Raw genomic sequence first — 57,091 nt, forward strand, 5'->3', positions numbered from 1 at the left:
TGCGTGGCGCCGGCCCGGGCACTGGTTGGTGCCGGGACGACGCCACTGAGGGGATCATCAGAGCCCACGCGAGAACTCCGAGATCAGGTTCGGAACGCTCAGGTCGAAACCTGCGACATCCAACATGCCGGGATCACCCGGGTCGGCGATGCTGAACTCGTTCGCGGCCATGCCCACCACGATGAGCTTCGCATCGATACCCATCGTGTCCCGGTACTGGGCCAGGGCCTGGTGCGGGTGGATCTTCCCGTGCCAGGTCTCGTTGTCGGTGTAGATGATGAAGGTGTCCACCTCCAGCTTCCGCTTGAGCGCGTGGAGCATCGGCTGTGCACAGTCCGTGGCTCCGAAGGGCAGGCCGTCGATGCGACGCAGCACGTCGTCGAGACGCTGCCTGGGCGAAATGTCCAGCGGCATGAAACGGTCCTGGAAGGCCATCACCGAGGTCTGCGGTTCGGTGGCCAGCTGCACGAGGCAGAGAGCCGCCGAGGCCTCCCTCGGGGTGAGCGGGGTGCCCGCGAGACCTCCCCAGGCCATCGACCCGGAGACGTCGAGCCCCACGAGAGTCCGTTTCCCCGCCGGCGTGACCGCGCCGAAAGCTGCGTGGAAGGCCGCATCGAGGGCATCGGTCACCTTGGCGGTGGGCTCCCACGTCGAACCGCCCCGGAAGGAACGACCAGCCGCGTAGGTGCGGGCCGCCGCCAGCACGGCGACGGGGTGCACCCGTGCCCGACGAAGCCGCTCCGGATCGGTGAGCTGCGCGCACACCTCGTCGGTGCGTCCCCCGAGCCCCGGCAGCAAACCGAGGCGGGTGAGCCGCGGCAGCTGCCTCAGCAACGCGGTCTGCGGGATACCGACATCCAGAAGCGCCTCCCACACCTCAGCCTTGGTCACGGCCTCGTCGGGGAGCATCTCCCAGGTGAGACGGTGCTGACGGATCAGCTCCACCCACCTCGCGACGTCACGGGTCGCCTGGGCGGCCGTGAAACCGTGGATGAGCTGCGGGGTGTGCTCGTCGACACCGGAGCGCACGATCCACTCGAAGGTGGAACGCAGCTCCGGCACCACCGTGGCGGGGTGGGACAGCCGCAGCAGGTCGCGGTGGCTCCAGCCCTCACGTTGCCGGTATTTGACCGCCTGGTGGGCCAGGGCCTCGGCGCCCCTGTCGAGGTACCAGGACCCGACAGCTCGCCGGAGCCCGCGACCCCAGCCACGGAACTGCCCGACGTACCTCGCGAAGGTGAACAGGTGCGTTCCCGTGCGGGCGACGCGCGGCAGGGCCGCCAGGGCCAGGGGCGCCGACTCCGCCACGGAGGCCGCGTAGGCCAGGGCGAACAGGGCCGGTCCCTGCTTGGGCGCGACGCCTCCCTCGGAGACCTCGACGATGGTCTCGACGAGGCCCGCCGGGTCGCTGGAGGCCATCCGAGTGAGGATCTTCGCATTGTCGAGCGCGAGCTCACGCGGAGCGGCGTAGTAGGTGCCACCGTCGACCCCCAGGGTCAGGAAGCGACGCAGGCGCGCCCGATCGTCGAGCTGGAAGGTGTACCCGCCCGCCGAGTTGGGGACCTGACGTGCGTCGGCCGGTTCACTCTGCGGGGTGACTCGGGTGCTGATGGTGCGAAGGGGGTCCATGACCTCGCCTCCTTTCTGGTTGTCGTGGTGACCATGGATTCCTGGGACCGGGCGGGCGTGGGGTGACCACCGGCTGGGCTTGCGCCCGGCGCTCTGGGCCGCTGAGCTACCCCCGAAGGGGGCGGGATTCGAACCCGCGACTCCTCATTAATAGTGATAACCGATGCTCTTCGGCCCGCCCGGTCTGGGACGTCGATACGCGAGGGCCGCCCGGGCGTGTGGTGACATCCGGGTGCATCATCGTTCGGAGACGACCGAACGCCGATCCGCGGAAGGCGGGCCGAGGGGATTTGAACCCCGAGCAGACCGAGCAGGTCCGCATTACCAATTTGATAACCGAACATCGTCGGCCCGGGCGGTCCTCGCGCTGTGAAGTTTTGTTCCCACGGGCTCTTCAGCCCGTCAACTGTGTAACACAGTACACACCCTGTGCCAGGGGCGCAACTCGGGATCCAGCATTCCCTGGAATCACTCCCCTCCCGCAACCCCCTCGGCCTGACGGATGCGTTCCTCCAGGCACCGCAGCGCGGCCCTGACCGCCGCGTCAGCGTCGACCCCGCTCGCCTGGGCACGGGCAACAAGGACCTGGATCCGTTCCCCCACCTCATCGGCGGTCACGGGTTCGTCGGGAAACTCGATCGGCACCTCGTGCGACCTGGCCCGCGCGATCACCTTCTGAGTGCGCGCCAGGGAGCTCATGGCCTGGGCGATCCCGTCCAGCGACGAGGTGCGTCCCTTCTCCTGACGTTTGCGGCGCTCCCAGACCCCACGCAGATCCTCGGGCACCTCGCCATCACCGAAGACGTGGGGGTGGCGACGGATCAGTTTGTCCGCGATACCCCGGGCGACGTCGTCGATGGTAAACCGCCCCTCGTCCTGAGCTATCCGGGCGTGGAAATACACCTGGAGCAGCAGGTCGCCGAGTTCCTCACACAGGTCGGCGTCGGTACCCTCCTCCACCGCGTCGACCACCTCACAGGTCTCCTCGATGAGATGTGTCAGCAGCGACACATGGGTCTGTTCTCGGTCCCAGGGGCATTCGACGCGCAGCCGCGCCATCACCTCGTTGAGGCGGATCAGCTGCTCGCCGGCCCCGGACATCAGCTCTCCGCCTTGACCGAGATGGATCCCCCCATGGGGTCGAAGCCCTGCTCCGGATCCCATGCCCCGTAGCGGGGGTTGATCTCCACGGACGGGAGGGCTGCTCTCACGCTGCCCAGGTCTAAGGTCTTTTTGCCGAGTTCCATCCTGAAACCGTTCTTGAAGGGCTTCTCGCACGGGGTTCCCACCAGCGGAGCGAGCTGGGAGTCGCGCTTCATCGATTGGAGCGCAGCATCATCGAGGGATTTTCCGAGACGCTGGGCGGCGCCTTCGAAAATCTCCCCGAAGACCATGAGGGAAACGACCTTCGACCGATTGGGTTTGAGTCCTGCCGCCTTGCAGGAGTCCACGATCTCGGTGAGCTCGGTCTCCGAAATAACCTTGTCGCCCACGATCGCTGCGGTTGACGGGCTGTGCGCGCAGCCGGTGAGGGCGGCGACCGCAACGAGCGGAACGGCGATGCGGGCGGCGAGTTTCATGGACGATCCTCCTGGAGACGGCTTTGCTCCGAAGCATACCCACGACCAGCGGGCTGAACCCGGTGCGCCACCGACACGGAACCGCCCCGACGGATGTACCCGTCGGGGCGGTCGGAGTCTCGGGAGGGCAGCCTCAGGAGAACGTAATGTCGACCGTTTCCGTCTCAGGAGCGGCCACTTCCTTCTGCTTTTCGGCAACCGACAGATCTTTCTTGATCTGGTCGTGGTACCCGATGGTGCCCTTCGGCTGGTAGGCGACCTGGAAGTCCGAAGCATCCTGCGGAATCTTGAGCACCACGCGGTCGGTGTATCCGGTGTCAACGACCTCAAGGGCGGAACCGCCAGTCGTCACGGTCCAGCTGGCGGTCCAGTTCAGGTGAGCAGTTCCTAGGACCGCATTCGCTGATTCGAATTTCTGGTTTTCCAACGAAAGCACGAGCCAGGCTTGACCGGCAGGGGCCCAACCGAGCGTGGCCTCGAAGGGAGTCCGGTAGGCGGCGGTCACGCGCCCGTCGTAGTCAATCTTGATGGGATCGGGGAAAGTGGCTTCCGCCCTTTCTGCTGCGGACACCGCTTCGAATGTCTTGGGACCCCAGTTCGTGGAGACCTCCACCTTCGTTTTGCCCCCTTGGTACAGAACCTGGGAGTGGTCGGTCTGGGTTGCTCCGCCTTCCAGCGACACTTTTTCGGTCTGCCCGTCGGTGGTCGCCACCAACTGCGCACCGTCGAGGGAAGCTGTGGAAACCACCAGCAGGTACTGACCTGCTTTGACTTCACCGCACTTGACGTGCGAGCAGCTGAGACCCGAGGCCTTGTCATCTGAGCTCGATCCTGTTCCCCGTTCTGCGAGCGCATCTGCGCCCCGCAAGTTGAGCTGGGTCTGACCGATCTCCACGCTCAAGGCCGCTGTGGCGTCTCGGGGTTTTTGCACGTCCGAATCGAAAACAGCGGACTTGTACTCCGGAGCAATGTCTTCCGGATTGGCGAGATCCACCTTCCAGGCGCCGAGGTTCTGTCCCTCGGCAGGCCTGCGCATACCAAGCCCTCCAGCAGGAACCTTGTAATCATTGAGGACCCGCAGTGCCTCACCCGGGATGCCCTCCAACTCCGCTTTCGCGGTGACCGTGAAGGTCCCGGCAGGCTCCTTCAACACGGCAGGTGTTCCCAGATCTGTGAGCTTGAGCGAGGCAACGGAATCGAAGGGAATCAGAACCGCGAACTCTTTCTGATCGGTCCGAGGTCCGAGGGGCGCCGCCAACTTCTCCGGATCACCGGGTGAAGCATTATCGGGGCGGAACAGTTTGCCCTTGGGATCTGCCTGTTCCTTCTTGGTCGCCTCCGAGAGCACGACACCCTTGGACGTATTGGAGGCCTGGAACGACATGCCCGTCCAGGATCCCGTCTCTCCGTACCGTTTCACGGGGCCGCAGTAGATCATCCCCGTGACCTCACCGGTGCCGCTGCCTTCCTCGAAGAAACACTTGGCCTCCTCCGCAACGGTGACAACGTCGGAGCCCAGCTGTGCGACGTCCGCCTTGAACGTGGCCTCCGCGCTCTCCAGGAACTCCTTGGCATTGGCGATGTCCGCGCCATTGGCCTTGGGTGTTGTCGCACTGCAGCCGATCAGACCGATCGCCAAGGCGATCGCAACCACACCGAGCCGCCCTGCCCGCTTGACTTTCTTCACTATTCCTCCGTCCACAGGCGCCCTGGGACAACCGGAAGATTTATTTGTCAAACGAAGACTAACGGCCCGCTCTGTGGCACCTGCACGGGGGTCAGTAGATGATCAGCCGATCACCGTGTCCAGCAGTGACATCGCCCAGGCGACCGCATCGCCGTCGGGTTTGGGCACCAGCAACTGCGATGTCGCCTGCTTGTACACCGCCCCCGGGTAGAGGCGTTGCAACCGCACCTTGCGCGACTCGGGAAGGTTCACCGGTTCGATCCGGATGTTCCTGCCCTGCGCGACAATGTCGACCACGCCGAGTTCCCGGGCGCGGTTGCGCAACACCGCGACCGCAAGGAGTTGTTCGACCGGCAGCGGCGGTTCACCATAACGATCGGCCAGTTCGGAACGCACCGCATCGACGTCATCGGCCGACCGGATCTCCGCGATCTGCTTGTACATCTCCAGCCTCAACCGCTCGGAGGGAACGTACTCGTCGGGCAAGTGGGCATCGACGGGCAGTTCGATCCGCAGCGCCGGTTCCGGGGCGGTATCCTCGCCGCGATACTGTGCCACAGCCTCCCCCACCAGCCGCAGGTACATGTCAAAACCGACGTCAGCGATGTGCCCGGACTGTTCCCCGCCAAGAAGGTTACCGGCACCGCGCAGCTCCAGATCGCGCATGGCAATGGACATGCCCGCGCCCAGGTCGGTGTGGGAGGCCATCGTCGTGAGGCGTTCGTGGGCGGTCTGGGTGAGGGTTTTGTCCGCCGGGTACAGGAAGTAGGCGTAGCCGCGTTCCGAGGAGCGCCCCACCCGGCCCCTGAGCTGGTGCAGCTGCGAGAGCCCGAGCACGTCGGCGCGGTCGATGATGAGGGTGTTGGCGGTCTGGATGTTGAGGCCCGCCTCGACGATGGTGGTGCACACTAGCACGTCGGCGCGGCGCTCCCAGAAATCGAGCATCACCTGCTCCAGTTTCGATTCCCCCATCTGGCCGTGGGCGGTGGCCACGCGGGCCTCCGGCACCAGGTCGCGCAGCTCGGCGGCCACCTTGTCGATGCTCTCGACGCGGTTGTGGACGAAGAACACCTGCCCTTCCCGGGCCAGTTCACGCCGGATCGCGGCCCGCACCTGTCCCTTGTCGTAGGGGCCGACGAGGGTGAGCACGGGGTGGCGTTCCTCGGGCGGGGTGGCGATCACGCTCATTTCCCGGATGCCGGTGATCGCGATCTCCAGGGTGCGCGGGATAGGGGTGGCCGACATCGACAACACGTCGACGTTGACCCGCAGCTCCTTGAGGCGTTCCTTGTGCTCGACGCCGAAACGCTGCTCCTCGTCGATGATCACCAGGCCGAGGTCCTTGAACGCGACTTCCTTGGCCAGCAGCCGATGGGTGCCGATCACGAGGTCGACGCGACCGCTGGCGAGACCCTCGAGAACCTTCTTCGATTCGGCGTCGGTCTGGAACCGACTCAGCTGTGCCATGTGGACGGGGAAACCCGCGAATCGGGAGGCGAAGGTCTGGTGGTGCTGACTGACGAGCAGGGTGGTGGGCACCAGCACCGCCACCTGTTTGCCATCCTGGATGGCCTTGAAAGCGGCCCTGACCGCGATCTCGGTCTTGCCGAACCCGACGTCACCGCAGATCAGGCGATCCATGGGGACCACCTTCTCCATGTCGGCCTTGACCTCCTGGATCGCCGCGAGCTGGTCGGGGGTCTCGACGAAACTAAAGGCGTCCTCCAGTTCCCGCTGCCAGGGTGTGTCGGGGCCGAAGGCGTGGCCCTTAGTGGCCTGTCTGGCGGCGTAGAGCTTGATGAGCTCGGAGGAGATTTCCTTGACGGCCTTGCGCGCCCTGGATTTGCGTTTCGCCCAGTCGGCACCACCCATCTTGTCCAGCGCGGGGGCCTCCGAGCCGACGTAACGGGTCAACTGATCGAGCTGATCCATCGGCACGAACAGCCGGTCGCCGGGCTGGCCGCGTTTGCTGGCGGCGTACTCGATGACGAGGTAGTCACGGACCGCACCCTGGACGGTGCGCTGCACCAGCTCCACGAACCGCCCAACCCCGTGCACCTCGTGGACGATCGGGTCGCCGGCCTTGAGCTCGAGGGGCTGAATGGTGTTGCGGCGGCGACTCGGCAGTTTCCGCTGGCCGCGTTCCGTGCTCTGCTGGCCCGACAGTTCGGCGGCGGTCAACAGCTCGAGTTTCACGGTTCCTGCTCGCCAGCCGCGCCGGAAGGGCCCAACGATCACATGCGCGGTCCCGGCCTCGGGTTCGGTGTCGAGTTCGGAAACCCGCGCGGTGATGTCGTGTTCGGCCAGCAGCTCGGTCATGCGATTGGCCAGGCCTTTGCCCTCGACACCGATCAGGAACCGCCAGCCGTCGCGGAGCCGGCCCTGGACGTGGGCGACGGCGGCATCCACGTCGCCGCGGAAATCATCGGTGGGTGTGATCCCGAGCCGACGGGAGTGCACGGAGTCTGCGGCGAGATTGGCATCAGGCGCCTCCTCCGCGCTGAAGGGACTGAGGCTCCACCACTTGTGCCCCAGCGCCATGGTGTGTTCCCGGACCTCACCAAGAGCCCGGTAGGAGGATGCCCCCAGGTCGATGGGTGAGGTGCCGCCGCTGGCCGCGGCCGCCCAGCTGGCGTTCAGGAACTCCTCGCTGGTGGCGACCAGTTCGACGGCCCGGGCGCGCACCAGCTCGGGGGCGGCCACCAGCACCAGGGAACGCGGCGGCAGCACGTCGGTCAGCAGTTCGAGACCGTCCACCAGGACGGGGATGAGGGCCTCCATGCCCTCGACGGCGTGACCCTCGGCCAGGCGGGAGAGCATGTCGGACAGCTGCGGGTGCTCGAGCTGGAGGGCTGCGGCGCGGCGCCGGACGGCATCGGTGAGCAGCAACTCTCGGCAGGGTTCGGCCGTGACCCGTTGCAGTTGCTCGCCGGTGGAGCGCTGGTCAGCCACCGAGAAGGGGCGAATCTCGGTCACCTCGTCGCCGAAGAAGTCGATACGCACGGGTTGTTCGGCGGTGGGCGGAAAGACGTCGACGATGCCGCCACGCACCGCGAACTCGCCGCGTCGCTCCACCAGGTCGACACGGTTGTAGGCGGCGTCCACCAGCGATGTCAGCAGGTCGGTGAGGTCGCGTTCCCGGCCGGCCTCGACGGTGACGGGGCGCATCGATGCCAGGTCCTTGACCTGCGGTTGGAGCAGGGCCCGCACGGGCGCGACCACCACCCGCGGCGGCGCATCAGAAACAAGCCGCCGCAGCACCGCCAGGCGCCTGCCGACGGTGTCGGCTCGGGGCGAGAGGCGTTCGTGGGGCAGGGTTTCCCAAGCCGGGTAGTAGGCGACGGCATCCTCCCCCAGCAGCCCGGAGATCTCGGCTGCGGTGGCCTCGGCCTCCCGGAAGGTGGAGGTAACCAGCAATATCGTGCGTCTGGACTCGGAGGCGAGCATCGCCGTCGCGGTGGCGAAAAAGGAGGTGGCGCAGGTGATATCGCGCGCCTCGGCGCCCACCACTTGGGAGTCGCGCAGGGTGGCCCGGACGGCCGGGTCTGCCTCGAGAGCGGGAAGGAGTCCGGGAAATCTCACCGGGTCATCTTGTCACGAATGCCCCCGAAATCCCGATCCCCTTCGATGCCCCGAGTCGCTGCGCACAACCATGGCGCCCAGAGATTCGCGTCCCGGCCTCTCAGGTGTTGAAGCGGTTCTGTGCCGCGACGAGACCCTCCGCCACCAGGGTCTCGACCGCATCAGCCGCGACCGCGGCGTCGAGCCGCATGGCGTCCAGGTCTGCGAGGCGCATCCTGGAGAGCACGTAGTCGGCGGCGGGTTGGCGTCCCGGGGGGCGACCGATGCCCACCCGCACGCGATGGAAGTCGCCGGTGCCGAGGTGGGCACGGATGGATTTGAGCCCGTTGTGACCGTTGTCGCCGCCGCCGAGTTTGAGGCGCAGGCGAGTCGGTTCAAGGTCGAGTTCGTCGTGGATGACGATCACGTCGGCCGGGGGGATCTTGTGGAATCTGGCGACGGCGGCGACAGCGATCCCCGAGTCGTTCATGTACGTGGTGGGTTTGACCAGCACCAGCCTGTGTTCACCAGGGAGCTGTCCTGTGGCGACCTCGGCCCGTTGCCCGCAGGCAATGGTGAACCGCACCCCGAGGCGGGAGGCCAGGTCGTCGACTGCCCAAAACCCGACGTTGTGGCGGGTCGGGGCATAGGCCGGGCCCGGGTTCCCGAGCCCGGCCACGAGATGAACCGAAGGACTCACTTGCCCTTGACCGGCATCAGGTCGACGTGTTCCAGGAAACCGGTGATCGTGTCGCGCTGCACCTGCTTCGGCGCGACAACCATGGAATCAGCACCGTCGATGCTGATCTCGAAGGTCACCCCGGGTTCGCGGAGCAGCAGAAAGGTTTCCTGACCGGGCAGGGAAATGTGGATGGGGTCGGTTCCGGGCCCGTAGATGACGGCAGGAACTCGTTCTGCGCGACGCAGCCTGCGGGCCGAGCCCTTGCCGAATTCGGTGCGGGTTTCAGCTTCCAGCTTGTGGGGGGCCATGTCTACCTCCTGAGGTGTGGGTCGGGTTGCACGCCTGCAGGGGTTGCTAGTCGATAACGGACGTCAGGTCCCTCGCCAGGCAGCGCGCATAGCCTACCTCAGGTTCGGCAGCACGTCAGAACACGAGCCCTAGACAAAGTCGCCCTGATTTCGACACGACCAGCTTCGAGGGCACGGCTACCCAGGACCGGTTATTCGCCGGGACGAAACGACCTCGCGCGTGGCGCATTCGCGGTGCAGAAAAATTCCGCTTTCAATGACTCCACAGCTTCCTTCAGGACCTCCCACAGCTTCTTCACAGATTCGCCTCGAGGATGTATCACCATGGCCTCAACCCGAGCATTGCCAGCCGTCGCGCAGCGAGCCCCCACCGAGCCACGCGGGCGGCACCTGCGTCCCTGGCGCACTCTGCTGGCCTCGGCGGCCTGGGCGGGCACGATCTTCTCGGTCTTCCTCCACCTGATCGATGACCCCGGACAGCAGATCACCGGGCTCCCCGGTGTGCTGGGCGTCCTCGGGATCGTGTCCGGGCTGATCGCGATGAACTCGTTGCTGTTCATGCTGCTGCTGACCGCCCGGGTTCCCGTGATTGACCGAGTACTCGGACAGGTCAGAGCCGTCCGATGGCGCCGACTGCTGGCGCAGGTCACCGCGCTCGGGGCATTGGCCCATGCCGCTTTGATCCTCACCGGGACCGGGTGGAACAATCGCGACGACTTTGCCGGCCCCATCGGCTTGCTGTGGACGGGAAGCCTGCAGCTGACATTCGGCTCCGCGACTTTGCTGGTATTGGCGGCGATCGCATCGGTGCTTGTGATGCACCGCGGGCTGCGCCGCGAGGCGCGATTCCTCTTCACCTTCCTCTCCTACGCAGCCATGCTCCTGGCAATCCCCCACATGTTCCGTTTCAACCCGGTTTTCCTACCCGGCACGGCGCAACACATCTACTGGGGCATCCTGCTGGCCTCCGTCGGTGCCTGCCTGCTCTGGTATCGATTCCTGAGCCCCCTGCGCCGTTCACACCGGCATCGTGTGCGGCTCGCACGCACCGTGCACCTGGCCCCCGACATCCTCCACATGGAATTCACCGGCAGGGACCTCCGCAAACTGGGCACCAGAGGCGGCCAGTGCTTCACCTGGCGCCTGCTCACTCCTCAGCTGTGGTCCCAGAGTCGTCTGTTCTTCCTGTCCGCAGCACCGACGAGGAACCGGCTGCGCATCACCGTCAGGGTCACCGATGAGTACACGGCGGAGCTGGCGGTCGCCCGGCCCGGCACGAGGGTCATCTTCGCCGGCCCCTATGGCGCCTTCACCGACGCATCCCGGACCCGGAACGGTCTGGTGCTGATCGGATCTGGAACCGATCTCGCACCAATCCGGTCACTGCTGGAGGCCACCACTGCGCACCCGGCGGACACCGTCGTGATCCTTCGCGCCTCTGAGGCCGACGACCTGGTACTCCTCGACGAGTTCCAGGAGCTGTGTGATGATCGCGGCATTGTCCTGCACCTGATGACCGGGCCACGCCACGAGGACCGCTGGGTGAGCATCGGATACGCCGATCACGATCTCTCAACTCTGGCACCGAATCTTGGCGACTCCGACGTGTTCGTGTGCGGCCCGGACGAATTCGTCGATTCCGTCCTGGCTGAAGCCCGTAGCCTGGGGGTTGCCTCCGAACAATGCCACGAAGAGAGACCCATGCCGTGAGCCCGCTTCTGCGTCATCCCGACGAGCCCTGTTGCCTTCCACAGGCCAAGCACCCCGGGGCATCCGCGCTGATCAGATGCTCTCCAGCGGGGTCTCCCGCGCCCCGAGGTCATTGATGAACTCCACCTGCGGGCCCTGCTTCGTAACCATGAAGGAGGTCATGGACGCCGGCGCGAGGTTGAGGCGCCGCGCGGGGAGCAGGTCGATCCCGAGCACCAGCGAGATGCAGCTCATGATCGGCCCCCAATGGCTGACCACCACCGTGGTGCCGCTGAGCCCCATGAGTTTCTCGAATGCGGGACGCACTCGGCTGTGAAGGTCGACGTGGGATTCGCCGCCGGGCACCCGAAAGGTCTCGTCGCTCCAGAATCGGAGGAGTTCGTCGGGGTTCTCGCCGCGCAGTTCGTCGCCGGTGAGGCCGTCCCAGTCCCCGAAAGCGAGCTCGTCCCAGTCCTTTCTGGGGGTGACCCCGGTCCCGAACAGCTCGGCCACGGGAGCGGCGGTTTCCCGGGCACGCCGCAGGGACGACGACACCACCCGCACTTCCGGAGCGTTACCGAGGAAGGATCCGACGCGGGCGGCAAGGTCACGGGCCTGGGTGCGTCCTTCGGCATTGAGTGCCGGATCGGCTCCCCCTCGCCCGTCCCACCGACCAGAAGCGGTGAAATCGGTGACGCCGTGCCTGCAGAGAACAACGCGACTTCCAGTCAGCAGCATGAGCAAAAGGCTAGTGGCCGCGGGGGCGTGCTGCCAGCATCCGCTCCGACAGATGGAATGGTCGGCCAGTCATGAAACGCGCAAGGGCACAATGCCCCCATGGACCTGCCCGGTTTCGCACGCGCCTCCCGTGACTGGTTCCGTCGTCCCGTTCTCGACCTCGCGCCGCTGCTGCTCGGCTGCGCCTTGGTTCGGCGCACCAGTGACGGCACCGTCGCGGTCCGCATCACGGAGGTGGAGGCCTATGCCGGGTCCGCCGACCCGGGGTCGCACGCCTTCCGGGGCCGCACCGCCCGCAACGCCACCATGTTCGGGGAGCCCGGGCACCTGTACTGCTATGTCAGCTATGGGATACACCACAACCTAAACGTGGTGTGCGACGAGGAGGGTGTCCCGACGGGGTGCCTGCTGCGTGCCGGCGAGGTCATCGAGGGAGCGGGCCTGGCCAGGAGCCGTCGCACTGCAAGGCCTCGCACGACTCCCCTGCCCGAACATCACCTAGCCCGTGGTCCCGGGAATCTAGGGCAGGCGCTCGGGTCGTCGCGCGAGACCGACGGAGCCGATCTGCTGGGCCAGGAGTGGTCGTGGTGGTTGCCCAACACTCCACCTGGCGAGTGGCTGACGGGCCCCCGGGTGGGAGTGTCGGGCCCGGGAGGCGACGGCGAGCGTCACCCGTGGCGTTTCTGGCTGCCCGACGAACCCAGCGTCTCCGCCTACCGGCCCGGAACCTCCAGACGTCGCTCCTGACAAGGTCAGTGGTCCTGTCGTTCGTAGAAACGAATGGACACCGGAAGGGATGCCGCATAGAACACCAGACTGCAGACCACGAGAAGGCATGGCCACCACGCGTGTCCCCAACCCGACATCGGGGGCATCAGCGCCTCGACAATGGCACCACCCAACAGCACGACCGAAAGCCCAACGACCATCACGGTCGCTCCTATGCCACCTCCGAAACGAAGCAGCACGGGAACCATGATCGCGGAAATGGAAAATATGATCCCCGCAGAAATGAAGACCGTTACCCACCAGTTATCAATAATTTTCACCCCCATAAATTTCACAGCAAACAGTACCGCTACCGCCACAAACTCAACAACAATGACACAAACTACTGAAATCAGGTAGTGCGAGATCATCACGACCCTACGTCGCAGCGGCAAGACGTCATAAAGAAGGCGGTCCTCCTCCAACGAGTCCAAGTAAAATCCACCATGCAGAACCCCTATCGTCGCAAAAAGCACGACAATAGAAAGACCAAAAACCCAGATCGTCACTCCTTTTGAGCCATTGAAAAAAATCCAGATCGGCATCATTATGGACATCACGAGAAAGATTCTGAAAACATGCCGAATATCCACCCTCATAAGGTTTCTCAGTTCTCGCACCCCATCACCACTTTCGCACAATCATGCCACGACGATTCAACCGAAACTTTTCTTGCGTTTTCATCTGATCAGTGATCCTGCCGCTCGTAGTTGCGAATGGACACAAACAGCGATGCAACCCAGGCTGCCAGCCCGACGAGCAGCAGCAACCATGGCATCGCGCCCAAGAACCAGGTACCGAAGGACTGCGACCACGCAGCCTGGGGCGCCGACAATATCCCTTCACGAAATCCCAGCAGTCCGGAAAGCACAAAGATCATGAGCATCGGAAAAAACACTTTTGCCCAAGATTTTTCAAATCCTATGTATACAGGAATCAATACGGAGAAAACTATCAGCATGATTCCCGTATCACGTGCAGCAACAGCAGGCCAGCCTGCGTCGACGGCAACCTCTAGAGCCGATCCAACCACCAGCATGACGGAGGCAAGGACTTCGAAGAAAACCAGGAGAATCGATGTTACCAGATAGTGCGAGATCATCACCGTTCGACGACGCAAAGGTAGGGAATCGAGAAGCAGGGACGTCTTCACCTCTCCGTCCCGGTCGATATCGAGATAGAAGACGACCATAGCCAGCACCAGCACGTAAAAACCGTAGGAAAAGATCTCTTCCTGCTTCCCTGCCCACATTCTGAAGATTATCAGCGCAAGCATTGCAGGCACCAGCAATGATCTGAAAACTCTAGTCAGGTCAACCATCACCATGGCCTTGAGTTCACGCATCTTTGCACTCCTTCGCGAGATGCACCAGCAGCTCCTCGATCGACGGGGCTTCAGCCACGACACCGGGGCCACACAACCCCAGGTCGGCGGCGGGAAGCAGCCCCTCCCAACCGACGGAGTGCCGCCTGAGGCCACGAACCCGAGAATTCAGGTCATCGGTCAGGTCGGCGACACCACCACGAACCATCACCCATGTCTCGAGCAAGTCGTCGCGAGAACCGGATGCGATCACTCTGCCGGCGTCAAGGATGGTGACCATGTCGGCGATGCGGTCCAGGTCTGTGGTGATATGGGTGGAGAAGAGGACGGAGTGTCGCTCACTGATCATGAACTCGGACAGCTTGTCCAGCAGCTCGCCACGGGCCAGGGGGTCGAGCCCGCTGGTTGGTTCATCGAGCACCAGCAGCTCGGCGCCGTGCGCCAGCGCAACGGCCAGCTGCATCTTCATACCCATGCCGCGGGAAAGCTCCTTCGCCTTAAGCTTCTGCGAAACCCCGGCCCACTCACACAGCTCTTCGAAGACCCGCTGGTTCCAGTCGGGGTAGAACGGACCGAGTAGTCGGGAAATGTCACGGACCTGCCAACTGGAGGGCCAGTATGGCCGGTCGAGAACCACACCGACGCGGCTCTTGTCGATCAGGTGCGCCGCCCCGCCTCTGGGGAGCACGGCACCGAGGGCGATCTTGATGGTGGTGGTCTTGCCTGCCCCATTGGCCCCAACCAGACCCATCACGTAGCCGCGCGGAACCTCCAGGTCAATGGGGCCGAGCTGGAACTCCTTATAGTTCTTGGTGATTCCCTGAAGCTTGAGGGGGCTGTCGTCGTTCATATGTCCTCCCCGGTTTTGAGAGCGAGTTCAAGGATGGTGCGGATCTCGTCGTCGTCGATGTCAGCCAGCCGCGCGGCAGCGACGCCGTCCGCGAAATGGGTTTCTACCTCGCGGAGCACCTGTTCGCGAACGAGTTCGGCATCGCGCGGCAGGACGAAGTACCCCTTTCCGGGCACGTTGGCGACGAGCCCATCGGCCACCAGCTCCGCGTAGGCGCGAGTGGTGGTGATGACGGAGACCCTGAGGTCGCGGGCGAGAGCCCGGATGGAAGGCAGCGCCTCCCCCTCAGAGAGCTCGCCTCGCAGGATTGCCGCTTTGATCTGATCCTCTATCTGGACGTAGATCGGGACCCCCGCGGTGTTCGACAGCACGACGTCCACCACACCCTCCTTCTGTATATATGCAGCATATACAGCAATTACGGTATATGCAAGTGTGGCGTGAGAGATCAGCTGCCGTTTCAGTAGGCACGGACACCGGCGGAGCAGGTTCCCGGTGAAGAACCGTGAGCGAACCGAGACGAAAGACAACTCCGTGACGACGCCATGCTCCGCGTGAGCTCACAGTGGAGGCGCCCTGCATGCCTACCGTCATGGCGGCCTCCGAACAGCACAGGACCAGCCAGGAAGAGCCGCGGTGGGTTTCGCGACCCTCACGAAACCCACCAGCCGTTCCCGTAACAGCCGAGTGGCTGATACCGACCCCGTGGGATCGGCATCAGCCACTCGATCTTCCTGCCCCGTGGACGCTACTCGGCTGCAAGGGCCTCCGTCGGGGTGGCGTTCGCCGCGCGCCTGCCGGGAAGCACCGAGGCGAGAGCCGCTGCAACCACGCACACCAGGATCAAACCTCCTGTGTAGAGCATGTCGACGGAGAACACCGCCTCAGGCCGGGAGGTTTCGTCCATCATCCCGAGCGATGTGACCACGCCCAGCCAGCCGAAGAACGAACCCGCCGCGACACCCATCACGATGCCCACCACGGCCAGCAGCATCGCCTCGGCCAGCAGCATCAGCCGCAGCGATCTGCGCTGCATGCCAAGGGCCCTCAGCAACGCCGATTCACGTTGCCTCTCGATCACCGACAGGCCCAGGGTATTACCGACACCCACCAGAGCGATCACCACGGCGACGCCGAGCAGCGCGGTCAACACCGTGAGGAGAACGTTCACGATCTGCTCCAGTATCCCCGCCATGGCAGCGCCGCCACCGATTTCAGCCTCAGAGCTCAGGGGAGAAACCACCTTCATCACCTGATTCAGGACGGTGGGGGAGGTCCGATCAGTCACCTTGACCCAGGCTTCCCGGATCTCGCTCTGCCCGGGCAGTTTCTCGAACGTCGGCGCGGACACCACCGCTGCATCGAAGGGAACCGACTTCGAGGAGCGCACCTCCACCTGTCCTACACCCGGCAGGTCCACCCGTTCAGGCAGACTGGTCGCGGTTTCCGGGCTGACCAGGATCACCCCGTCCGGAGCGTTCATCCGTTCTGGGAGACCGAGCTCGGCGCGGGCGGCGTTCACGTTGCGGACGGAGAACTTCCTGCGGCCAAGTTCGACCTGTTTGCTGGAGATCTCCACCACCTTTGCGACTCCCTCATTCTTGCGGAGTTCCTCCACCACACCGGATTTGAGAGGACCGTCGTAATCCCGCACACTGACATCCACCGGATAGCGCTGGTTGATCTCGGAAAGGGCCGAAGTGCGCATGGTGGAAACGGCCACCTGGAGCGTGACCACGAGTCCCACCGCAAGCATCAGGGCCACCGCCGTGGCCGAGGCGCGACGGGGGTTCCTGACGGAGTTGCTAGTGGCCAGCTTGACCGTGGAACCCATGAATCCCAGGAGCCACCCGAACAGGCGCAGCAGCACCGGCACGTAGAATGGCGCCGCCAGCAGGATCGCCAGGGAGAGGAAGCCGCCGCCGCCGATGGCCCAGAGCAATCCCCTGGCTGGATCCCCGAAGGCCTGGAAGACCATACCTCCTCCCAGGAGCAGGAAGAGACAACAGAACACCCCGCGGGTGATACCCAACCGTTTGACGCGGGAGGCGCTAGGCACCACCTGCAGGGCTTCGAGGGGACTGACCCGGGTGGCCGCGATCGATGGACCGGCCATCGACAACACGGTTATCAGCACGCCGACGAGAACGGCGATCCCCAATTCACCGAACGGGAACACCAAACCCCAATAGATGGCACCCGACCATATGCCCGCCACCGCGGCCACACCTGCTCCGATACCCACACCGAGCAGTGACCCGACGAGCCCCAGCAGAACGGCCTCTGCGAAAAGCCTTCCTGTGACCTGCCCCGTCGACGCACCGACGGCCCGCAACAGACCGATCTGGCGGCGGCGCTGGGTGACGAGGATCGTAAAGGTGTTGGCGATGATGATCATGCCCACGACCGCGGAGATCGCGGCGAAACCCAGCAGTAGGTTGCGGAAAACATCAAACCCACCTGTGAGCTGCTTCATCTGATCAACACGGTAGTCGTCCGTGGTGCTGACCTTGAATTTGTCGGCACCGAGCGGGTTGAGGGCCTGCTGGATCGATGCGACAGTTGCCTTGGGGTCCTGGGACTTGACGATCCACGTGCTGGGCTTTCGGGTCGCCCCAAAAGTGGTGATGTAGGAATTCTCGGTGTAGAGCGAGGGGGCATCATCGCTGAGACCGACCACCCGGTAGCTGGCGCTCTGCTCATTCTCCGTGAAGCCGGCTGTGATCTCGTCACCCACCTTCACGTGGAGCTTTTCCGCTCCCTTTTTCGCCAGGACGATCTCCCGCTCCACGGACGGCCATTGACCTTCGGCGAGTGAGGCCCAGCGGAATTCGGACGACGGCAATACCATGGTATTGCTGTAAATCGAGAAGTCCTCGTGCTTCAGGGGAAGGGTACCCGAGAGGGAGGCCTCCGCCTTCGTCACCCCAGCCGCTCCCTGGATGACCTTGAGAACCTCGTCCGGATCAGCAGGTTCCTCCACAGCGTCGACCACCACATCAGACTTCGAGACCGCGATCACCCCGGAACGAGTCATCGAGTTCTCCTCGGTCCGCACTCCAATCATGATCGCCGAGATAAATCCGACGCTGATCGCGATGGCGAGTAGCGTCGCGACGAACCGGCCCGGATGTAGCCGGATTTCGTTCATGGCGTCTCGCAGCATCACGCCCCCAGACGCCCGAGGCTGGCGAGCATGATCTCGGCGGAGGGCCGGGCCACGTCATCGACGATGCTCCCGTCGGAGAGCACCAGGGCCCGGTCCGCGTATCCTGCTGCCTTCGGGTCGTGGGTAACCATGATGATGGTCTGTCCCTGAACGCGGGAACAGTGCTGCAGGTATTGCAGGAGCGCCGTACCCGTGCGGGAGTCGAGGGCACCCGTCGGTTCGTCGGCGAATATCACTTGCGGCTGGGTGACCAGCGCACGAGCGATCGCGACCCGCTGCTGCTGGCCACCGGAGAGCTGGCTCGGGCGGTGGGTGAGGCGTTCGCTGAGTCCCAAGGAGTCCGCGATCTCCCCAAGCATTTCGCGGTTCGGTTTGCGCCCCGCCAACTCAAGCGGGAGAAGGATGTTCTGTTCCGCCGTAAGGGTGGGAAGCAAGTTGAAGGACTGAAACACGAAGCCGATCTTGTCCCGCCGGATTTTGGTGACCTGTCGTTCAGACAACCTGGAGAGATCCTCCTGCCCCACCCAGGCCGATCCGCTGGTGGCACGGTCCAGTCCGGCCATGCAGTGCATCAACGTCGATTTTCCGGATCCGGACGGCCCCATGATAGCCGTGAATGAACCGGCTTCAATGGCAAGAGTCACGTTGTTGACGGCGACGACAGGTCGGGGCCCGCCATCCCCGAACACCTTCGTCAGGTTCTGGGCGCCGCATGCGGAAGCCGGAGTGGGTGGAGCGATGCTCACGTCGGTACCTTCCTCGAATCTTGAACTGGCGATCTCAAACTACCGTCGCCCAGCGGACGAAACATCATCTTGGAGAACATTGTTTGCCGTCGCTTTCCCAGACCGTAGTGCCGCACCCCCGGAGCCCCTTTCGGGGTATTGCCCTGAGCCGGCGATGAGGCGTCCTGACATCATCGAGGGCATCTTCGATGCGTCCCGACAATCAATCACCCGACCTCGGATGACGAGCACCACCACACGCTCCCTCGAAGAATCACGGGACGCAGGGTTGCGTTGTTCTCCCCGAACACTCGACCCGCTGAGACAGGACGTTTTCAGATCAAAATGCGCGAGCCAGCGAACGATCAGTCAACCTCAACCGACCTGTGAGGAAACCCGTCCAAGCCCATCTATATGACAGCGACCACCAATCATCTTTGAATCGTCAAGGTTTTGCGTTTTGACCCCAGATACAGTTAACTATCGGAGAAGGCACTAGTTAACCGGGGTTAAGATCTGATCATGACCAGCGTCACACATCTCGTAGGCACCCGCTGGGAACACGTCGCGAGGCGAACCGTCGAGAAGATCGTCGGTTGCCCCATGCCGGGGTGGAACCTGTGCGCAGCATCCTGCGTCATCATAGAGATCGATTCCGGACAACCAGTGCCCAACGGAAGCCAACCCATGATGTGGCTGGTGCTGAGCGGAACCATCACCTCCATGGTCACCATCAAGGAGAAATCCCATGTCGCCAGTTACCTACAGAAAGGGGACATCTTCCTCAGCACGGATCCTCACGAGCTCAGCGAACTACTCGAGCTCCCCACGAACCATCAGGTCTTGGATTCCCCCCTCGCGCTCTCGCACAAACGCGGAGTGGCGAAGGAAAACTCCATCGTCCTCGGAACCCCGATTCGCCTCCTCTCTGCACTGGGGAAACGCCACCCCGAATGGTATCGCTTCGTAGTCGTCGCACTGCTGCGTCTCGTGGCCTATCACACGCATCGCGAGTACCAGTTTTTGACCATGAGCACCGAGGAGCGCTACCTCGCCTTCCTGCAGGAGTATCCCCGCTTGGCAGCGCGCATGTCGCAGCGTGAAATGGCCCAGTATCTCGGTCTGACCCCCGTTGGCCTGAACCGTGTTATCTCCCGGCTTCGTCAGCGCGGAGATATTCCCCGACCATCATCGCAGGAGCACACTGCCTGACGTGATTTCGTCTCCTCGTCGGTGTTGCGCCGACGAGGAGACGGATGGATTCTTGTTCGGGGCCGTCAGAACCCCAATGACTTCAGTGTGTGCCGGATCGCTTCGGCTGATTCGTGCATGCAGCCAAGCTCCCCATCGGTCAGTGGTTGTCTGAGGGAGCGTCCAGCGCCTTGACGATCGACGAGAGTAGGAACGGAGAGACAGACGTCCTTGATGCCGTACCAGTCCTCCACAAGGCTCGAAATCGGTAGCACCCGGTGTTCGTCGCGCAGCACCGATTCGATGATCCGGGTGGCCGCAAGGCCGATGGCGTAGTTGGTAGCTCCCTTACCCTCGATCACCTCATATGCAGCATTCACCACGCGATCCGCTATCGCATCACGGGTGGATTCGTCCAGCTTTCCGGTTTGCCGTTCCCAATCGAGCAGGGGAACACCGCCAATTGTGGCAGCGCTCCACAATGGAATCTCAGAATCCCCGTGTTCACCCGCGATGTATGCGTGCACATTCACCACTGCGACCTCACAGGCTTCCGCAACCAGATATCGCAGCCGGGAAGAATCCAGCACCGTGCCGGAGCCGAACAACTGGTTACGGGGAAGCCCACTGATCTTCAAAGCAGCATAGGTGGTGACGTCCACCGGATTGGTCACCATGAGGAAAATTGCTTCCGGGGAACGTTCCACCAGCGGCGGAATCACCTTCTTCATCAGGTTCACGGTGGAGGCTGCCAGATCCATTCGGGTTTCCCCTGGTTTCTGTTTCGCTCCAGCGGTGATCACGACCACGTCGGAGCCCCGGGTGATCTCGGGATCCTCGGATCCCTCAACCTTCGCCTGCGGCATGAACTGGCTGCCGTGAGCCAGATCGAGGGCCTCAGCACGAACCTTCGCCGCGTTGATGTCGTGCAGCACGACATGCCGGGCGACCCCCCGGATCAAACTGGCGTAGGCCAGCGAGGAACCCACCGCCCCGGCACCAATGATCGACAGCTTGTTGACTCCACGAACGCTCATTTGTATGCCTGCCCTCCAAACAGAGATGTCACCGATCCGTCGCGGAAAACGGCATTGATGGCCCGCGCTATCAGTGGGGCTATCGACAAAACCGTCAGATTGTCGATTGGTTCGGCAGTCCGGATCGGCAACGTGTTCGTCACGATTATCTCTGCCATACCTGACGCGTTCAGCCGCTCCACAGCAGGCCCTGAGAACACAGCATGGGTGGCGGCGCAGATAACCTTGCTGGCTCCTCGTTCCTGCAGCGCGAGCGCTGCCTGGGTAATGGTTCCCGCGGTGTCGATCATGTCATCGACAAGAATGCAGGTCTTACCCTGCACATCACCGACCACTTCGTGCACGGCAACCGTGTTGGCCTTCTCATGGTCGCGGCGCTTGTGGATGATCGCGAGCGGGCAACCAAGCTCATCGGTCCACATGTCAGCCAGTCTGACCCGTCCCGCGTCGGGAGAAACGACGCACATCTCGGAGGTGTCATAGTGCTCTCGGACGTAATCGCTCAGCACCGGCAGCCCCCAGAGATGATCGACCGGGCCGTCGAAAAACCCTTGAATCTGGGATGCGTGGAGATCCACTGACATGATCCTGTCAGCACCGGCCGCCTTGTAGAGATCGGCCACCAGCCGGGCCGAGATGGGTTCCCTGCCGAGGTGTTTCTTGTCCTGGCGCGCATACGGGTAGAAGGGCGCGACCACGGTGATACGTTTCGCGGAAGCCCGTTTCAGGGCATCCACCATGATCAGCTGCTCCATGATCCACTCGTTCACGGGTGCGGTGTGGGACTGGATCACGAAGGCGTCGCTGCCGCGTACCGATTCCTCGAAACGGACGTAGATCTCTGAATTGGCATAGGCGAGGGCGCGGGTGGGAACCAGGTTCGTCTCGAGCGTGGCCGCGATCTCCTCAGCCAGCTCCGGGAAGGCCCGACCCGAGAAGAGCATCAGATGTTTGTTGTTCGCGGTCTCATTCCTCATGCGGAGTCGTTTCATTCCTTTTTCTTTGCCCTCGACTCGATGACTGCGGGATGGACATTGCCGTCACTTTCGGCCGCGGCCCGTGCAGCCTTTGACCCGGGGCGGCGTGTGGCCACCCAGTCATCGACATTGCGCTGCCGACCCCTGGCCACGGCGAGCCCTCCTGCGGGAACGTCATCGGTGACCGCCGACCCGGCGGCCACGAAGGCCCCGTCAGAGATGTCAACAGGCGCCACCAGCACGGAATTCGACCCGATGAAAGCCGAGTTCCCGACGTGGGTGGCGGATTTGTTGACACCGTCATAATTTGCAAAGATCGTGCCCGCCCCGATGTTGACCCCATCGCCAATGACCGCATCACCGACATAGCTGAGGTGCGGAATCTTCGATCCTTCCCCAACAACCGCGTTCTTGGTCTCGACGAAGGCGCCGATCTTCCCGCCGGCACCGAGCTGAGTCCCGGGACGCAGGTAGGAGAAAGGCCCCACAGTGGCCCCGTCGCCGATGATCGCGAAGGACCCGTGAGAACGGACCACGGTGGCGTTCTCCCCCACCTCGACGTCCTGGAGGGTGGTGTCCGGGCCGATGACCGCCCCGGATGCGATGGTGGTCGCGCCCTGAAGGATCACCCCGGGCATGAGGGTGACATCCTGGCTGAGGTCGACGTCAACGTCGACCCACGTGTTGCGCGGATCGACGATGGTCACGCCCTCCCGCATCCAGCGTTCCAGGATGCGGCGGTTGAGTTCCTGACCCATCCTGGCCAGCTGGACGCGGTCGTTGACGCCCTCGGTCTGCCACACGTCGTCGGTGATCAGCGCACCGACGGGACGATCGAGATCGTGGGCGTAGCGGAGGATGTCGGTGAGGTACTGCTCGCCCTGGGCGTTGTCGGTGTTCAACTGCGCCAGGCCGTCACGCAGAACCGCGGCGTCAAAGACGTAGATGCCGGAGTTGATTTCGCGAATCAGAAGCTGCTCGTCGGAGGCATCCCGATGCTCGACGATTCCGGTGACCTTTCCGCCTGTGCGAACGATTCGCCCATAACCCGACGGGTCCTCCACCTCTGCGGTCAGCACCGTGACGGCGTTGCTTTCCGCGCGATGAATGGAGACGAGCCGGCGCAAGGTCTTGCCCGTGAGCAGGGGCACGTCTCCATAGGTGACGACCACCTCCCCCTCGAGGTTCGGCAACCGCTCCAGTCCACACGAGACCGCATGTCCGGTTCCCAGCTGCTGTTCCTGGACCGCCGTACTCACGTTCTGGCTCAGCGACTCCAGGTGCTCCAAGACCTCAACGCGCTGGTGCCCCACCACGACCACAAGGTGGTGCGGGTTGAGAGCCTCGGCCGCCGAGACGGCGTAGCTGAGCATCGATTTGCCACACACCTCGTGGAGCAGTTTGGAGTGACGCGACTTCATTCGTGTGCCGCCGCCGGCGGCCAGGACGATGACCGCTGCGACGGGAGCCAGATCGCTGTCAGGGATGGTCAAGACGGTTTCCTTCCCACGGTTCGCCGGGGCCTCCCCGGATTCACGATACGAAACTACCAGTCGCAGGGCCTGCCGGCCCACTGTTCATCGGCACGGCCCCGAAACGGGCAGGTCCGCTGATCCCCTGCGTCGATACCATGACGTTTATGGTGAGATTCAACACGGATCCCCTGGTTGCGCCGCTCACCCCGCAAGAATTCCACGCGCTGAAACAGCGCCGCACACGAGGCGAGTTCGGCACCTCGACACCCAACTTTTACGTGGTGATAGCCATCGGGGTGGTCGTGTTCGTTTGTGTACAACTACTCGCGATTGCCGTGCCGCTCATCAGGGCAATGACACCATCTGGAGATCCACCACAGTTCCTGTGGCCATTAATTCTGCTGGCCCTGGGCATCGCCGCAATCTGCGCCGCAGCCCTGTTCATGACGATCAGATCGCATCGGCGACGGCAGCTTCGCTGGAGCTTGTTGGCACGTTTCGCCGACGCCAACGGGATGCGGTTCGGGATCCATTCAGCGAATCCCCAGTATCCCGGGGTGCTTTTCAACGAAGGGAAGTCCCGGGCCTCGACTCTTCATTTGTTCTCCCCGGTTGGTGTGCTGGCCGACGTTGGCGGCTACGAGTACACCACCGGCGGAGGACAAAACAGAGTCACCCATCACTGGCATTTCGCTGCGTTCCGGCTGCCGCATCCCGTCCCGCACCTACTACTCGACGCCAGGGCGAACAACGGTGCGTGGGGAACAAACCTGCCAGAAACCTTCGCGTCTTCACAACGCATCAGCCTGGGTGAGCCCTTCGACAGCCACTACCAGCTCTACGCCCCCGAGGGCTACGGACGCGACGCCTTCCAACTGCTGCCACCCCACGTCATGGATGCCCTGCTGAGAACTCCCATTGTCTACGACATTGAGATGATCGACACCTGGCTGTTCTGCTACACACAATCCCAGCAGGACTTGACCAACCCAGCCACCTGGCGCCTGCTGGAGACCATCGCAAACGGCGTGCTGGGTTCGCTCGCCCCAGTCGTCAACCGCTACAGCGATTCACGTGCGCTGATTGGAGCTGCCGGAAACGCCAGCTACGGGCCAGGAACCCCTGTTCAGGTCGCGCCGCAGGGCACACGGCTACGACGCGGGTGGGCATCTCAACCTTCATCGGGTTCGCCATCTTCCTGGCCTACGTGATCGTGTCCAGGCTCCTCGGGCTCCCCGGGTAGGAGTCGAACCTACTTCGCTAATCCTGATTCAAAGTCAGGCGGGCCCTGCCGGAAGACCAACCGGGGAATGGCCCGGAACCCGGGCCGGTTCGCAAGTCTAACGGAAAGAACCGGTCTTTGGGTTTTCCACAATCTCGGGGCGGCGTTGCGTTGCCGGAGGATCCGGCACCGATGCGCCCATGATTGTCGGTGAGGGAGCGATCAGAGGAGGACACATGGAGCGTTGTTTTGGGACAGGGGATCCCCTGTATGAGCACTACCATGACACCGAGTGGGGGCGTCCTCTGCCCGATGACCCGAAGGAAGCGTTACTGCTCGAACGCCTCATATTGGAAGGCTTCCAGTCGGGGCTGAAATGGATCACTGTCCTGCGCAAACGTGAAGCGTTTCGGACTGCCTTCGTCGGTTTCGACCCGGAAACTGTGGCGAGTTTTGGCGAAGAGGATGTCACTCGGCTGATGGCTGATTCCGGGATCATCCGCAACGAGCGGAAAATTCGAGCAGCCGTGGCAAACGCCAGGGCCCTGGTCGCCCTGCACGTCGCGGGTGGGCGTCTGGCGGACATCTTCGCCGAGCACGTCCCTTCCCCCGCATTGACTCCACCTGAACGCCGCGACGAGATACCCGTCCAGACCCCAGAAAGCGAGGCCCTCAGCCACCGGTTGAAGAACCTGGGGTTTCGTTTCGTCGGACCAGTGACGCTGTATTCCACCATGCAAGCCATCGGGTTGGTCAATGACCATCTCGCATCGTGCTGGACACGCAAGACGGGAGCATGAACACCAGGTGCCCGGAAGGTTTCTTGTTTGGGCATCGCCGCTTGATTGCGGGAGACTGGAACCATGCCAACGCCCGCCAGTACACGCGCCCGTCGTTCACGACTGCGCCTGAGTTCAGCGGAGCGACGTGCGCAGTTGCTCGCCATCTCCCGGGAGGTGTTCGCGGAACGAGGTTTCGAAGGCACCTCTGTGGAGGAGATCGCTGCCCGGGCCGGGGTGTCGAAGCCTGTGGTCTACGAGCATTTCGGCGGCAAGGATGGCGCCTATCAGGCGGTTGTCGAGCAAGAGACCACCGCACTGCACGCGGAGATCCGAGCCGCCCTCAACAAGCCCGGAGCGGGACCCCGGGAAACCTTGGAACGCGGCACCCTGGCCCTCCTCGACTACATCGACCGCTGCCCGGACGGTTTCCGCATCCTCTCGCGTGATTCATCACTGACGAATCCAACCGGCTCCTTCGCCTCCATCCTCAGCGAGATCGCCACCCAGGTGGAGGAGATCCTGGGGGACGAGTTCGCCCGTCTGGGTCACGACCCGCGATACGCGCACCTGTATGCCCAGGCCCTGGTGGGGCTGGTCGCAATGACCGGCCAACAGTGGCTGGACAATCGCGAGCCGGAACGGCTGGTGGTGGCCCGGCACCTTATCAACCTGGCCTGGAACGGGATGGCCAACCTGAAGTCCACGCCGAAACTTCTCGTCGAGTTCAAGGACAGACTGCGATGAACCAGCCGAGGCACCTGGCAGACTGCCGCTGCGGTTCCTAGCTGTAATGGATGATCCCGGAAGATGCAAACATTTTGTTGACAGTTGTCGTAACGGACTGAAGGAACAGAAAGACGATGAGCGTTTCTGGCCCGGGTGGGCAGTGGAAAGCGGACCCGCAACCTACCTGGGGGGCTCAGCAAGACCCCGGACGGGGCTGGGCTCCTATGTCCACGAATCCCTACTGGAATCCCCAAGGACCTCGTCCCCAGGCCTCACAGAGTTTCGGCTTCCAATACGCTCCTCAGCACCAGTACGCTCCTCGGCCTCCAGGCCGCGGGGGTGGCAGCAATGTACCGCTGGCGCTCGGCATCGTGCTCGGTGCGGTCGTGCTGGTGTCCTTTCTGGCGTTGCTCGCAGGCACCCTCCGCTCCCAGGAACCCACGGTGACAGTGCCGCACGAGACCGCCACCCGTCCCGGCAGCAACTCATCAGCCACCTCTGAGCCAACCACGACTTCCAGAAGGACGCAGAAGTCTTCACCACCACCGTCGTCCCGACAGACCCAGGCACCAGCACCTACGCCCACACCCACCCTGACTCCTGAGCCCAAACCCCGGCGAGCAGGGCAGGTCCCGAACGAGAAACTCGAGCCTCTCCCCACCCCGGACTCCAACGACTCAGCCTGGAAAACAGTTCAGCAGGCCCCGATCTACAACCTCAGCTGGCCCGATCTGACCGGCTGCCCCACAGCATCCCACGCCGATTCCATGGCCGAGATGGGCAAGCAGGTGGAGGCAGAAATTAAGTGCGTAGAGAAAGCTTGGAAGCCGGTGTTCGAACGACTCGGGTATTCCACCCATTCGGTGCCTGTTTACTACTTCGAAGGCGACACGGCACACTCGCCGTGTGGAAGTATGCAGGCTCCTGCCATGTACTGTTCCGCCAATGGCGGCAGCCTGTACTTCGGCGCCAAACTGCTGAAAGACAGCACCGCCGCAAGCGAGATATGGATCAAACTCATGGTCTTCCACGAGTACGGACATCACATCCAGAGCCTCAGCAAAGTGCAGACAGTCCGGAATCAGCTTCCCAGCGGCAACGAGACGGAGCGCCGCATAGAGATACAGGCCGAATGCTATGCAACAGGGATGCTGCGCAGCGACGACTCCTTCCCACTGACCCAGACAAACTACGAAGAGGTTCGCGAGAGCCTGCAGAGCTTCATCGACGACGGCATCCACGGCGCCCCTGAGTCACTGCTGTACTGGGGCATGCGAGGCTTCCACTCCGAGAGCATCGGTGGCTGCAACACGTGGGTGGTGGGCTCGGAGAAGGTCAGGTAATCACCCGGAGGCAAGCAGCAGACGGCGAAGCATCGCCGCGAGAGAGTCGCGTTCATGCGGATCCCATCCGACCAACAGGGACTCCTCCAGTTCGACCAGGGCCCCGAGGGCCTCGTCGACGGCCCGGCGGCCTTCGGCGGTAAGCTCGATGAGGGCGGCTCGACCGTCGCTCGGGTCGGCATGGCGGGTGACCAGGCCCCGGGCGCGAAGCCGGTCTACCCGGTTGGTCATGGTCCCGGATGTGACGTGGGTCTGCTGCAGCAACTGGCCGGGTGACAACCGGTAGGGCCGTCCGGAGCGCCGCAGGGCCGCCAGGACGTCGAACTCCCAGACCTCCAGTCCGTGTTCGGCGAAACAGCGTTTGCGTTCCCTGTTCAGGAGGGCCGCCAGCCGGTGGATCCGCGACCACACCGCCATGGGGGAGGTGGCGAGGTCGGGGCGCTCCCGATGCCACGCAGCCATCACCTCGTCGACCTCGTCCATCTGTGCTCCTTCAGTTCACGATCCGTGCGCCCGGCACCGGCCCGTGGGCGCGACGCACGGCACGAACCCGGGAAGACAGCACCAGCCGGTCGGAGATCGCATCAGCGACGGCCTTGGTGCCGCCCAGGAAGGCGATGGTGGGGCCGGAACCGCTCACCAGGGCGCCGGTCGCACCCGCCTCACGTCCCATTGCCAGGACGTCGACCAGCTCGGGCTGGAGGTTGAAAGCCGCCCGCTGCAGGTCGTTTCTGAGCAGCGCGCCTACACGGCGAGCATCACCATCGGCCAGGGCCTCCAGCAGACCGGAATCGATGTCGGTGGGCTGGGGCGCACTGATGCGGTCGAACTCCCGGAACACCGCCGGGGTGGACAGACCATGATGGCTCAGTGCCAGCACCCAGTGGAAGCTGCCCCGTGCCGGCACGGACCTCAGCTTCTCCCCCCGCCCGGTGCCAACGGCGGTGCCGCCGTGCAGCAGAAAGGGGACATCGGCACCGAGCCGGGCCGCGACAGCGTGGAGCTGCTCCGTATCCAGGCCCGCCCCCCACAGCTGGTTGCAGGCGACCAGGGTGGCAGCGGCATCAGCCGATCCCCCGGCCATACCTCCCGCAACAGGGATGCGTTTGTGGACCCGGATCTCCACCCCGAGGTTTCCCATCCCACAGGTCTTGGCCAGCAGCCGGGCCGCGCGGACCACGAGATTCGTGTCGTCAACAGGCAGACCAGAGGCGCCCTCGCCTCGGAAATTCACCCGGAACACTCCAGCCTCGGCGGGTCGCGCCACCAGATCGTCGAACAGCGACACCGCCTGGAACAGGGTTCCCAGAGTGTGATAGCCCTCGTTGTCGGTGGCTCCGACGTTCAGCGTCAGGTTCACCTTGGCCGGCACCCGCACCCGCACTTCCTTCACGGCCTCAACCTACCTGTTGCTTGCTCGCGATGGCGGCAAAGTCCGTGACGTCCAGAGCCTCGCCCCTGGCCTGCGGATCGATTCCTGCCGATTCGATGGCCTCAGAGGCCACCGCCGAGGATCCAAATATCCCCGACAGTGCCGCCCGCAGCATTTTTCGGCGCGATGCGAAGGCCGCGTCGATCACGGCGAAGGTCCGTTCCCGGGTGGCGGTGGTCGCGGGTGGGTCACGGCGTTCCAACCTCACCAACCCCGAATCGACGTTCGGCACGGGCCAGAACACCTTCGGCGGCACAGTGCCGACCCGCTTCGCCGAGGCCCACCACGCCAGCTTCGCGCTGGGTGCCCCGTAGACCTTCGAGCCGGGTTGCGCCGCGAGCCGGTCGGCGACCTCCAGCTGCACCATCACTAGGCCCCGCCTCCACGACGGGAAACTCTCCAGCAGATGCATCAACACCGGCACCGAGATGTTGTAGGGCAGGTTCGCGACCACCGCGGTCGGCGACCGACCCGGAAGTTCCGTGACGGCCATGGCGTCGGCGGTCACAACGTTCAGGCGTGCCGTCGCGTCCCGGCCCAGTCGTTGCGTGACGGTTGTCCCCAGCCTTCCCGCGAGGCGTTCGTCGATCTCGATGACGCTCACCTCGCTCGCCACCTCCAGCAGACCGAGGGTCAGCGAGCCGAGCCCGGGGCCGATCTCCAGCACCACGTCGTCGGGACCGATCCCGGACAGCGAGACGATACGCCGCACCGTATTGGCGTCGATGACGAAGTTCTGGCCGCGCTGTTTGGTGGGGCGGAGCTCCAGGTCGGCGGCGATGCGTCGTACTGAGGCAGGATCGAGCAGGCCGGTATCAGGCATCGCCGCCCCAGCGGGTCGCGTAGGCGGCTTCGGTGTTGACCGTCACCTGGCGGCAGAAATCTGCCAGATCAATGCCGAGCAGGTCGGCCAGGAAAGCGACGGTGTGGGGCAGCAGATAGGGCGCATTGGGTTTGCCGCGCTGCGGTTTCGGCGTGAGGTAGGGGGCGTCAGTCTCGACGAGGATGCGTTCCAGGGGCGTCACCTTCGCCGCATCCCGCAGCGACCCGGCTGATCCGAAGGTCACCACCCCTGGATAGGACAACCAGAAACCACGATCCACGCATTCGCGGGCGAAGTCCGCGTCCCCGGAAAAGCAGTGCATCACGACCCGCTCGGGAAGATCCATGGAGTCAAGGACCTTCAGGACGTCCGCATGGGCGTCGCGGTCGTGGATGACAAGGGTGAGGTTTTTCTCCCGGGCCAGTGCGATGTGGAACCGGAAGCTGTGGGCCTGCACCTGTTGGGCCTGCGTCTCGCGGGTGCGGTAATAATCCAGGCCGGTTTCACCGACCGCCACCACCCCGGGCAGTGGGGCCAGAGCGGGCAGCTCCGCCAGCTCGGCGTCGAGGGCCGCCAGGCCGTCGCGCTGAAAGAGCCGGGCGGCGTCGTTGGGGTGGATGGCGACGGCGGCCCGGACCCTGGGGTCGGTTGCTGCCAGCTGCGCCGCGGCACGTGAGGACGGCAGGTCGCATCCGACGTCGACCACCCCTGCCACCCCGACCAGGCCTGCGGCTGTGAGCGAATCCTCGACACCGAGACCGGAGTACTCGGTGGTGGATCCCAGATGGGTGTGGTTGTCGATGACATGCGCGGGAAGCATGTCAGGCGCAGCGGGCAGATGCTCCGGAAGGGTCATTGTTCCTTCTTCCTGGCCGCCAGCGCGGCCTCGTAGAGTTCCTTGCGCGGGACCCCGAGCAGGTCGGCGACGGCACGCACGGCCCGGGAGAGTTTCTCACCATCTGCGATCCGGGAGGCCACCAGTTCAAGGGCATCGTCCGTCCCGGCCTGGCGGGGTTCTGCCCCTGCGACGACGACAGTAACCTCACCTCGCACCCCGCCGGCAGCCCAGCCAGCCAGCCCGGCCAGGTCGTCCCTGACGATCTCCTCGTGGGGTTTCGTCAGTTCCCGGCAGACCACGGCTAACCGGTTCGCGCCGAACGCATCGGCAGCGTCGAGCAGCCATTCATGAAGCCGGTGCGGAGCCTCGAAGAAAATCATGGTGCGTTCCTCGGCAGCCAACCCCGCCAACCGACCGCGCCGCTCCCCTGCCTTGCGGGGCAGGAAACCCTCGAAACAGAACCGGTCGCAGGGCAGACCGGAGACCGCCAACGCTGTCAGCACCGCCGATGGTCCGGGAACCGCTGTGACTGGCAGATGACGCTCAATACAGGCCGTCACGAGGCGGTATCCGGGATCGCTGACCGACGGCATGCCCGCGTCGGTGACCAGCACCACGTCCTGCCCTTCGGCCACTGCCCCGGCCAGTTCGGCGGTACGCGCAGCCTCGTTACCCTCGAAGTAGGACAGCACCTTGGCAGTGGTGGTCACGTCAATGCGACGCAGCAGGGTGGCCAGGCGTCGGGTGTCCTCGGCGGCTATCACGTCGGCGGCCACCAGGGCCTCCCGCAGCGCCGGGCTGGCGTGGGTGTGAGAACCAATGGGGGTGGCCGCCAGCACCAGTCTTCCTCGCGTGGGGTCCATACCGGTCAGCCTAAAGGTTTCAGGCCAGCACAGACAGCAGCACCAGAGGCCGCGATTCGGTGTCGCTCCCCTCCCCTAGACTGTGCGCGTGGTGAGGACTATCGAGGCGCTTGAGGACGGCCAGCTCCAAGATCGACTGGCCGGTTGGCTGCTGGCAGCGGGACTCGCGGTCTTCGCCTTCCTGATACGCGTTCGAAACCTCGAATTCCCAGGGAAGATCGTCTTCGACGAGACCTACTACGCGAAGGACGCCTGGGGGCTGCTGCATTCCGGGTACGAGAGACAGTGGCTGGACAACAAGCAGTTCAGCACGGACGCCAAAATCGCCGCCGGCGATCTGAGCGGCTTCACCGAGAACCCGGCCTATGTGGTGCATCCGCCGCTGGGCAAATGGTTGATCGCGATCGGGGAGCATTTCTTCGGGATGACACCCTTCGGGTGGCGGATCTCGGCCTGTGTCTTCGGAGCGCTGCTGGTGTTGCTGACGGTGCGGTTGGCGCGCCGCCTGTCGCGCTCCACGTTGGTCGGGGGCATCGCCGGGCTGTTGGTCACCTTCGATGGCCTGGCCTTCACCATGAGCCGGATCGCGCTGCTGGACATCTTCCAGGCCGTCTTCGTGCTGGCCGCCATCACCGCGCTGGTCGCGGATCGTGACTGGTTCCGGCTGCGGCTGGCTGGTTACCTGCGCAGAAACAACCTGAATTCTCTCGACGGCGACTACGGGCCGCTGGTCTTGTTCCGGCCTTGGCGGCTCGTCGCCGGGGTGATGTTCGGCGCGGCCTGCGCGGTGAAATGGAACTCCGTCTACATGGTGGCGGTATTCGGGATCCTGACCGTGGCCTGGGACATCGGGGCCCGCAGACTCGCCGGGGCGGGGAGGCGACGCAAGATCACCTGGCTCACCTGGAGCGTGGCGTCGGTTTTCATGCTCTGCGCCACGATCATCGTCGGCTCCCGCATTGGCTATGTGCAGAGTGCCCTGCTGGTCGGTGCCGTCGGGGGTCTGATCCTCTACGCTCACATCCTAGGCCTGTGGAGATCGCTGTTCTGGGACGCCCCCTTGGCCTTCCTGTCGATAGTGGTGTTGGCGATCCCCGTCTACATCGCATCGTGGACGGGCTGGTTGACCACCTCGGGTGGTTACCTGCGTGACTGGGGAACCAAACACCCGGACGATCCCGTCGTGAAGCTGATAGGAGCCGACCTCGGAGCATTGTGGAACTATCACGTCTCCGCTTTCTCGTTCCACACGGGCGACGGCATGATGGTCAACGCGGAGCACCCCTACGAAGCCCACCCCTTAGGCTGGTTGGTGATGGTTCGACCGATCGGCATCGACGCACAGAACGACATCAAGCCGGGCGATCAGGGGTGCGAGGCCGTTGGCACCACCTGTCTTCGGGTGATCTCCGGCCTTGGCACCCCGGTGCTGTGGTGGATGGCCTGCGCCGCACTGATCGCAGGCATCTGGTGGTGGCTAGGGCGCCGCGACTGGCGGTTCGCCGTTCCCGTCCTGGGTGTGCTGGCGGTGTGGTTGCCGTGGTTCCAGTTCGCGGCTCGCCCGTTGTTCTTCTTCTACGCCATCGTGCTGCTGCCCTTCTACGCGACAGGGCTGGCGATGGCGCTGGGAAAGATCCTCGGCCCGGCACATCACCCGAAACGCAGGATCCGCGCCATGTTGGTGGGTCTGGCGGTCGGTGTGGTGATCCTGCATTTCACGTTCATCTACCCGATCCTTACCGACGGCCTGCTGACCCGCCCCGAGTGGCTGTCACGCATGTGGTTCGGCACCTGGATCTGACGATCAAGGCGGTGCGAGCGGCTTCAAGGTCAGTTCCGTCGCTGGTGCTTCGGGCGTTCGAGGAAACAGGCTATGACGGCCACCGCAAAAATCGACACGGTGGGCAACAACAACGTCCCCGACATGGCCGAAGCGGTGCCGTCTGGGGTCTGGTTGTCGTTGGTCTTCGTTGCCGCCAGCAGAGTACCCATCACGGTTGCGACGAGAGCACTGCCCAGCACTGAACCCACCTGCCGGGTGGCGTTGTAGACCCCAGACCCAGCGCCTGCGCGGGTCGCGGGCAGGTTCGCCGTCGCCGCTGTGGACAACGGCCCGAACACGAGGCTGCTGGCCACACCGGTGAAGGTCAACAGGACAATCGGCACCCACACCGGCGTCGTCGTGTCGAGGAAATGCCCAGCCGCCAGCAGCGAGGAGGCCCACACCAGGCCTCCGGTCATGGTCAGATAGCGGGGGTGCACCCGGTTGACCAGTTGCCCACTCCATTTCGCCACGATCAGCGTGACCACGGCGGCGGGCGCGTTCACCAGGGCGGCGAGCAGTGGGCTCAGGCCGCGTGCCTGCTGGGCCCAGATCATCAGTGGGTACGGGGTGGCGACGCTGGTCACCCCGACCAGGGCGATGGCGAGGTTCGCGACGGAGAAGTTGCGGTCCCCGAACAGTTTCAAGGGCATCAGTGGTTCGTTGGGGTTGAACCACTGCCACACCACGAAGGCCACGAGGAAACACGCCCCGACCACCAGCAGCGAGCCAACGGAGACGGGACCCACGATCACCCCCCAGTTGTGGGTGCTGGCCTCCTGCAAACCGAAGACGACGCAGAACAACCCGATGCCGGAGAGCACCACCCCAAGCCAGTCGAAACGGTGAGCGTGCTGCTCCAGGTCGGGGACGAGCCGCTTCGCCGCGACGTAGCCTGCCACTCCGATGGGGATGTTGATGAAGAAGATCCATTCCCAACCGAGCACCCCGATCAACAAACCACCCAGCATCGGACCGATGAGCATCGCCAGCCCCGCTGTGGCACCCCACACGGCCATAGCCATCCCGCGCTGGTGAGGTGGGAAGACACGAGTGATGACGGTCATGGTCTGCGGGGTCATCAACGCCGCCCCCAGCCCCTGCACCACCCGAGCGGCGATGAGCAGTTCGACGGTGGTGGTCAGGCCGCATCCCAGGGATGCGAGGGTGAAGACCACCAATCCGATCAGGTACACCCGTTTCGGCCCGAACCGGTCACCGAGGCGCCCGGTGATCAACAGCGGCACCGCGTAGGCCAGCAGATAGGCGCTCGTCACCCACACCACGGAGGTGATATTCGCACCCAGCTCCCGCATGATCGTCGGGGTGGCGACAGTGACGATGGTGCTGTCAACGAGGATCATGAAGAATCCCACCACCATCGCCCACAGCGAACGCCAGGCCAAAGGCTGCTCGTCGGATGCAGGGTGGCTCATGGGGCTCCTCGGGTCGCTTCGATTCCGCTGAGGACACTATCGGGAGCAGATGACATCGCCCGGTGACCAGCCACATACCGGTCGAGGTGTCGCAGCGAGGCAATTCGATGTTCTCAACGGCGATGCAGCAACCGGCCCGCACCGGCCCGCAGCTTCGAGGCCCACGGCAACGCGACACCGCGGGCGGCATCGACCCCCAGCAACAGGGCCGCCAGGTAGCAGCCCGACGCGGTGCCGTTCATCAGCTCGCCACGACCGTTACCGCGAGTGTAGAAACCGCCCGGTATCGCGGAGGCCCCGGCGACGGGGCGTCCGTGGTCGCTGGGGTCGATGATGAGCTGTCCCGGGGTCATGTCGCGGGCCCCGAGCTCGGTCGCGGCCCAGTTCACGAGTGCCGTCGCGGCATCCGTCACCTGGTTGCGGGTGCATTTCGGGCCGAGCAGCAACACTTCGTCATCGATGGGCCGGATCAGCCAGGTGGGTGGGCCGGCCAGCAGCGTCACCTCCTTGGGCGTCTCAACACCCCGCAGCCGCAGGGTCGGCACGTACTGCGGTTGCCCCGCTCCCGCCACCGCCCCCCACGGGCTCACCGCCAGCGTGTCGATGACGGCATGTGCGGTGAGGACTTCCAGGTCACGCGACCACGCCAGGTTTCGCCGGAAGGCCACCTGGGTTGCCCCGTCGAGACGTTTGATGCGGGTGACGGTGACATCATGGAGGATCTCGGTCCCTGCGGATCCGGCCTGCTCCTCCAAGGCAGTGGCGTACTCAGCGGGATCAATCAGCAATGCGGAGGAGCACAGACCTGCCGCCGCCCGAGCACTCGCCCCGGCTTTCAGCAACGAGAGTTCGGCTCCGCCCCCGCGGACCAACTCCACCACCCGTCCCAGTTCCCGGTCCAAGGCGACGCCCAGGGAATGGTCGTGCAGCTTCGTCTCGACCAGTTCCACCGCTCCCGCAGCCGCAACTCCCCGGATCTCCTCCAGCCCCGCCACATTACGTCGGACGTGTTCCCGCGCCGCCTCGTCACCGTAGGCGCCGGCCATGTTCGCCACGGTGCTGGCATGTGCGCAGGCCGCTACCCCGTGCCCGATGGCAGCGGTCACGTACTCCCCGTTCGGATCGAGGACCGCCACGGAAAACCCCTCTGTGGCCAGGCGTCGGGCCGCGGTCAGCCCCGCCACGCTGGCCCCGATCACAACCACGTCCAACACCATGACCCAACCCTATCCGGGCTCCAGGTTCTTTCTCGGATCCCCGTCTGCGATCATCCTGGTTTCGACATGACCCACTCGCTGAGACTCATGAGGAACTGCTCACCCAAGCTTCCGAGAAAACCCTCCGAGTTTTCATGAATGGTGGCGTCATCTGTTCCCCACTCCCGCAAGGGCAGTACCATTCCCGCGACGAAAGGACTGGGCCATGTTCGGCTGGAAGCTGCACAACAACGGAATCCTCGTTCCCGGGGCGGTGGTGGCCCCGACCGAACGGCTCGGTTGGGGACGCACGATCGGGCTCGGCGCCCAGCACGTCGTCGCGATGTTCGGCGCCACGTTCGTGTTCCCACTGTTGATGGGGCTCAATCCGCAGCTCGCGGTGATGATGAGCGGCATCGCGACGCTGATCTTCCTGTTTGTCGTGAAACACCGCGTGCCCAGCTATCTCGGGTCGTCGGCCTCCTTCGTGGGTGTGGCGACCGCGATCTACTCGGCGGGCGGCAACCCGGCGACCCTCTCAGGTGCGCTCTTCGTGGTCGGGTTGACCTTGTTCATGGTGGGTCTGATCATCCACTTCGCGGGCGCCCGGGTGATCCACAAGACACTGCCGCCCGCGGTGACCGGTGCGGTCGTGATGCTGATCGGCTTCAACCTGGCCCCGGTGGTCGCGAACACCTACTGGCCGCAGGATCCGTGGCTGGCGTTCATCGTTATGCTCATCGTGATCGCGCTCAGCGTGGGGCTGCGCGGTTTCCTCGGGCGCATCGCCATCTTCCTGTCGCTGGTGATCGGCTACGTCCTGAGCTGGATCTTCGACCTGGCCTTTGGACCAATGCGCAGCGTCGCCTCCGACGGCACGGTCACCGAGAAAATGCGCGTCGACTGGTCCGCGGTCGAAGCCGCCAACTGGTTCGGCCTGCCACCCGTCACGGACCTTGCCACCTGGCGTTTCGGTGGCACGGGCAATATCGTCGGTTTCCATCTTCCGCAGTTCTCCTTGGGAGCCATCATCATCGCCCTGCCGGTGGTGATCGCGCTGATCGCCGAGAACGCGGGCCATGTGAAGGCCGTGGCGGAAATGACGGGCGAGAACCTGGACCCGATGATGGGTCGCGCCGTCGCCGCTGACGGTGGCGGTTCGATGCTCGCGACCCTCGTGGGTGCAGGGCCCACCACCACCTATGCGGAGAACATCGGCGTGATGGCCGCAACTCGCGTCTACTCGACGGCTGCCTACGTGGTCGCTTCTCTGGTGGCGATCTGTTTCGGGCTGTCCCCGAAGTTCGGAGCCGTGATCTCCGCCACCCCCGGCGCGGTGCTGGGCGGAATCTGCGTGGTGCTGTACGGCATGATCGGCCTGCTGGGAGCGAAGATCTGGAAGGAGAACCACGTCGATTTCGGCAATCCCATCAACCTGATCCCGGCGGCAGCTGGCATCATCATCGGCATCGGCGACGTGAAACTGCCGATCACCGAAGGCTTCACCCTGGGTGGTATCGCGCTCGGCACCATTGTGACTGTGGCCGTCTACCACATCGCCCACGCCATTGCCCCGAGCGAACTCCGGGAGGCTGCCGACGGGGCGTCGCTGATCTATGACGCTCCGGGGATCTACTCCGGCGATACACCCGATGTTGCATCCGCGAAAAATCGTCATACTGACCGGCGATAGCATTCGTGACATGACTTCGCTGATCCACGCTGACGAGGCCGGGTTTTTCGGGAACCACGGCGGTCGTTTCCTGCCCCCACAGCTCGAAGCTCCCATCGCCGAGGTGGCGGCTGCCTACGCGCAGGCCCGTCAGGATCCTGGTTTCCAGACCGACTACGAGGCGCTGCTGGCCGATTACGTCGGTCGCCCATCGCCACTGTTCCTGGCGGCCGGGCTGACCAGGCACCTCGGCGGAGCGAAGATCTACCTCAAACGTGAGGATCTCAATCACACCGGCGCCCACAAGATCAACCACTGCCTAGGTGAGGGGCTGCTGGCTAAGCGAATGGGTAAGAAGAAGCTGATCGCGGAAACCGGTGCGGGGCAGCACGGCGTGGCATTGGCGACGGCAGCGGCCCTCCTCGGCCTGGAGTGTGAGATCCACATGGGTGCCGTCGACGTGGCCAAACAGCATCCCAACGTGGTGCGAATGGAGATGCTGGGCGCGAAGGTGGTGTCGATCACCTCGGGTGGGCAGACCCTCAAGGAGGCCATCGACTCGGTCTTCTCGATGTTCGCCACCGACTACGCCGAAACCTTCTTGGCCATCGGCTCGGTCGTCGGCCCGGACCCGTACCCATCGATGGTACGGGACTTCCAGTCGATCGTCGGTCGCGAGGCCCGCCGTCAGATGCTGGAGAAGGAGGGACGTCTGCCGGATGCTCTGGTGGCAGCTGTCGGCGGCGGATCGAATGCCTTGGGGTTGTTCACCGCTTTCCTGGAGGACGAGCCGGTGAAGATGTTCGGTGTCGAACCAGCGGGCCGCAACCTCGGTGTGCCCGGTCAGCACGCCGCGACGATCACCCTCGGCACCCCGGGGACGCTGCACGGCATGCGCACGCTGCTGCTGCAGGATGAAAGCGGCAAGCCCGCAGAAGTGCACTCCATCGCCTCCGGGTTGGACTACCCGGGAGTCGGTCCGCAGCATGCCTTCCTGCGGGATGAGGGTCGTGTCGAGTACGTCACGGCCTCCGACGACGAGACCATCGCCGCCTTCCAGCTGCTGTGCCGCACCGAGGGCATCATTCCCGCCCTGGAGTCGTCGCACGCCTTGGCGCATGCCATCCGGTTGGCGCCGACGATGAGCCCTGAGAAGGTGTTGATCGTGAACCTGTCGGGTCGCGGCGACAAGGACGTCGACTACGTCGCCGAGTATTTGGCACGGTAGTCAGTAGCACTGCCGACAGCTGCTGGAAGTAGTTGTACTTCGCCCATTCCGCGCGGTCCCCGATGACATACAGTCGCCGTTTCGCTCGGCTGGCCGCGACGGTGACCAGGTTGACGGGTTGTGCCGCCCACGCCTTGGCTCCCGGGCGGTCGGGTGCCCCTCCCAGCACGAGGAACACGACGTTGGCCTCACGTCCCTAAGCGGTGTGGATGGTGCCCGCGTAGCTTGTCGTATCGCTTCTTCAAGGTTTCCAACGCGTTTGCAACCTCGCGGAAGGGTGAGATCGCGATCATGTCGGAGTACGGGATTCCACGTCGTTCCAGATCCTCCAGGACCTGCTGCAGTCGGCGTATCTGATTGGGTTGCGGATGGGTCTCGTTGATGTTCGCGGGTTCGTCCAGCCATCTGCTGTGCAGTATCTGCGACCACATCAATTCATCAGCTCCCCGATGCACCCCGTTGATCATGATCCCGTTGTAGGCAATCTGGTCGCACAGCAAGAACATCGGGTCATCACAACGGCGGTGGACCTTCAGCGGAGCGCTCACATTGCAGGAGGCCGCGATATTCAGCTGAGTCTTTTTCGGGATCGCCACCACAGATGGCAGCTAAAGCGGACCTTCGACGACGACGGTTCGCCGGGACCGCCAGACCGCCCCGCAGCCTGTTGAGAGCAGGCCTGCTCGGCCTCATCAATCAACACCCATCCCAGGGACTCCGCGTCAAGATTGCCGAACATCCGGCCACATGAGGCGAAGATGGTGGAAACCTGCGGAACCACGAAGAAGAACAACGGCAGTGTCCACTCGATCACCTACAGATTTTCCGGTCGGATGGCGAGTTGTGTGGCTTTCAACATTTGCTGCGGATTGAACATCCTCAGCAGCCAAGAATCTATCGTTGACTGACTTTTTATTCACAGGCGACACATGGTCCAAAAACCCCCATCAGGGCAGGTTTGAGGATGGCCGTGAATAAGTTCCACCACCCCAAATGATTCGGAGAGTACCACATCTTGCCATCACATACCGACACAAATTATTTCATTTTATTTCATTCTCGACTTTCAGCCCCGTCGGGATCCGTGAGCACTCCTGCGCAGACCCGAACTAAAGCGCCGAGCAGCCCCTGAACCCCCTTAGGATTAACATGGACAGCAGGAGGTATACAAGACCGATTCCCAAGGACTGAGAGGTAGCGATGGACCAAGTTCAGGATGCCGCCGAGCAGGCTGTTTCCAAAGCGAAGGCCCGCTTCGAGGCAATAGCACGAGAGACAAAGGCCCGGGCTGAACGTGATCGTGAGTTGGCCGCCAAGGTGAAGGCCATGAGCGCAACCATGACCTCACGCCGGGACGAAGTGAAAATCACCGTGAATCACGCGGGACAGGTGACCGACGTGACGATCACGGAGCGAGGAATGGAACTGTCCGCGCAAGAGCTGTCACGCATGGTGCAGGAGACGATCCGGCAGGCCGGAGCGAAGGTCGGACAGCTAGTCGGCGGAGTCGTCCGGGAGTCGTGGGGCGACGACAATCCCGAGAGTTCCCGCACTCTTTCCGCCTATGACGTCTTCGGCGCCCCACCCCAGGACACAGGTGGCTCCTCAGACAGAACACCTGGCAACAATCGGATGCCGTGGAACATCGGAGGCAATCGGTCATGATCGACATCGACATCTCACCCCAGAGCTGGGGGGACCAGAGCTCGGGACTGCGGCAAACCGGTGCTTCCGTTCAGGAAATCGGTGGCGCCGCGACAGGAACGATGGCCGGAAATCCTTACGGCGTCGTTCTCACCCCAATATTCCAGCCTCGATACATGGAGGTCAGCGGCGAGTTTCAGAACGCGAATTCCTCACTCGGAGAAGCATTGGAGGCCACCGCCGAGGCCTTGGATGCCAGCGCAGCTGAATTCATTGCACTTGAGGAGAAAATCAAGGAGGAGTTCGAAAGGATCATCGCAATGATTGAGAGCGTGCTCTTATGACCAACAGCCTTCTTGAAACAGAAAAAGACCCGGGGACCATCGCACTTGTATCGGGCGGCAGCTCGGGAGATTTTTCAAACTTTGGCCCAATCAAGGACATCAAGGATTTCTGCAGTGATGTCCAGTCGGATGGCTGGAATATGAGTATGCCGGAAATCTCAAGTGCCACATCCCTCGGCGCCTCGGCGGTCTCCATGGCCTTCCATCCGATTGCAACGGTCACCGGCTGGGTGGCCTCGTGGATCATAGATCACCTCCATCCATTGCAGGACATGTTGCAGGAGTTCACTGGCGACTCGGACGAGATCAATGCTGGCAGCAGCACCTGGACCAACATCTCGAACGCATCCGGAAACAACGCAGCGGACCTGGAATCGTTGCTCGGAAAGATCGAAGACCAGAAGTCGAAGACCCTGGACGCCTACAGGAAAAAGGTCGAAACACTGAAGCAGGTGTTCGAGACCCAGAAGGAAGCAGCGGCCCAGATCGCGGACACATTGAAGCAGCAAGCAGCCATCGCAGATTTCATCTACGGCATGATTCGGGATGCCATATCCGAAGCCATCGGCGAGTTCTTCGAGGATGTCGCGATCGAGGTCTTCAGCCTTGGCACCGGAACCCCGCTGGTGGTCGCCAAGATCACTGCACGGGTCGGCGAGAAGGTGGCCGAGATCACCAAGTGCGTGAACAAGGCACTGGATGCCTTCGCCAAACTAAGCAAGATCACTGAGAAGCTGGTTCAAGGGCTGCGTGGACTTGTGACGATGGCCCAAAAATTGACCAGTTTCATAAACAAAGCCAGCAATCCTTTGAAGATGCCTGCAAAAGAGGCAGGGAAGAAGGCATCTGAACAGGTATCCAAACACCTGCCTCACGCCGCCGGGCGGCATGTCGGACGACATGCCGGACAAACTGCACGACACGCCGCCCAAGCCAGCATCAACGCAGAAAATCTCGCCCACGGAACCAAGTTCTTCGAAGCGACCGGGAACACGGCTTCCGCAGTTTCCAACGTAACCAAGAAGGACGGCGAAGGTATATACACCAAGACACCGGACAACTACAAGGGCCTGTATCAGGACGACTCATCAAACCATTCTGACAATGGTTCCCGGGGAAGCGGATCATCGAGCAGCTCTGACGTGGACGGGTTCTACGAAGGTGGTGGCTCTTTCTAGGGGATCCACGTCAATGTGGGGAGGGTTCCCGGTACGCGGTCGACCCGGACCGCAACGGCATCCTCCTCACGCAGCCTGAATCGACGACTCCGGTGTCCAACCGGTGACCCGTTGTCGACCGGTGCCGGTTCGGGGGGCATGCCATGTCGTGCCGCCCGGGTCTGACGCGAGTCGGTTCATCCGCTCATCCGCGGATCTCGGCCCCGGACACCGCTCTCGGCAGCTCGATCGTAATCTCGCAGCCGGGTGGCCGGTTCCGCAGGCCGACGGTGCCCCGATGAGCCGCGACGATGGCGCGGTGGTAGCTGGCGGGGTCCGGGGCGATACCCTCCTCCAGCGCTTCACCATCGCTCTGATACCGGGCAGCATGAGGTCCAGGATCACCAGGTCGCAGCCATCTGCGAGTTCCAGGGCGCTGATCCCGTCGGATGCCTCGGTGATACTGTGCCCGGCCGCGCAGATAGTCGGAGACCACACCACGCACGGTCGGTTCCCCGGGTGACCTCGGGCAGCCGCACCAACCGGTAGAGGCGGGCACCGGAGATCGTGACCTCCTCGCTCTGCACGTCGACCCCACTAGCCGGGCCGCCGCCCTCGACCTAGACACGCACCGTCGCACCCACGGGACTGTCCATCACGAGAAACATCTCACGTCCGGCGAAGCGATAGCTCAGTTGCGCCCCGTCCTGGGTAGCGGTGATCGATTCATCTCCGACCGTCCAGCTCCCGGACAGACTCCACCGATTGGTGGCGTCGGGGCGGGATTCTGGCCGTAGTCGTGTTCCCCGGCTTCACCGAACAGGTCGCGGATCTGGTTCTCCGCCTCGTCATAGCTGCCCTCGCCGAAGTGCGTCCAGCGAATCGTGCCATCCTTGTCGATCAGGTACTTCGCGGGCCAGTACCGGTTGTGAAAGGCATGCCAGGTGGCGAAGTCGTTGTCGAGTGCCACCGGGTAGCTGATACTTGCGTCGCGCACCGCCTTCTCGACATTCTCCTGCACCTTCTCGAAGGCGAACTCGGGCGCGTGCACACCGAGGATCTCCAGCCCGGCGGCACGGTAGCAGTCGTACCAGGCGTTCAGATAAGGCTGGGTGCGCATGCAGTTGATGCAGCTATAGGTCCAGAAATCGACCAGCACGATCTTGCCTCTGAGGTTGGCCAGGGTGGCGGGGTTGCTGTTGACCCAATGCGAGATACCGGCCAGTTCCGGGGCCTGTCCGAGCTGCCATTATTCGGCATTGCCCGCCACCCCGGGGACCGCATTGCTCTGGGGATGAGTCCCTGTTCGATCGCCGTGAGCGCGGGAAACTTATCGACTGCCCACGTTTGGAGCGCCTTGTCCAGACCCGTGGACACGAGCAGGCCCACGACGATGAACGGTGTCGCATGGCGCGCTGGAACCAGCCGCGCGGATTCGAGGCCCAGCCGAGCCGATCAATGACAAGGAAAGCCGTGCCGGCTTTCAGCAGCACTGTGAACACCAGCAGCGACACGACGAGCGCGCCTGCGATCAGGTAGGGGCGGCGCCTGGAACCATGTCCCATGCTCCCACCGACGATGACCGGCAGGAACGGCAGCTCACAGAGCACCTGCGATCAAGGAGAGCAGAATGGGGACGATCATGGATCAGCCCTGAAGTTCCTTGAGGAGGTCGTCCGCCGAGGTGTTGGCCCACTACCGCACTTTCTCGCCGCTGGAGTTGATCTGCACGAAGGTGTGCTGCATCGTCACCCCGTAGCGTTGCCGCAGATCAGCGTGCTGGTCGTAGTCGACGCTCACCACGGCGGTCTTCGCAGGGATCTTCCCGGGATCGGAGATCAGCGCCTCGTTGATGGCCCGGCAGTCGGGGCGCCACGTGGCGTTGACGAACAGCACTACTTTCGTCGGCGTAGTTGTCCTTGGAGGCCTGGTACTGGTCGTAGGCGATGTAGGACTGTGTCGTCGCATCACTGTGCGACATGGCCGAAGAGGGGTACGGCGCGGGAGGCATGGCATCAGGGGACGAGTTCGTTTGAGGACAACCGCTGAGCACGATGACGGCTGACAGGGCCAGGGGTAGAAGGTATTTCGTCACGCCCGGCAGTCTGCTGCCATCGGGATGACGCGGAACAGGGAGGAATCCTTACAAAAGTGTGACGTTCCGCAAATTCACCGCGCCCAGCGGCAGTCCTGGAGTGGACACTGGAGCGTGGCCCATGGGACCATACCGACCCCATCGCACGCCCGGGACATCAGCAGCATCGGACGTCAAAGCCCCAGAAAGCCCACATGCAGACCGCGACCTCCCTCACTCCTGAAGAACTGAGCGACTTCCTCCTCAACGTGGCGACCGTGCGTCCCGTGTTCATCTGGGGGCCGCCGGGTATCGGTAAATCCGCCCTGGTCGAGAAGTTCGCGGCGAGTGTCGGTCTGGAATGTGTGTCGCTGCTGGGCAGTCAACTGGCTCCTGAAGATCTCATCGGTGTGCCCCAGATCACCGACGGCATCACCCGGTTCCGCCCGCCCGCCATGATCGCTCGCGAAGAACCGTACTGCCTGTTTCTGGATGAGCTCAACGCCTGCTCACAAGACGTCCAGAAGGCGTTCTACAGCCTCATTCACGACCGTCGTGTCGGCGAGTATGAGCTACCTAAGGGATCCATCGTCATCGGGGCCGGTAACCGGGCGCAAGACTCGGCCATCGTCAAACCCATGTCGTTGGCGCTTATGAACCGCATGATTCACGTCCACATGCGGGTCTCTGCCAGCCAATGGCTGACGTGGGCCATGGAAGCAGGGCTGCACCCACTGGTGATCGACTACCTGACACAACGCCCTGATCATCTATGGAGCCAACCACCGCGCCACGAAGAACCATTCTCCACCCCTCGGTCGTGGCACATGCTCAGCGATGCATTGCACAATTTCCCCGGCGATGTCCCGGCGCACATGATGGAGGCCATCGCCGGTGGTTGCCTGACCCCGAGGCATGCCGCACAGTTCAAGGCATTCGGGAAACTGGCCGCCGACCGGCACCGCCTCGACGCCATCCTCAAAGGCGACGCCCGCTGGCCCGCCGACCCCGCGGATCGCGACCTGCTGTACTTCCTGGCACAGGCTTTCCGGGCGCGGCTGCTGAAACAGCTGCCGCCGGAGAAGAACCGCAGCACCGGTGACACCCAGCACCTGGTGCACACCTCCAAGGCGATGCTCAAGAGCCTGGCACAGATCAGCCTGGAAATGGCGCAGATCGTCGTCGCGGAGGAGAACGGGGAGACCCTGCCTGCCTGGTACATGGTGGAGGTGGTCCGTGATCTTCCCCGACTCGTGGAACGCCGCACATCGTGAGCCGTGCGAAGTCGAGGCCGAACCCAGCCGCCGAAGCCCACTGGGAGGGTGGCGAGCTGCTGCGACAGCATCCCGTGTTCAGTCGGTTGTCAGGACATGTGGCCTGGGTGTACGACGACCGTTCCGCCTGTCCCAGAGACGGCTGGTCGGTGGTGTGTCGTGACGACCTGGTTCACCTCCACCCGAAACGGCTCGCCCTGCCCGAGGAATGGGTGTATGTGAGGGCCCGTGCCCTGCTGCTGTACGCCATGGAGCTGTGGAAACGCGACCACGGCGACTGGGACGCGTGGAGCGCTGCCTGTGACGTGATGACCGCTCGTTTCACGCAGAGTCTCGCGTTGGGTCGTCCTCCGGTGGAGATGACGCTTCCGGACGGGTTGCCGCAGTGGAACGAGGAACGCTGGTACCGCCAGTTCTGCGAGGAGGGAATCCCCTCGTGGGCGATGGCCCTGCGACTGCCGGGACCATGTCGCCCGACGATGGAAAACCCCGGCAGGTGGGGTCCGGAGCCCCACTACCAGAACTGGTCCTGGCCGGAACAATTCGCGCTCGGAATCGCTGAATCCGTCACACAGTCCATGGAGATGGCCGCCGGGCTGCGCGACGAATTCGACGCGAAACCGGTTGATCATCCGGACTCGCTGAGCGCCACGACCCGACGCGCACGCGACTGGTTCATCAGCAGTTTCCCCCTCCTCGGCAGCATGGTGGCGACGTTCGAGATCGTGGAGGACGCGGAGGTCTGCCACCGCGAGAACATCTCCGTCGCCGCCGTCGATGAGGACCTGCGCACCATCTACCTGAATCCCGCCGCCGGACTGAACGAGCAGGAGAAACGTTTCGTGCTCGCCCACGAGGTGTTGCACGTCGCCCTGCGGCACAGATCGCGTTCCCAGGGACGCGACCACGATCTGTGGAACGCCGCCTGCGATTTCGTCATCAACGATTGGTTGATCCAGATGCAGGTCGGCACGGCCCCGGCTGTTGGTTTGCTGTACGACCCAGCGTTGCGAGGCATGTCGGCGGAGGAGGTCTACGATCGCATCGCCAACGACATCCGGAGGCTGCGGAAACTCTGTTCCTTCGCTGGTAGACAGGGTGACATGCTGACCCGTCGGCTGAATCCGAACGGAATCTCCTGCACCGACCTGGACGACTTCTGCCGGGAGCAGCTCGGCAAGGGTCTGTTGCTGCACCAGCAGCAACACAGAGGCTTGATACCCGCCGGCTTGTTGGAGGAGATCAATGCGGTCCTGCAACCACCCATCCCGTGGGAGGTGAAGCTGGCCCGTTGGTTCGACAACCATTTTCCGCCGGTCGAGAGCCATCGGGTGTGGACGCGGCTGAGTCGCCACCAGGCCAGCACCCCTGACATTCCCCGCCCGCACATCGCCCCCGACCCGCGGCAGCGCGACGGTCGCACCTTCGGTGTCGTCCTCGACACATCGGGGTCCATGGATCGTCACACCCTCGCCAAGGCGCTCGGAGCCATCGCCAGCTATGCGGAATCCAAGGAGGTCCCAGCTGTGCGGGTGGTGTGCTGTGATGCCACCCCCTACGACATGGGATACATGCCTCCCGGGGACATCGCGGGTCGCGTGCAGATCAGGGGGCGCGGTGGGACTGTCCTACAACCGGGCGTTCACCTCCTAGAAAACGCCCCCGATTTCCCAAAGGATGGTCCGCTGCTGATCATCACCGACGGCGACTGCGACTCATTGTCCATAGCCCGCGATCACGCTTTTCTGCTGCCCCGGGGCCGCCGCCTGCCCTTCCCCCACCGAGGAGAGACCTTCGAGATGGGCTGAGCGTCCGGCGCGGTCCGTTCTTTCTACTCGTCGTGCTGAACGACCTCGAATCCCAGCAGCTCGATGGACATTCCGCGGCGTTCGTCGCCGGCGTGGGCGCTCGTGTCGCGACCCGCCACCCAGGCGTCGTAGTGTTCGCGAGTATCCCAGCGGGTGACGACGAAATAGCGGTCCTCACCGAACTGGGGACGCAGCAGCTCGAAACCCTCAAACCCCTCGGCTGCATCCACCGAGCGTCTGCGGGCCGCGAACCGTTTCTCAATCTCCGGTCCCGCGCCCTCGGGAATTCGCAGCGCGGTGATGTTCACAAACGTCATGGCGTCCTCCTGAACCAACGGGCCAACGGTGAGGCGATCCTAACCCGCTCCCCCGTCATTCCAGGACTCGGCGGCACGATGGGCGAGTGGAATGCTCACCCACGTCGGTTCCCCGTCCTCGCCGTCACGAGTGCAGGCGGTGCCGAACCTGGCGACCCGATCCGACAGGCTCTGAACGGATGCTCGGGGCGGCACCCAGGTACCCGAGACCCCGCAGGCGTCGGCGATCCCGGCCAGCACCCGCTCCGGGAGCGTGACCGTCCGATGCACGCCCGAGTCCCCGATGGTGATCATCCGCCGGGCGGCCCGAAGGACTTTCAGCGTACGCTGCGGGGCCACCCGCTCCGCCCCGTCGACGATCGCCCACCCGAGACCCTCGGGACCGAACTCGCCAAACATCTCCGCGAACCCCTCGCCGGTGGTGACGATCACCGGAACAGCCAGGAAGAAGAGCTGCCAGGCGGCCCGTATCTTCTCGGGCTCCAGATCATCCGGGATCCTCCCGGCCACGACGTCGACAGCGGTGCCCAGCGCGCCGACCATGCGGACAGCCGTGCCGGACAGGAAGTCCTCGTGGAGCCGCATCGCGGCCAGGAAGAGCTCAGAGCGGGCGGCCTCCAGTTCGGCCTCCAGCCACGGGGCGTTGAGTTCACGTCGCTGCCCCACCCACTGCTCATCAGGGTAGCTCTCGCCGAGTCGTCGCCGGTTCCTTGTGATCTCGCGGCGCAGCTGGTCCAGCTCGGCTCCGATGCTTTCCAGCTCCGGTTCCATCTCGACCTGCTCCATACGCAGTTTCTCGAACCGGTCCCGGAGCTCCTCACCGCGTTCAAGTATCCGCTGGTATTCCTGCTCTGCCTCATGAAGCTCGGCTGCCGCCACGTCATGCTGTTTGCGCCACTCCCGGGCGGCGTTGCCGAAGGTGAACACAAATTCGGTCGCTCCGGGTTTGAACGCAAGCGTCCTGTAGTGCTCGGTGGTGGTTTCCGCGACCCGCTGCCTCGCCTGCTCCTCCGCCTCGTTGTTTGCCGTCTTCTCGGATTCGACGACGGCAAGTTCTTTTTCGACCTCCGGGGCGCGCCTCAGCAGGAGACGTTCACGTTCCACCAGGTTCTGATGGCTCAGCATCACGTGCCGGGCATCGATCATCGCCTGGGTCAGGCGTTTCACCTTCTTCTCGGCCTGGTGGAAGTCGTGCTTGGCCAGCCACCAGCTCTGGTGGGAGGCCTTGCCGTCGCGCCAGTCCCTCAGCCTGCCGAGCATTCTGGCGGAACCTGCATTCCCGTCGTCGGAGCCCGGTTTGTCGAACCAGTACTCGGACCTGAAAGCCTCCCGGGCTTCTTTGTTCCCCAACCAGGCCGCGACCATTCCCCAGGCACTTTCGACGTCCTGTGCATCATCGGGCCTCCCGGCCCCTCGAATCGCGGTCGCGATGTCGGCGAAATAGTCCGCTGATTCGCGCCACGGTCGTCCGATCATCTCCCGGCCCGTGAGTTCCTCGGCGCATTTCGCTGCGGCCTCGTCGCTGTCGGAGATCACCACCGTTTCGAATCCGCAGAACTCCTCACGCAGCTGCAGGACGACGCGCTGGAACCCCTTCGCATCCTTCCAGCCGTGCTCCTCGGCAGTGAACGCCTCCATCGGGTGCGACAAAGACGCCAGCCGCCGGGCGCGTTCCACGATGTTGCCCGCCAGGATGTCGCGCAACACGACGGCTCTATCCGCGTCGGATCTCGCGTTGATGCTCATGAGGCCCTGCCCGGGAGCCAGGTCGTCCAGGACGAGGTTCGTCACGAACTGCTGTCTCAGGGTCGACGACTGCTCCGGGTCGCGGGGCCACCGACCGGCGGGAATCCGTTCCGGCAGGGTCAGAGCATCGACCGCCTCAGGATGGTCGGCGATGTCCACCCGCCCGGTCTTGTCGAGTTCCTCGTCGCGTGTCAGGTAAGCGCTCAGCGCGGCACCCAGCCGGTCATCGGTCTCCAGGGCAGCGATCACGTCATCCAGCTCCACACGGAAGCTGCTGTTCAAGAAATCGGGATCCGAAGTTTCCCGGCCCTGGTGATCATCGATCCACTGGCTTCTCACGACGATCCGGTCCATGGACAGTTCACGGGCGCCCTCGATGCCCCAGGTTTTCTGGACGATGCGCAGCAGCTCCCTCAGGGAGCCGGCGTCATGGGGCGGTGGCAGTTCTCCCTCGATGCTCGCCCGTCTGGCCCTCTCGAAGGAGTTGATGATCTCCTCCAACCGGGCCTGCGCGGCACCGAATTCGTCGACCCATTCGACCCCAGGAACCTGACCGTGGGCGATTCTTCCGACGGCCCAGAGCGCTGATGACAGCACCGCGGAATCTGGGATGATCCTCCCGTCCTCGTCCAGGACCAGGCCCACACAGGCGCCCCTTCCCGCGGGACGTCCGGCATGTTCGGTGTCGTCCTCCGAGATCTTGCGGAGCCAGTCGTAGGTGTCCTTGAAGCGGTACACCCCCAGGAAGACGAGGTGACGCCACGCCCCGGGTCCTCGTGTTCGTCCGCCCGATGAAGGTGTCAGTGCCTCCCAGGGCAATGGACTGGACGGGGTCCAGTCGATCACCTGTTCGTTCCCGGTCCCTTCCGTCAAAGCAATCGGGTCGGGCATCTGCTGCGGGCTGAACAGCTCCAGCAACCGCCAGAACGCGAGGATCCGGCGGCGCTCATCATCAAGAAGGCCCGGCATGCCTACCATCTTGCCGTTCCCGCCCGTCAAACGCACTTGGCCACTTGTCCGACGACATACAGGATCAATCCGGTCGGGCGATCCGGCGGGCCGCCCGCACCACTGATTCCCTGCGCCTGGCACGCTCCGCTTCGGTGTCGGAACCGGTCAGCATGCGAGCCACCTGTGGCACGGAGGACCACCACCCGGCGAGCGACAGGATGAGGAAGATCATGTGATCCGCATCGATCTCCTCGGTGACGCTGCCTGCCCGCTGCCCTGCCTCGACCGCGGCCGTCTTGTCCCTGTACCGCCCCATCCGTTGTTCGTCGTCGGGGTTCCCCGCGTCGAAGGCAAGCCCTTCCCAGCGCAACAGACGTTCAAGCTCTGGATGCTCCAGGTGATAGTCGTAGACCCGTCCCGCGTATTCCCCGACGTCCTCGGTGGCGAATGACTCCACCGGCACCGCCTGCGCGACCTTGACGAGTTCGTCGCGAAGCACGTGGGTGAACAGGTCGCGTTTACCACCGAAGTAGTTGTAGATACGTTCCTTGTTGACCCCGGCCACTCCCGCGATCCGCTCGATGGTGGTGCCATCCGGCCCGTGGGCGGCGAATTCTGCAGCAGCCGCGTCGAGGATGCGGCGTTTCGTCGCTTCTGTGTCCCAGGCCATGCCTCATTCCCACTCACCGTGTCATCACCAACGCAAGGGTTGGTCTTTCGGGGCAACCGTACTACGCTCAATTCCAACGTAAACGTTGGAATTGAGGTGGATCATGTCACACACGTACTCGGCCACGACCAACCCACCCCGGCAGGACACGGGAAACCGCAGCGACAGCGAATTCCCGGCGGGCCTCGGAACGGTGACCGTGTTGGTCATCACGGCCCTGGCGGTGTTGTCCCAGCTCTACGCGGCAATTCCTCTGCTGACGCCGGTCGGGGAGGCGCTGGGCGGCAGTGCGACCTTCGCTCTCTCGACCGGCTACGGACTCTGCTACGCGGTCGGGTTCCTCCTGTGGGGACCAGTTGCAGATCGTTACGGCCACCGACGGGTCATGCTCATCGGCTTGTGTCTTCTGGTGTCCGCGACCCTCGCGTGCGGGCTCACCACATCGCTTCCAGCCCTGGCCCTGGCTCGCGGGGCGCAGGGGCTGATGGCCTCCAGTTTTCCGCCGGTCGCGCTGGCCTACCTGAGTGAGGCGGTGGCTCCCCGGCACCGGGCAACGGCCATCGGGGCCATGTCCACCGCCTTCCTCGTAGCGGGGATCACTGGGCAGATCGGTGCGCAGGCCATCACCCAGCGGTTCGGTTGGCCATGGGTGTTCCTCGGCAGCACCTGCCTGCTCACGATCTGCGCCCTGGCGGTCGCCTGGCTGACACGCGAGCACCAGCACACCCGGGTCGCAGGAGGCCCGGGAGAGCAGTTCCTCACCATCGCCCGGCTTCTCGTCCGGAGTGACGTGCTGTGCCTGTGTAGCGCGCACCTGACGCTTCTGTTGTCGTTCGTCGCCATGTACACCGGCCTCAGCCTGCACCTGACGGCCTCAGGACACGGTCCCGGGGTGCTGTTCCTGATCCGCCTGGCGGGCCTACCAGGCATGTTCGTGGCCTTGGCAGCTGGTCCGCTGGGGCGCCTTCTGGGAGGCGATGCGGGTCTGGCACGGGCAGGTTTCCTGATCGCCGCCGCGGGACTCATCACGGAGGCGCTCACCCCTGGAACACTGCTCGGGTTGGGAGCGACCAGCCTCCTCTTCGTCATCGGGATCGCGCTAGCGGTACCGGCCATGATCAACCTGTTCGGACAGGCCGCGGCACCTCGGCGGGGAAGCGGCATGGCGGTCAATGGTTTCATCCTGTTCATCGGCGCCAGTCTCGGCCCGCTCCTCGCGACCGCTGGCCTCGGTTTCCCGATCCTGCTGCTCATCCTTGCGATGCTCTTGGGGACGGCTGCCACCCTTGTGACCTTTTCCGCGCACCTGGTCTCCCGGAAGAACGAGGTTGTCGCATGAAACGGGTGCTCGTGCTGGGCGCGACGGGCCGTTCCGGTTCCGCCGTGATCTCCCACCTGTCCGGCCGGGTGGAAATCGTCGCCGGGCTGCGCACAGACGTTGATCGCAGCCGTCTCCCCGGGGACGCCGGCATCACCGGAACTGCACTGGTCGACCTGGCATCGATCGCAACCCTGCAGCGGGCGATGCGCGACATGAATGCCGTGGTGAACGCGATCCGACTCCGGGAGGACATTCCCGCCACGGCTCTGGTCGCCCTCCACCACCTCATCCTCGATGCGGCACCCAGTACCCACCCACCCTTGGTCGTGACCGTCGGTGGTGCAGGTTCACTGCACCTGCCCGGCGGGCGGAGGTTCTGGCAGTCGCCGGCCTTCCCCACTCGGACACTGCCACGGGGCCGCGCCCACGCCGAGCTGCGCGACCACCTGGAGGCGGGGACTGCAGGTGGACACTGGGCCTACCTGATTCCACCCCCTGCCTTCGTCCCTGAGGGTCAGGCCACGGGCAGCTACCGGGTGTGGCGCCCATCCGAGGACGAGTCGGAATTCACCCACCGCTCCATCGGCTACACCGACTTCGCACTGGCGCTCGCCGATGCGGTCGAACAGGGCTGGACGGGCACCTGTCTCGTAGGCACCTGAGCGACGGCGTCACGCACCCGGGCTCTGGTAGTGCCGCGACATGCGGTGGAAAAGCGCCAGCGACAAGGGGAACAGCACCCAGCCCATCAGAGGTGATGCCCACACTAGCCATGCAGGAAGCGGCACCTCTGCGACCCGGTCGAGCAGGGCGGTCGTGGGCAGGTAGGCGACGAACCCGAGAGGGAAGACGAAGCAGAGAAACAGCAGACCCTCCGGCCCGAAGATGGTCAGCGGGTAGATGCCGAAGGTGGTGACGATCCGGTCGGCCTGGATCTGCATGATCCTGGCACCCCCGCCACGGAATGCCAGCGACCCGATCACCATCTGGACGGCGGTCTCCACCAGCCCTCCCCCGACGACCGCCGCCACGACGTAGCCGAGTCTCCACCACGTCCACTCGACGGGTGCGAGGAGCCCGAACCCAACCAGGGCCGCCAAACCCAGCAGTCCGTCGCCCACCGTGAGGACGTTGAAACGCCGGGTGATGATCTGGATGAACCGGTCGACGGGTCTGAGCAGCAGCAGGTCGAACTCTCCCTCGCGCACCAGCTGTGTGGTCTCCAGCAGGCCACCGAAGGGCATCACGTAGAACGAGTGAGCGGCCAGCCGGATCCCGACCAGCAGGCCCAGCTCCGCGAAACCCCAGCCGCCGATCAGCCCGAAACCGTTCAACAGCAGCGCCAGGAAGACGACATTGATGCCCTGGTAGGTCAGACCGCCGATGAGGCCGACGAATAGATTCGCTCGGTACTGGGTTTGAGCGCGCAGAGCAGCCCTCTCCAGCACCCACCAGGCGCGCAGCGCACCGGGGAGTCGTCGTTCAGCCACCGAGGACCACCACCCTGCGTTCGGCGCGCCGCCACACCACGTGAATCAGTCCCGCAAACACCGCGATCCACACCACCTGACCGGCGATCGCCAGCCATGCCTCGGTTCCGTCGAGCTGCCCGAAGTAGATCGACAACGGCGTGAACATCTGGGCGCGGAAGGGCAGCCAGTCGAGGACGGCGGCGAACCAGCCGGGCATGAACCACAACGGGACCAACGCCCCCGAGAGTAGCCCCGAGCCAAGCCGGTACAGCATGTTGTAGCCGCCCGTCTCCAGCGACCAGAAACACGTCAACGACATCAGCAAGTTCATCAGCAGCACGATGACCACCCCCAGCAGCGTCGCCAGCAGCCACTGGGGCACCGTTGGGATGGACGGCGGCAGGCTCAGCGTCCCGGTCAGCACCGCCCAGGCCAGGCCTGCGGCCGCGATCGGCAGTTGCGCCAGGAAGGTGCCGACGTTGTGTGACAGCACCTGCGGGACCAGTCCGAGGGGTCGCGTCATGTCCACCCCCACCTGCCCTTTGCGTACCCGCATTTCCAGACCGGAGAAATGCCAGGGCAGCAACGCGATCTGTAGGCAGGCGGCCAGCACCGCGTAGCTGACGGCCTGTCTGGGGTCGATGCCGTTGACTGACGCCGAATCGCCGTAGACGGCCCTCCACACCACGCCGAGCAACCAGACCTGGATCCACAGCCCGGCGATCGCCATCACCATGTCGAGGCGATAGGTCCACGAGGTTTTCACCGAGTTGCGGACAGTTGCCCGCACAGCGACCCACGCGTTCACCGGGACGCGGCCTCGTCGTAGATCCGGGCGACCACGTCGTCCAGGCTCGCCTCGGCCACTGCCAGGTCGGTGATCCGCCAGCGTGCGGTGACGGCGGCTATCAGGTCGGGGGTGCCGACCCGTTCCGGATCGTGGGTGAGCACGGCTTTGCCGTCCACCACCGTGGCGGTGGTGCCGTCCACCCGAATCAGCGCCGGGTCGACGTCGGCAGCCGGGGTGACGGTCAGGGTGCGTTCCCGCACGTAGCGGTGCTTCAGGTCCTCAAGGGAGCCGTCGAACAGCACCGTTCCCCGGTCGATCATGATGATGCGCCGACACAGCGCCTCCACGTCGTCCATATCGTGGGTGGTGAGGATGACCGTGGTGCCCAGTTGTTCGTTGATGCCCGCGACGAACTCGCGGATGCGGCGTTTCGCGACGATGTCGAGGCCGACGGTGGGTTCGTCGAGGAAGACGACCTCGGGTGAGTGCAGCAGCGCAGCCACCAGGTCTCCGCGCATCCGCTGCCCCAGGGACAGGAATCGCACCGGGGAGTCGAGGAAATCGGCCATGTCCAGCAGCTCGGTGAACATTCTGAGGCGCTGCTGGTAGTCCGCGTCGGCGATGCCGTAGAGGTCGCGGATCAGTTCGAACGAGTCGCGCAACGGCAGGTCGTACCACAGCTGGCTTCGCTGTCCGAAGACCGCTCCGATGTGGGCGGCGTTGGCGCGACGGTCCTGCCACGGCACCCGACCCGCCACCTCGACCACACCCGAGGTGGGTACGAGGATTCCGGTGAGCATCTTGATGGTGGTGGATTTCCCCGCCCCGTTAGCTCCCAGGTAACCGACGAGTTCCCCCGCCGCGATGTCGAAGGACACGTCGTGGACGGCGACTTTCTCCACCTTCCTGCGGATGAAGAGCCGACGCACCGCCTTGAACCGTCCCTCGGGTTCTTCGGGTCGCTGGAAGACTTTCCTCAGGTCGCGCACATGGATCAGCGGAGGGGATGTGATCGGTTCATCCGGCTCTGGGTTCGGATTCACGACGCGAACGCTAGCATCCGACCGGCATGTTTCCCTTCCAGCGCGCATCCAACCGGTTCGCGGAGTGATGCCCGATCTGCGACCGGTGATGCGGAATCCGACACAGGTCACGGACAGGAGCGCGCTTGTCGGGCGGGAAGGATAGGAATTCTCACCGCCGCGGATTCACCAGCGCTACCGCTCATTCCGCGATCGTCGGTCTTTCTTCAGGAGACGGGAGGCGCGCTGCGAAATCTCCACGCCAACAGTAGCCGCAAGAGCTCCGACCAGCAGGTTGGCAAATTTATCCGTCCCCCACTGTGACACAAGGAATCCCGCCATCAGGGTCAACGAGTAGGCGATTCTGAACCCCACGGTGTATTCACTGTTTCGTGACGCATATGTTTTGTACGTGACGACACCGACCAGGCCGACGAAGAGCATTCGAGGGCCCACCGCTCGGACAGAAAGACTTATTCACAGGCAGCGCGCCAGTCAGCGGAACCTTTAATCAGAGCACGCTTCAGGATAGCTGTGAATAAACCTCATCGTTCACATGATCACTTTCACCCACACCAGGCGACACATCAGCCATTGTCACCCTCCAGCCCGATCCGCTGATCTCGTCCACGCCCCCGAAGAGCGAGATCAGCGGATCAGGCAACAGCATTCCAGGTTCACTTCCCCGAAGAGACAATCCGCTTTCGGAAGACCGTCAGAAAACCAGCACCTATGAGGGTCGAGGTCAGAGCAGGCCAGAATTGCGCACTCCCTACGAGCGGTAGGACTATGGCAGCAGCGACCGCCAAGGAAGTGATGATCACGTAGGACAAAGAAGCACGATCTTTCCGCGATACGAAGACCTCATACGCCGTGGCTCCCAGAACGACTACGGTCAACAACCCCGCAATCAGCCCGGCCGTCCCCACCTCGACCCAGGTGGACACCCAGGCAAGCAGAAAGACCACGGCCACCAGCCCCAGCCGGATTCCGCACAGCGCCACATAGGCGATCACCTTCTCACGCGTACTGGGTTGCGCATCAGCAGACATCATGAAGCCCACGGTGTCGAGCACCACGCCGCACCTGCCGCAAGAGAGGCGACCAGTCCGATGCCGGCTCCCTTCAGGGCAGTAGGCCCGACTACTCTGATCAGGTACGAGGCCACTCTTGCATACTGACCCTTGGTCAGCCACGCCACGATCCCGCCTTCCACACCCCCCTCAAAGATTCCCGGCGCGGCGATGTTGAGTACGCATTTGCCCCACTCCCCGCTGCCGAATTGGTGCTGGGGGCTTGCTCCCTTGCCACTTGTCCCCTTGTCCTCCGAACCCGGGAACACATACTTCCCGATCGGGACATTGAACCTTTCCGCGATACGTTGCAGTTCAGCCTCAGGTGCCCCGTCCTGCCGGACGGCCTCTACATTAACGCTCCACCTGCCCTCAGAATCCTGTTGAAGATAGCGTTCAAAAATGGTTGTAACCTCAGCCTCCACAGCCTGGAGATCGACATCTTCCTGCACAAGACTCGGAACCGACGCATCCTCGGGAACAGTGACGGCCGAAGCAGGAAGCATCGCCTGCCCACACGACATCGTCGCAACAAGAGCCGTCGTCGCCAACATCTTCTTGAACCTCACCGGAATCTCCTCATCCTCTCTTCTTGAGGCCTACCCACGAAACGGAAGTCAACGACCTTTCCCCACGGGTTCAGCACACGCACGAG

Annotated in this window: 56 protein-coding genes and 1 tRNA gene (1 of these 57 cut by a window edge); 17 read left to right on the forward strand and 40 right to left on the reverse strand. The window is 63.9% G+C overall.

Annotated elements, in window-relative coordinates; all coding sequences use genetic code 11:
• The 8 genes from V7R84_RS06640 to V7R84_RS06675 all read right to left on the reverse strand — a co-directional run.
• Positions 1-68: the 5' portion of a hypothetical protein gene (locus V7R84_RS06640; RefSeq protein WP_338573329.1), read on the reverse strand. 220 nt of this gene lie to the left of the window's left edge; 68 of the gene's 288 nt are visible here — the first part of the coding sequence; its start codon is at positions 66-68; its stop codon lies off the left edge, out of view.
• Positions 58-1,629, reverse strand: a complete 1,572-nt coding sequence (locus V7R84_RS06645) for a TROVE domain-containing protein (protein WP_338573331.1) — start codon at positions 1,627-1,629, stop codon at positions 58-60. Before V7R84_RS06645 ends, V7R84_RS06640 begins: the two co-directional genes overlap by 11 nt.
• A gap of 468 nt (positions 1,630-2,097) precedes the next feature.
• A complete protein-coding gene (locus V7R84_RS06650) occupies positions 2,098-2,730 on the reverse strand; it encodes a MazG family protein (protein WP_338573332.1) in 633 nt (210 codons plus the stop codon).
• Positions 2,730-3,209 (reverse strand): hypothetical protein, encoded by a 480-nt coding sequence (locus V7R84_RS06655; protein ID WP_338573334.1) that lies wholly within the window; start codon positions 3,207-3,209, stop codon positions 2,730-2,732. The genes V7R84_RS06650 and V7R84_RS06655 overlap by 1 nt, the downstream gene beginning before the upstream one ends.
• Positions 3,210-3,342: 133 nt before the next feature.
• Positions 3,343-4,896: a hypothetical protein gene (locus V7R84_RS06660; RefSeq protein ID WP_338573335.1), complete on the reverse strand. Its 1,554-nt coding sequence runs from the start codon at positions 4,894-4,896 to the stop codon at positions 3,343-3,345.
• 102 nt (positions 4,897-4,998) lie between these two features.
• Positions 4,999-8,478 carry a transcription-repair coupling factor gene (mfd, locus tag V7R84_RS06665; RefSeq protein ID WP_338573338.1) on the reverse strand — a complete coding sequence of 1,160 codons (3,480 nt, stop codon included), beginning with the start codon at positions 8,476-8,478 and terminating at the stop codon, positions 4,999-5,001.
• Positions 8,479-8,578: 100 nt separating this feature from the next.
• Positions 8,579-9,157 (reverse strand): aminoacyl-tRNA hydrolase, encoded by a 579-nt coding sequence (pth, locus tag V7R84_RS06670; RefSeq protein ID WP_338573340.1) that lies wholly within the window; start codon positions 9,155-9,157, stop codon positions 8,579-8,581.
• Positions 9,154-9,447, reverse strand: coding sequence for a hypothetical protein (locus V7R84_RS06675; protein WP_338573343.1), 294 nt, complete (start codon positions 9,445-9,447; stop codon positions 9,154-9,156). Before V7R84_RS06675 ends, pth begins: the two co-directional genes overlap by 4 nt.
• Positions 9,448-9,771: 324 nt before the next feature.
• Here V7R84_RS06675 and V7R84_RS06680 point away from each other — a divergent pair, with 324 nt between their 5' ends.
• On the forward strand, positions 9,772-11,157 hold the full coding sequence (locus V7R84_RS06680) for a hypothetical protein (RefSeq protein ID WP_338573346.1): 1,386 nt from the start codon (positions 9,772-9,774) through the stop codon (positions 11,155-11,157).
• 72 nt (positions 11,158-11,229) lie between these two features.
• On the opposite strand, the gene V7R84_RS06685 is transcribed toward V7R84_RS06680, so the two are convergent.
• Positions 11,230-11,874: a histidine phosphatase family protein gene (locus tag V7R84_RS06685; RefSeq protein WP_338573348.1), complete on the reverse strand. Its 645-nt coding sequence runs from the start codon at positions 11,872-11,874 to the stop codon at positions 11,230-11,232.
• Between the two features lie 99 nt (positions 11,875-11,973).
• Here V7R84_RS06685 and V7R84_RS06690 point away from each other — a divergent pair, with 99 nt between their 5' ends.
• Positions 11,974-12,621 (forward strand): DNA-3-methyladenine glycosylase, encoded by a 648-nt coding sequence (locus tag V7R84_RS06690; RefSeq protein ID WP_338573350.1) that lies wholly within the window; start codon positions 11,974-11,976, stop codon positions 12,619-12,621.
• A 5-nt stretch (positions 12,622-12,626) separates the two neighbouring features.
• Here V7R84_RS06690 and V7R84_RS06695 read toward each other — a convergent pair whose 3' ends face one another.
• From V7R84_RS06695 to V7R84_RS06720, 6 genes are all read right to left on the reverse strand, one after another.
• Positions 12,627-13,235 carry an ABC-2 transporter permease gene (locus V7R84_RS06695; RefSeq protein WP_338573352.1) on the reverse strand — a complete coding sequence of 203 codons (609 nt, stop codon included), beginning with the start codon at positions 13,233-13,235 and terminating at the stop codon, positions 12,627-12,629.
• Positions 13,236-13,330: 95 nt separating this feature from the next.
• On the reverse strand, positions 13,331-13,987 hold the full coding sequence (locus tag V7R84_RS06700) for an ABC-2 transporter permease (protein WP_338573354.1): 657 nt from the start codon (positions 13,985-13,987) through the stop codon (positions 13,331-13,333).
• A complete protein-coding gene (locus V7R84_RS06705) occupies positions 13,980-14,816 on the reverse strand; it encodes an ABC transporter ATP-binding protein (RefSeq protein ID WP_338573355.1) in 837 nt (278 codons plus the stop codon). The genes V7R84_RS06700 and V7R84_RS06705 overlap by 8 nt, the downstream gene beginning before the upstream one ends.
• Positions 14,813-15,196 carry a GntR family transcriptional regulator gene (locus V7R84_RS06710; protein WP_338573356.1) on the reverse strand — a complete coding sequence of 128 codons (384 nt, stop codon included), beginning with the start codon at positions 15,194-15,196 and terminating at the stop codon, positions 14,813-14,815. Before V7R84_RS06710 ends, V7R84_RS06705 begins: the two co-directional genes overlap by 4 nt.
• A 368-nt stretch (positions 15,197-15,564) precedes the next feature.
• Positions 15,565-17,967, reverse strand: a complete 2,403-nt coding sequence (locus V7R84_RS06715) for an ABC transporter permease (RefSeq protein ID WP_338573358.1) — start codon at positions 17,965-17,967, stop codon at positions 15,565-15,567.
• Positions 17,968-17,981: 14 nt separating this feature from the next.
• Positions 17,982-18,764: an ABC transporter ATP-binding protein gene (locus tag V7R84_RS06720; protein ID WP_412728113.1), complete on the reverse strand. Its 783-nt coding sequence runs from the start codon at positions 18,762-18,764 to the stop codon at positions 17,982-17,984.
• 468 nt (positions 18,765-19,232) lie between these two features.
• Between V7R84_RS06720 and V7R84_RS06725 the strand changes: the two genes are divergently transcribed.
• A complete protein-coding gene (locus tag V7R84_RS06725) occupies positions 19,233-19,922 on the forward strand; it encodes a Crp/Fnr family transcriptional regulator (RefSeq protein ID WP_338573360.1) in 690 nt (229 codons plus the stop codon).
• 65 nt (positions 19,923-19,987) lie between these two features.
• On the opposite strand, the gene V7R84_RS06730 is transcribed toward V7R84_RS06725, so the two are convergent.
• Genes V7R84_RS06730 through glmU form a run of 3 tightly spaced genes read right to left on the reverse strand, consistent with a single transcriptional unit; the run spans position 19,988 to position 23,408 of the window.
• Entirely contained in the window at positions 19,988-20,938 is a 951-nt protein-coding gene (locus V7R84_RS06730; protein WP_338573361.1) for an L-lactate dehydrogenase, read from the reverse strand.
• Entirely contained in the window at positions 20,935-21,915 is a 981-nt protein-coding gene (locus V7R84_RS06735; RefSeq protein WP_338573363.1) for a ribose-phosphate diphosphokinase, read from the reverse strand. Before V7R84_RS06735 ends, V7R84_RS06730 begins: the two co-directional genes overlap by 4 nt.
• An 11-nt stretch (positions 21,916-21,926) precedes the next feature.
• Positions 21,927-23,408 carry a bifunctional UDP-N-acetylglucosamine diphosphorylase/glucosamine-1-phosphate N-acetyltransferase GlmU gene (glmU, locus tag V7R84_RS06740; RefSeq protein ID WP_338573365.1) on the reverse strand — a complete coding sequence of 494 codons (1,482 nt, stop codon included), beginning with the start codon at positions 23,406-23,408 and terminating at the stop codon, positions 21,927-21,929.
• Positions 23,409-23,554: 146 nt separating this feature from the next.
• Here glmU and V7R84_RS06745 point away from each other — a divergent pair, with 146 nt between their 5' ends.
• Complete coding sequence (locus tag V7R84_RS06745) at positions 23,555-24,601, forward strand: hypothetical protein (RefSeq protein WP_338573366.1); 1,047 nt, start codon at positions 23,555-23,557, stop codon at positions 24,599-24,601.
• A 20-nt stretch (positions 24,602-24,621) separates the two neighbouring features.
• On the opposite strand, the gene V7R84_RS06750 is transcribed toward V7R84_RS06745, so the two are convergent.
• Positions 24,622-24,700 (reverse strand) — tRNA-Gln (locus tag V7R84_RS06750).
• Between the two features lie 148 nt (positions 24,701-24,848).
• Here V7R84_RS06750 and V7R84_RS06755 point away from each other — a divergent pair.
• The 3 genes from V7R84_RS06755 (at position 24,849) to V7R84_RS06765 (ending at position 27,463) form a co-directional block, all read left to right on the forward strand.
• Positions 24,849-25,412, forward strand: a complete 564-nt coding sequence (locus V7R84_RS06755; protein WP_338573367.1) for a DNA-3-methyladenine glycosylase I — start codon at positions 24,849-24,851, stop codon at positions 25,410-25,412.
• Positions 25,413-25,520: 108 nt separating this feature from the next.
• Entirely contained in the window at positions 25,521-26,138 is a 618-nt protein-coding gene (locus V7R84_RS06760; protein ID WP_338573850.1) for a TetR/AcrR family transcriptional regulator, read from the forward strand.
• A gap of 206 nt (positions 26,139-26,344) precedes the next feature.
• On the forward strand, positions 26,345-27,463 hold the full coding sequence (locus V7R84_RS06765) for a neutral zinc metallopeptidase (protein WP_338573369.1): 1,119 nt from the start codon (positions 26,345-26,347) through the stop codon (positions 27,461-27,463).
• Here the strand turns inward: V7R84_RS06765 and V7R84_RS06770 are convergent, their stop codons facing one another.
• From V7R84_RS06770 to rsmI, 5 genes are read right to left on the reverse strand one after another with little or no spacing between them, the layout of a single operon-like run.
• Positions 27,464-27,946 (reverse strand): MarR family winged helix-turn-helix transcriptional regulator, encoded by a 483-nt coding sequence (locus V7R84_RS06770; RefSeq protein WP_338573371.1) that lies wholly within the window; start codon positions 27,944-27,946, stop codon positions 27,464-27,466.
• 10 nt (positions 27,947-27,956) lie between these two features.
• Positions 27,957-28,856: a 4-(cytidine 5'-diphospho)-2-C-methyl-D-erythritol kinase gene (locus tag V7R84_RS06775; protein WP_338573374.1), complete on the reverse strand. Its 900-nt coding sequence runs from the start codon at positions 28,854-28,856 to the stop codon at positions 27,957-27,959.
• Between the two features lie 4 nt (positions 28,857-28,860).
• Positions 28,861-29,718 carry a 16S rRNA (adenine(1518)-N(6)/adenine(1519)-N(6))-dimethyltransferase RsmA gene (gene rsmA / locus V7R84_RS06780; RefSeq protein WP_338573375.1) on the reverse strand — a complete coding sequence of 286 codons (858 nt, stop codon included), beginning with the start codon at positions 29,716-29,718 and terminating at the stop codon, positions 28,861-28,863.
• Positions 29,711-30,574 carry a TatD family hydrolase gene (locus V7R84_RS06785; protein ID WP_338573376.1) on the reverse strand — a complete coding sequence of 288 codons (864 nt, stop codon included), beginning with the start codon at positions 30,572-30,574 and terminating at the stop codon, positions 29,711-29,713. Before V7R84_RS06785 ends, rsmA begins: the two co-directional genes overlap by 8 nt.
• Positions 30,571-31,419 (reverse strand): 16S rRNA (cytidine(1402)-2'-O)-methyltransferase, encoded by an 849-nt coding sequence (gene rsmI / locus V7R84_RS06790; RefSeq protein ID WP_338573379.1) that lies wholly within the window; start codon positions 31,417-31,419, stop codon positions 30,571-30,573. Before rsmI ends, V7R84_RS06785 begins: the two co-directional genes overlap by 4 nt.
• 88 nt (positions 31,420-31,507) lie before the next feature.
• Between rsmI and V7R84_RS06795 the strand changes: the two genes are divergently transcribed.
• Complete coding sequence (locus V7R84_RS06795; protein ID WP_338573382.1) at positions 31,508-33,220, forward strand: dolichyl-phosphate-mannose--protein mannosyltransferase; 1,713 nt, start codon at positions 31,508-31,510, stop codon at positions 33,218-33,220.
• A gap of 29 nt (positions 33,221-33,249) precedes the next feature.
• On the opposite strand, the gene V7R84_RS06800 is transcribed toward V7R84_RS06795, so the two are convergent.
• Entirely contained in the window at positions 33,250-34,677 is a 1,428-nt protein-coding gene (locus tag V7R84_RS06800) for a DHA2 family efflux MFS transporter permease subunit (protein WP_338573383.1), read from the reverse strand.
• Positions 34,678-34,790: 113 nt separating this feature from the next.
• On the reverse strand, positions 34,791-35,894 hold the full coding sequence (locus tag V7R84_RS06805; protein ID WP_338573385.1) for an FAD-dependent oxidoreductase: 1,104 nt from the start codon (positions 35,892-35,894) through the stop codon (positions 34,791-34,793).
• Between the two features lie 205 nt (positions 35,895-36,099).
• Between V7R84_RS06805 and V7R84_RS06810 the strand changes: the two genes are divergently transcribed.
• Together V7R84_RS06810 and trpB are read left to right on the forward strand one after the other, a co-directional pair.
• Positions 36,100-37,566, forward strand: coding sequence for a uracil-xanthine permease family protein (locus V7R84_RS06810; RefSeq protein ID WP_338573387.1), 1,467 nt, complete (start codon positions 36,100-36,102; stop codon positions 37,564-37,566).
• 10 nt (positions 37,567-37,576) lie between these two features.
• Positions 37,577-38,773: a tryptophan synthase subunit beta gene (trpB, locus tag V7R84_RS06815; RefSeq protein ID WP_338573389.1), complete on the forward strand. Its 1,197-nt coding sequence runs from the start codon at positions 37,577-37,579 to the stop codon at positions 38,771-38,773.
• A 188-nt stretch (positions 38,774-38,961) separates the two neighbouring features.
• On the opposite strand, the gene V7R84_RS06820 is transcribed toward trpB, so the two are convergent.
• Both V7R84_RS06820 and V7R84_RS06825 read right to left on the reverse strand, forming a co-directional pair.
• Complete coding sequence (locus V7R84_RS06820) at positions 38,962-39,369, reverse strand: hypothetical protein (protein ID WP_338573391.1); 408 nt, start codon at positions 39,367-39,369, stop codon at positions 38,962-38,964.
• Positions 39,342-39,587 carry a hypothetical protein gene (locus V7R84_RS06825; RefSeq protein ID WP_338573394.1) on the reverse strand — a complete coding sequence of 82 codons (246 nt, stop codon included), beginning with the start codon at positions 39,585-39,587 and terminating at the stop codon, positions 39,342-39,344. The genes V7R84_RS06820 and V7R84_RS06825 overlap by 28 nt, the downstream gene beginning before the upstream one ends.
• Before the next feature lie 386 nt (positions 39,588-39,973).
• On the opposite strand from V7R84_RS06825, the gene V7R84_RS06830 reads away from it, so the two are divergent.
• Genes V7R84_RS06830 through V7R84_RS06840 form a run of 3 tightly spaced genes read left to right on the forward strand, consistent with a single transcriptional unit; the run spans position 39,974 to position 41,939 of the window.
• The gene (locus V7R84_RS06830) at positions 39,974-40,438 is read left to right on the forward strand and encodes a YbaB/EbfC family nucleoid-associated protein (RefSeq protein WP_338573397.1); all 465 of its coding nucleotides are present in this window, start codon (positions 39,974-39,976) and stop codon (positions 40,436-40,438) included.
• Positions 40,435-40,761 (forward strand): hypothetical protein, encoded by a 327-nt coding sequence (locus V7R84_RS06835; RefSeq protein ID WP_338573400.1) that lies wholly within the window; start codon positions 40,435-40,437, stop codon positions 40,759-40,761. The genes V7R84_RS06830 and V7R84_RS06835 overlap by 4 nt, the downstream gene beginning before the upstream one ends.
• Positions 40,758-41,939, forward strand: a complete 1,182-nt coding sequence (locus tag V7R84_RS06840; RefSeq protein WP_338573403.1) for a hypothetical protein — start codon at positions 40,758-40,760, stop codon at positions 41,937-41,939. Before V7R84_RS06835 ends, V7R84_RS06840 begins: the two co-directional genes overlap by 4 nt.
• Positions 41,940-42,123: 184 nt before the next feature.
• Here the strand turns inward: V7R84_RS06840 and V7R84_RS06845 are convergent, their stop codons facing one another.
• The 4 genes from V7R84_RS06845 to V7R84_RS06855 all read right to left on the reverse strand — a co-directional run bounded on the left by V7R84_RS06845 (position 42,124) and on the right by V7R84_RS06855 (position 43,814).
• Positions 42,124-42,423, reverse strand: a complete 300-nt coding sequence (locus tag V7R84_RS06845) for a hypothetical protein (RefSeq protein ID WP_338573405.1) — start codon at positions 42,421-42,423, stop codon at positions 42,124-42,126.
• Positions 42,424-42,538: 115 nt separating this feature from the next.
• Positions 42,539-42,673 carry a hypothetical protein gene (locus V7R84_RS15455; protein ID WP_412728114.1) on the reverse strand — a complete coding sequence of 45 codons (135 nt, stop codon included), beginning with the start codon at positions 42,671-42,673 and terminating at the stop codon, positions 42,539-42,541.
• Positions 42,610-43,077 carry a redoxin domain-containing protein gene (locus V7R84_RS06850; RefSeq protein ID WP_338573406.1) on the reverse strand — a complete coding sequence of 156 codons (468 nt, stop codon included), beginning with the start codon at positions 43,075-43,077 and terminating at the stop codon, positions 42,610-42,612. Before V7R84_RS06850 ends, V7R84_RS15455 begins: the two co-directional genes overlap by 64 nt.
• A gap of 536 nt (positions 43,078-43,613) precedes the next feature.
• Positions 43,614-43,814, reverse strand: coding sequence for a hypothetical protein (locus V7R84_RS06855; protein ID WP_338573407.1), 201 nt, complete (start codon positions 43,812-43,814; stop codon positions 43,614-43,616).
• 393 nt (positions 43,815-44,207) lie between these two features.
• Between V7R84_RS06855 and V7R84_RS06860 the strand changes: the two genes are divergently transcribed.
• The gene (locus tag V7R84_RS06860; protein WP_338573410.1) at positions 44,208-45,266 is read left to right on the forward strand and encodes a MoxR family ATPase; all 1,059 of its coding nucleotides are present in this window, start codon (positions 44,208-44,210) and stop codon (positions 45,264-45,266) included.
• Entirely contained in the window at positions 45,263-47,074 is a 1,812-nt protein-coding gene (locus V7R84_RS06865) for a DUF2201 family putative metallopeptidase (protein WP_338573412.1), read from the forward strand. Before V7R84_RS06860 ends, V7R84_RS06865 begins: the two co-directional genes overlap by 4 nt.
• Positions 47,075-47,097: 23 nt before the next feature.
• On the opposite strand, the gene V7R84_RS06870 is transcribed toward V7R84_RS06865, so the two are convergent.
• From V7R84_RS06870 to V7R84_RS06880, 3 genes are all read right to left on the reverse strand, one after another.
• Complete coding sequence (locus V7R84_RS06870; protein ID WP_338573415.1) at positions 47,098-47,391, reverse strand: antibiotic biosynthesis monooxygenase; 294 nt, start codon at positions 47,389-47,391, stop codon at positions 47,098-47,100.
• A 39-nt stretch (positions 47,392-47,430) separates the two neighbouring features.
• Complete coding sequence (locus V7R84_RS06875) at positions 47,431-50,106, reverse strand: hypothetical protein (RefSeq protein ID WP_338573417.1); 2,676 nt, start codon at positions 50,104-50,106, stop codon at positions 47,431-47,433.
• 64 nt (positions 50,107-50,170) lie between these two features.
• Entirely contained in the window at positions 50,171-50,758 is a 588-nt protein-coding gene (locus V7R84_RS06880) for a TetR family transcriptional regulator (RefSeq protein WP_338573419.1), read from the reverse strand.
• Between the two features lie 103 nt (positions 50,759-50,861).
• On the opposite strand from V7R84_RS06880, the gene V7R84_RS06885 reads away from it, so the two are divergent.
• Positions 50,862-52,097 carry an MFS transporter gene (locus V7R84_RS06885; protein ID WP_338573421.1) on the forward strand — a complete coding sequence of 412 codons (1,236 nt, stop codon included), beginning with the start codon at positions 50,862-50,864 and terminating at the stop codon, positions 52,095-52,097.
• The gene (locus V7R84_RS06890; protein WP_338573423.1) at positions 52,094-52,741 is read left to right on the forward strand and encodes an NAD(P)-dependent oxidoreductase; all 648 of its coding nucleotides are present in this window, start codon (positions 52,094-52,096) and stop codon (positions 52,739-52,741) included. Before V7R84_RS06885 ends, V7R84_RS06890 begins: the two co-directional genes overlap by 4 nt.
• Before the next feature lie 9 nt (positions 52,742-52,750).
• Here the strand turns inward: V7R84_RS06890 and V7R84_RS06895 are convergent, their stop codons facing one another.
• The 5 genes from V7R84_RS06895 to V7R84_RS06915 all read right to left on the reverse strand — a co-directional run bounded on the left by V7R84_RS06895 (position 52,751) and on the right by V7R84_RS06915 (position 57,005).
• Positions 52,751-53,569, reverse strand: coding sequence for an ABC transporter permease (locus V7R84_RS06895; protein ID WP_338573425.1), 819 nt, complete (start codon positions 53,567-53,569; stop codon positions 52,751-52,753).
• Positions 53,562-54,359, reverse strand: coding sequence for an ABC transporter permease (locus V7R84_RS06900; RefSeq protein ID WP_338573427.1), 798 nt, complete (start codon positions 54,357-54,359; stop codon positions 53,562-53,564). Before V7R84_RS06900 ends, V7R84_RS06895 begins: the two co-directional genes overlap by 8 nt.
• Positions 54,356-55,384, reverse strand: a complete 1,029-nt coding sequence (locus V7R84_RS06905) for an ATP-binding cassette domain-containing protein (RefSeq protein ID WP_338573430.1) — start codon at positions 55,382-55,384, stop codon at positions 54,356-54,358. Before V7R84_RS06905 ends, V7R84_RS06900 begins: the two co-directional genes overlap by 4 nt.
• Positions 55,385-56,040: 656 nt before the next feature.
• Positions 56,041-56,439, reverse strand: a complete 399-nt coding sequence (locus V7R84_RS06910) for a hypothetical protein (RefSeq protein ID WP_338573433.1) — start codon at positions 56,437-56,439, stop codon at positions 56,041-56,043.
• The gene (locus V7R84_RS06915) at positions 56,415-57,005 is read right to left on the reverse strand and encodes a hypothetical protein (protein ID WP_338573435.1); all 591 of its coding nucleotides are present in this window, start codon (positions 57,003-57,005) and stop codon (positions 56,415-56,417) included. The genes V7R84_RS06910 and V7R84_RS06915 overlap by 25 nt, the downstream gene beginning before the upstream one ends.
• Positions 57,006-57,091: the final 86 nt, after the last annotated feature.

This window comes from Arachnia propionica (assembly GCF_037055325.1).
Classification (GTDB): domain Bacteria; phylum Actinomycetota; class Actinomycetes; order Propionibacteriales; family Propionibacteriaceae; genus Arachnia.

What these genes read in the sequence shown, in the direction of transcription:
- V7R84_RS06650 (WP_338573332.1), bottom strand. Translation starts at nt 2,730, where the DNA reads ATGTCCGGGGCCGGCGAGCAGCTGATCCGCCTCAACGAGGTGATGGCG.
- rsmI (WP_338573379.1), bottom strand. Translation starts at nt 31,419, where the DNA reads ATGGACCCCACGCGAGGAAGACTGGTGCTGGCGGCCACCCCCATTGGT.
- V7R84_RS06875 (WP_338573417.1), bottom strand. Translation starts at nt 50,106, where the DNA reads ATGCCGGGCCTTCTTGATGATGAGCGCCGCCGGATCCTCGCGTTCTGG.
- V7R84_RS06765 (WP_338573369.1), top strand. Translation starts at nt 26,345, where the DNA reads ATGTCCACGAATCCCTACTGGAATCCCCAAGGACCTCGTCCCCAGGCC.
- V7R84_RS06675 (WP_338573343.1), bottom strand. Translation starts at nt 9,447, where the DNA reads ATGGCCCCCCACAAGCTGGAAGCTGAAACCCGCACCGAATTCGGCAAG.
- V7R84_RS06870 (WP_338573415.1), bottom strand. Translation starts at nt 47,391, where the DNA reads ATGACGTTTGTGAACATCACCGCGCTGCGAATTCCCGAGGGCGCGGGA.
- rsmA (WP_338573375.1), bottom strand. Translation starts at nt 29,718, where the DNA reads ATGCCTGATACCGGCCTGCTCGATCCTGCCTCAGTACGACGCATCGCC.
- V7R84_RS06785 (WP_338573376.1), bottom strand. Translation starts at nt 30,574, where the DNA reads ATGACCCTTCCGGAGCATCTGCCCGCTGCGCCTGACATGCTTCCCGCG.
- trpB (WP_338573389.1), top strand. Translation starts at nt 37,577, where the DNA reads ATGACTTCGCTGATCCACGCTGACGAGGCCGGGTTTTTCGGGAACCAC.
- V7R84_RS06800 (WP_338573383.1), bottom strand. Translation starts at nt 34,677, where the DNA reads ATGAGCCACCCTGCATCCGACGAGCAGCCTTTGGCCTGGCGTTCGCTG.
- V7R84_RS06770 (WP_338573371.1), bottom strand. Translation starts at nt 27,946, where the DNA reads ATGGACGAGGTCGACGAGGTGATGGCTGCGTGGCATCGGGAGCGCCCC.
- V7R84_RS06725 (WP_338573360.1), top strand. Translation starts at nt 19,233, where the DNA reads ATGACCAGCGTCACACATCTCGTAGGCACCCGCTGGGAACACGTCGCG.
- V7R84_RS06745 (WP_338573366.1), top strand. Translation starts at nt 23,555, where the DNA reads ATGGTGAGATTCAACACGGATCCCCTGGTTGCGCCGCTCACCCCGCAA.
- V7R84_RS06835 (WP_338573400.1), top strand. Translation starts at nt 40,435, where the DNA reads ATGATCGACATCGACATCTCACCCCAGAGCTGGGGGGACCAGAGCTCG.
- V7R84_RS06685 (WP_338573348.1), bottom strand. Translation starts at nt 11,874, where the DNA reads ATGCTGCTGACTGGAAGTCGCGTTGTTCTCTGCAGGCACGGCGTCACC.
- V7R84_RS06810 (WP_338573387.1), top strand. Translation starts at nt 36,100, where the DNA reads ATGTTCGGCTGGAAGCTGCACAACAACGGAATCCTCGTTCCCGGGGCG.
- V7R84_RS06735 (WP_338573363.1), bottom strand. Translation starts at nt 21,915, where the DNA reads ATGAGGAATGAGACCGCGAACAACAAACATCTGATGCTCTTCTCGGGT.
- V7R84_RS06690 (WP_338573350.1), top strand. Translation starts at nt 11,974, where the DNA reads ATGGACCTGCCCGGTTTCGCACGCGCCTCCCGTGACTGGTTCCGTCGT.
- V7R84_RS06655 (WP_338573334.1), bottom strand. Translation starts at nt 3,209, where the DNA reads ATGAAACTCGCCGCCCGCATCGCCGTTCCGCTCGTTGCGGTCGCCGCC.
- V7R84_RS06805 (WP_338573385.1), bottom strand. Translation starts at nt 35,894, where the DNA reads ATGGTGTTGGACGTGGTTGTGATCGGGGCCAGCGTGGCGGGGCTGACC.
- V7R84_RS06880 (WP_338573419.1), bottom strand. Translation starts at nt 50,758, where the DNA reads ATGGCCTGGGACACAGAAGCGACGAAACGCCGCATCCTCGACGCGGCT.
- V7R84_RS06705 (WP_338573355.1), bottom strand. Translation starts at nt 14,816, where the DNA reads ATGAACGACGACAGCCCCCTCAAGCTTCAGGGAATCACCAAGAACTAT.
- V7R84_RS06700 (WP_338573354.1), bottom strand. Translation starts at nt 13,987, where the DNA reads ATGCGTGAACTCAAGGCCATGGTGATGGTTGACCTGACTAGAGTTTTC.
- V7R84_RS06860 (WP_338573410.1), top strand. Translation starts at nt 44,208, where the DNA reads ATGCAGACCGCGACCTCCCTCACTCCTGAAGAACTGAGCGACTTCCTC.
- V7R84_RS06755 (WP_338573367.1), top strand. Translation starts at nt 24,849, where the DNA reads ATGGAGCGTTGTTTTGGGACAGGGGATCCCCTGTATGAGCACTACCAT.
- V7R84_RS06715 (WP_338573358.1), bottom strand. Translation starts at nt 17,967, where the DNA reads ATGAACGAAATCCGGCTACATCCGGGCCGGTTCGTCGCGACGCTACTC.
- V7R84_RS06730 (WP_338573361.1), bottom strand. Translation starts at nt 20,938, where the DNA reads ATGAGCGTTCGTGGAGTCAACAAGCTGTCGATCATTGGTGCCGGGGCG.
- V7R84_RS06885 (WP_338573421.1), top strand. Translation starts at nt 50,862, where the DNA reads ATGTCACACACGTACTCGGCCACGACCAACCCACCCCGGCAGGACACG.
- V7R84_RS06645 (WP_338573331.1), bottom strand. Translation starts at nt 1,629, where the DNA reads ATGGACCCCCTTCGCACCATCAGCACCCGAGTCACCCCGCAGAGTGAA.
- V7R84_RS06890 (WP_338573423.1), top strand. Translation starts at nt 52,094, where the DNA reads ATGAAACGGGTGCTCGTGCTGGGCGCGACGGGCCGTTCCGGTTCCGCC.
- V7R84_RS06680 (WP_338573346.1), top strand. Translation starts at nt 9,772, where the DNA reads ATGGCCTCAACCCGAGCATTGCCAGCCGTCGCGCAGCGAGCCCCCACC.
- V7R84_RS06830 (WP_338573397.1), top strand. Translation starts at nt 39,974, where the DNA reads ATGGACCAAGTTCAGGATGCCGCCGAGCAGGCTGTTTCCAAAGCGAAG.
- V7R84_RS06840 (WP_338573403.1), top strand. Translation starts at nt 40,758, where the DNA reads ATGACCAACAGCCTTCTTGAAACAGAAAAAGACCCGGGGACCATCGCA.